Raw genomic sequence first — 48,653 nt, 5'->3', positions numbered from 1 at the left:
GCTTTTTCTACAGCCTCTATTACAAAACCCATAACGGCACTTCTTTGCCATATCCTTGAAGAGAAAGGGCTGATTAATTTGAATGATCCTATAGATAAGTATTTAAAACGCTGGCATCTGCCAAAAAGCAAGTTTACTGAAAATAACAGCCCCACCTGGAAACAGTTTTTTAATCATACTTCAGGGACAAGTCAAGGTGGATTTTCAGATTATTATGCAGGAGATAAAATTCCCACTATAAAAGAAAGTCTTCTAGGGCAGATCCCGGGATACGGTAAGGAAATTGAATTTCTATTCACACCAGGAACTGATTTTGCATATAGCGGAGGCGGCTATGTGATTGTTCAAATGGCGTTAGAAGATACTTTGAATAAATCTATTGCAGAACTTGCTCAGGAATATATCTTTTCACCCCTTGGTATGAAGAATACTACCATGATACAGCCTAATGAAAAGGGATTTCCAACGAATGTTGCTTCTGTTCATGATAAAGACGCAAAAGTTATTAAAACAGGCTTGCCAATTACCCCACAGGTTGGAGCATCAGGAGTATGGTCTACCCCTACAGATCTGGCTAAGCTTTCTATTGAGATACAAAATGCTTTACGCAATAAAAATAACAAAGTGATTTCTCATCAGGTTGCCCAAAAAGTAGCAGAAGTAACGGCTTTGAAAAATGCTGTCAGCGGATGGGGTAATGGGTGGCAGAGATCTGTAGCTTATAACAACTATGACTGGTTGATGTGCAGTGGTTCTAATACAGGAGTTGGAGGGAGTATTTTTGCGACTATGAAAGATGGTAATGGATTTGTAGTTCTTGCGAATGGTGAAAAACCTAATCGTATCCCGGTAATAAACCAGACAAGGATAAAAATTCTGGAATTAATGGATTGGAATAATAAGCGGGCAGATAAAAAGGCACAGGAGATTCCGGTAAGCGTAAAAAAGCAACTCATCGGTACATACAACGACTTTCTTTATGGACAAGGAGCGGATACAAAAATTGTAGAAAGAAACAATCGTCTGTATGTTGAAAATCAGTTTTTAGACTATTTTAAAGGAAAAAATGACAATGAATTGATATATCTGGAAAATGGACTTTTTGCCATTGTAGATTATCCGAATCTATTAAAATTCGATTTCAGCAATGGAAAGCTAAGCACTGTTATCTTAACGAGAGATACACTGGAGACAAAGATTGATATCACCAGCAAAAATAAATAAATGCCCGTTTCACATGAAAAAATTACTGACCGGAATCGTTCTTTTTCATTCCCTGTTATCGTACGCACAGAAGGATGATAAAACAATCGTTCTTTCTGAAATTACAGAAAAAGTGAAGCGTTATTATATTGATCAGGAAGCTTATAAAAAAGTAGATTCGTCATTTCAAAGTGACCTTAAAAAAGGAATATTTAAGAAGTTGAATAAAAACGATTTTGCAGCGCTTCTGGCTCGGAAGCTGAGATCGGATATAAAAGACTACCATTTTTCTTTCAGATATCTGGAAAACTATAGCCCTGAAAAGGTGGTGGATGAGAAAGAAAAAGAAAAACTGCATGATTTCCACAACAGTCTTGAGAATTTTGGTTTTGAAAGTGTTCAGCGATTGGAGGGGAATATAGGATATATTAATTATAAAGGGTTTGCTTCCTCAAAGTCCAGTGCGCCTACCTTGGCTGCTGCCATGAATTTTGTTGCCAATACCAACTCCCTGATTATTGATCTCAGAGAAAATGAAGGTGGAGATAATGAAATGCTTCTTCTGTTCTGCAGTTATTTTTTTGATAAAAAAACAGACCTTTATACAACCTATTTCAGACATGAGGATAAAACTGTGGTGAACAGTACACAACCCTATGTTTTGGGGACAAAATATCTCCATAAAAAAATCTATATCCTTACCAGTGAAAATACTTTTTCTGCAGCAGAAGCGCTTGCTTACTTTTTGCAGCAACATAAACTGGCTGAAGTAATAGGCGAGAAAACACCGGGAGCAGCCAATCCGGTAGATCATTTTGTCATACAAAATCAATATTTATTGCTCGTTCCAACAGGAAAAGTAAGCTCTTTAATAGATCATAAAAACTGGGAACATATTGGTGTGATTCCTGATCAGAAGGTAAAAGCTAAAGATGCTTTAAAAGCCGCTCACCTTACAATTTTAAAAAATATTTTAAAAACAGAAACAAAAACAGAGCTAAGCTCATCCGAAATAAAAAATCTTATTCATAAACTAGAACAATAAATCAACAGAAACTAGTTTTAATACGTTGTTATTATTTGAAAACTTATATTGTGTGTGTTTTTTAATGTGTTAATAAAAGGGACAGGTCTGAAAACAGGCCTGTCCCGATATTATGATCTCTGGAATCTTTTTGGATGACTATTTTAAAATTTGCTGATCATAAAGAAGATGGTCGTCTTCATCAAAACTTATGATCAGTACTTTATATTGTTTAGCACTGTCATTATTAAAAAACTTGATTCTTGGAGGAACATAATCACTGTCAAATAAATTTGGGTTCCAGTATAGTGTTTCCCGGGTGTCATTTTCAATTTTTGCAGGAGCATCATCATCTATCATTTCCACAAGAAACTCCGAAGGTTTATCATATCCTTTGATGATAGCAGAATTGTTCTTTGGCGTTTCTTTTACATTGGTTTTAGATTTCATATTGCCTTTCATGGTGTAGATGGCTACGGCATCACCTATTAATCCTGATCCTTTAATAATTTTTACCATCGCAATATTGTTGACAGGAATGTTTGAAATCATAGTAGGATCAGTAGCTATTTCATCTAAATACAGCTTAGCCTGCTGGCCCCGGATGTAAGGTACATTTATCCCTGAATTATTTCTTTGAAATGTTAGGCCGGCAGCTCTTCCTTGCAGCCAGTCTAGTATATTGGTAGATCCTGCAGCATGCTGATCTTCATTCACAAAATCAAATACAGTAGAGTTTACAGAACTGAACATTCCGGTGGATAGTTGTTTGTCTAACTCTTCTTTCGGATCTTTCTTTTTTCCTACTAATGCTACTTCCTGAATTTGTATATCGTTACTCTCTGTTTTTTTATAATTTTTTTGAGTGTTGATGGCTCTGGAAATGGCTGGAGGAAGGGTTTTGTTTTTAGCCGATTTTACCAATGTATATTTTGTACCCGGGAAATTACCTTTAAATTCTGAGGGATTTACCAACGGTTCTACAGTAACGAATAAATTATCAGTATTCGATTCTTTATTTTCTGAATTTACAAATAATGAAACATTCACAGGTTCATCATTGTTAAGATTATTTAAATAAACATACCCGTTTTGATCTGTTTTAAATTGATTAAAGGCAGGTTCATTTTTACCTAGCTGCAATACTAAATTTACGTCAGAATTGATCAGGAGAGCATTGTTTTTAATAGGTTTTACTCTGTAGGAAAGATATTGCTGAGATTTGGTTTTAATGGTAGGAGCAGTGCCGCTGAGTACGGAATTCCAGTCGAATCTTTTCCAGTTTTCAGAAATAAGCAGAGCATCCAGCGCTTCACTATTGGCATTTTTAGAAAAATACTGTGCAGGGCTGTCTATTCTTGTCGTAAAATCTCCCGTTAACCAAAGTGCGCTCAGAATGTTTTCTTCTTCCGGAGTTTGGATACCGTCATCATCACTCACCACAACAGTATAATTTTTGAAATAAGATTCCGGAGAAAGATCTATGCTGTTGAAAGCTCTTGGAGTTGGTTTTAAACTCTGACCTACTATTTCTGCTTTTTCAATCTTTAAATCCCCCGGTTTTATAAAGCAGAGTCTTTGGGCTACAAGGTTGTCCTGCTCATCAAAAACTGCTAATTGTAAAACACCGTTGGCTCCATTGCTGATCTTTGTAGGAATAAGACTTGAAGCTTCATTGGTTAAATGGTTGATATTTGCTCTGTAAGCAAGATGGTTATTGATAAGTCCTACAATTTTATACCCCTGAAGCTGCTGTTTTAGATTAACGCCTTTTAAGGTATACTTGATTCCTTCTTTAGAACTGAAAATTTCTACATTCAGACCGCTGTCTGCAGCCTGTGGAAGATCTATTGTCTGGCTTTTTCCAGTATTATCCTGGATGACAGCCTGGTATTTTTTTCCTGATGCAGGAGTTATTGTAAAAGAAGCAACATTTTTATCAAAAAATTTGAATGTAGTGACGGGCGTTTTTGGATTTTGTACATCAATTATTTTTCCGGTCCAGCTTTCAGGCAAAGAAGAGTTGGCAGATAGTCTTACTGCGAATTTGGTCGGCATCCCGTTGATGAAAGTCCCACCTTCCGGAAAGGCTTTTGCAGACCAATCTGAATTTTTAGAAATTACTAATGATTCTGTGGAATTGGGGTTGTATACCGGAAGTGTTTTAACGATCTGAAAATCTTCATTAAAATTGGTCATGTAAGGCGTATAAGCTCTCACAAAATAAACCTGTTCAGGAAGGTCTTCTTTCAGTTGGAAATCTCCGCTGCCTTCACCATTCGTAAGAAGTACCGTTTTCCAGTCTATTAATTTTTTATCAGCATTGTACAATTCTACAAATAGAGTAGTGGATAATGCAGAACGGTTATAACCGTCAAATACAAAACTTTTGAACCATATTTTGTCACCGGCGGCATATTGTGATTTGTCAGTAAGCAAGTATACTTTTTCCTGTTCATAATTATCCTCAAGATTGGTAATTGCTTTTTCTAATTTGGTTTGTGCCAGTACAGGCTGTGCCATTGAAATAAGCAAGACATAGAATATATTTTTCATAGAAATCTCAGCGCATTTTAATTCTGGGCTAATTTAATCATTTAAAGACTTCGGAAAAGGTTAAAAACTTATAATTATCCAATTTCAAGAGTATTTCTTTCAGATTTTGAAGCGAGGTTTTTTAACAGTAAAATCTGGCGGTTATTTTTTTCAAAAAAGACGCTGATAAAACAGTTTGATCCAGAGAAAATAGTCCGGAGCAGGGTAGTGCTTCATTAATAAAATAAGATGTGGTACGTTAAAATCGTAAATAAAACCTATCTTTAATTAAGTGAATTGGAGAAGCTTATAGGGACGTGGAAAGTAATTCCGGTGTCGGCAAGATAGTTGTACTCAATGAACAACCAAACCAAAATATAAACTATGAATGTACAGTTAAAACAGGATTGTCATTTAAAAAATGACGGTACCGATAATTTCGGTTCGGACGTTTTAAAAGGCTTGTCCGCTCATCCGAAAAAATTATCTTCAAAATATTTTTACGACAAAACAGGCGACCATCTCTTCCAGCAGATTATGGCCATGCCGGAATATTATCTTACCAATTGTGAGCTGGATATATTTCAGAATAAAACAGAGGAACTTGCAAAAGCGATTTCCAATATCAATGAATCTTTTGACCTGATAGAATTGGGAGCAGGCGATGCGATGAAATCATCTTACCTTCTCAAAAACTTGGTGGAGAAAGGAACTGATTTTACTTATATGCCTATTGATATCTCAGGAAATATTCTTTCTGTATTGCAGGAAAACCTGAAGAAAAATCTGCCTGAACTGGAAATCTTACCATTGGAAGGAGAGTATTTTGATATGCTTGATAAAGCCACCAGTATTTCGAAAAGGAAAAAAGTAGTTCTTTTCTTAGGCGGAAATATAGGGAATATGGAAAGCGAGGAAGCCAGACATTTCTGCAATGAAGTGAAAAGAAAACTGAATGCCGGAGACTTATTTCTCGTAGGCTTTGACCTTAAGAAAAACCCAAACACCATTCTTGCTGCTTACAATGATCCTGCGGGAATTACCGCTTCGTTCAATCTTAATCTTCTGACAAGGATCAACCGGGAGCTGAAAGCTGATTTCAAAGTGGAAAATTTTCAGCATTATCAAAATTACGATCCTATTTCAGGTGCCTGCAGAAGTTTTCTGGTAAGTCTTTGCGATCAGGAAGTTTATATAGGAAATCATTTGTTTCACTTTAAAAAAGATGAGCTGATTGATATGGAAATTTCTCAGAAATTTTCCGAACAGGATATCAAAAAACTGGCAGGAAATTCAGGGTTTCATATTCTTGTTGAGATAAAAGATACTAAAAACTGGTTTGTAGATTCTATCTGGGTGGTATAATTTAAAATGATTTTTATGAAAAAAGAAGCATTACTTGTAAAAGCAAATCCTCATAAAAACTGGATAAAAAGTTACTCTGAAATCAGAAATCATTCCGTTGAGATTTGCAGTCCTTTGGAAATTGAAGACTATGTGGTTCAGCCTATCGTGGATGTGAGTCCTCCGAAATGGCATTTAGGCCATACAACCTGGTTTTTTGAAACCTTTATTTTACAGCCCAATTTTCCGGGGTACGAAGTTTTTGATCCTCAGTATAATTTTGTGTTCAACAGTTATTACGAAACCATCGGTGCCCGTGTTATTCGTACCGACAGGGGAAATCTGAGCCGTCCTTCTGTTTCAGATGTTTTTAAATACCGTGAATATGTAGATCAGAAGATGAATGAATTTCTTCAGAACGGATATCTTACAGAATCGTTGAAATCACTGTTGGAATTAGGCTTAAACCACGAACAGCAGCACCAGGAACTGTTACTCACAGATATCAAATACATTTTAGGGCACAATCCATTATTTCCTGCTTATAAAAAAGAAAATATTACAAATAAAGAAGCTGCCGGAATCCCGGAAATGATCAGTTTTTCGGAAGGAATTTATGAAATCGGTTTTAAAGGTGAAGGGTTCTGTTTTGATAATGAACTCGGAAGGCACAAAATCTATCTGAATGATTTTAAAATCTGCAGCCAGTTAGTGACCAATAGAGAATATTTAGAATTTATTGAAGCCGGAGGCTATGAGGATTTCAGACACTGGCATGCCGAAGGCTGGGATTGGGTAAAGCATAATAATGCAAAATCCCCTTTATACTGGCATTTTATTGATGGGAAATGGATGAATTATACGTTGAACGGTTTACAGGAAATCGACTTAGAAGAAGCGGTGTGCCATATCAGCTTTTTCGAAGCTTCTGCATTTGCTTCATGGAAAGGAAAACGCTTGCCCACCGAAGCTGAATGGGAAGCTGCATCAGAATATTTCGACTGGGGAAAACGCTGGGAGTGGACTAATTCTGGCTATCTTCCATATCCGGGATTTAAAAAAGAAGCAGGAGCTGTAGGAGAATATAACGGGAAATTTATGGTGAATCAAATGGTGCTTCGCGGTGCTTCAGTGGCCACTCCGCCCGGACACAGCAGAAATACCTACCGGAACTTTTTCCAGACTCATTTACAGTGGCAGTATACCGGAATCAGACTTGCACAATAATTTTGCCTATGATTACAGTAGAATCGGTTTTAAAAAGTTTTAATGGGAAAAAAGCGGTTGATGCTATTTCTTTTCAGGCCAATGATAAAGAAATTTTAGTGCTTTTGGGAACAAGCGGCTGCGGAAAAACAACCATGTTGAAAATGATCAACCGCCTCATCGAGGTAGATTCCGGAGCTATTTTGATTGACGGTAAAAATATTCAGTCACAAAAAGTGGAAGAAGTACGCATGGGAATTGGATTTGTCATGCAGCATTCCGGATTATTTCCCCATTATACCATACAACAGAACATAGCCGTTATTCCCGATTTGCTGAAATGGGATAAAAAAAAGACCATTGAAAGAACTCTTGAATTATTGTATAAACTTCATCTTTCAGAAGAGGTGCTGACACGGTTTCCTAGCGAATTAAGCGGCGGACAGCAGCAAAGAGTAGGAATTGCCAGGGCTTTGATTGCGGATTCACCTGTTTTGTTGATGGATGAACCGTTCGGAGCGTTGGATAATATTACCAAAACCGATATTCATTCAGAATTCAAATCACTGGAAGAACTTAAAAATAAAACGATTATTCTGGTTACCCACGATGTTCAGGAAGCATTCGATTTAGGTCATAAAATCTGCCTGATGGATCAAGGGAAAATTATTCAGACCGGAACTCCAAAAGAAATACTGTATCAACCCAACAATGATTTTGTTAAAAATTTCTTTGCTAAGAACCGCCTTTTACTGGAATATAAAGTGGCCAGATTGAAAGATATGACAACTCTGATTGATGGCAGTCGTTTCTATGAAGAACTTCAGTTTTCAGAGAATACAAGTGTATGGGATGCATTGCAAAAGTTGAGTGCAGATACTTCGCTTTCTGAAGATTATGAAAATATGGTTAAGGCTTTTAATGAACACCGAAAATTCCAGACTGTATGAGTGAACAAAATTTTTGGCAGTTTATCACAGAGCAGCATGAGAAATTGCTTACTCAGGTTGTACAGCATCTGGGACTCACTTTTTTGTCTTTGTTTCTGGCGATCATTATTGGAGTGCCTTTAGGGATTCTCATTGCCAGGAAAAGAAAATTATCAGGTTCTGTTTTGGGAATTGCAGGAATTTTACAGACTATTCCCAGTATTGCGCTGCTCGGTTTTATGATTCCTGCTTTCGGGATTGGGGCAACTCCGGCCATTGTTGCATTGCTGATCTACGCACTTTTACCCATCATCAGGAATACTTATACCGGAATAACGGAAGTAGATCCGGCGGTAACTGAAGCTGCAAAAGCAATGGGAATGAATAGAAGACAGTTGCTTTTCAAGGTTCAGCTTCCTTTGGCGATGCCAGTCATTATTGCGGGAATAAGAACAGCAGCGGTTATTAATGTTGGGGTGGCTACTTTAGCTTCATTTGTGGCGGCAGGAGGTTTGGGTGAATTTATTTTTGGCGGAATTTCCCTTAATAATACCAATATGATTCTGGCTGGCGCAATTCCGGCAGCGTTATTGGCTGTTCTTTTAGATCAAACCATCGCAGTTTTACAGAAATTAAGCTACCAGTCTGTAAAGAAATTAAAATATATTGTTCCGGTTGTATTGGCGATTCTTGGGGTCGTTTATTTTTTGGCTTCCGCTTCAAACTATAAGCTTAAGGCAGGTTTTACACCTGAATTTATGGGGCGGCAGGACGGTGATCTTGGGCTTCGTTCGGTATACGGTATTGATGCACAACCTCTGGTGGTAAGTGATGCCATTATGTACAAAGCAGCCTATGAAAAGGAATTGGACCTCATCAGCGGATACTCTACGGACGGACGAATCAAAGCTTTTGATTTGTATGTTCTGGAGGATGATAAGAAGATTTTTCCTCCCTATTTTGCTGCCCCGGTGATCAAAACAAAAACACTGGAAAAATTTCCTGAACTGGAAAAAACATTGAATCTTTTAGCAGGGAAATTTAATGATTCAATCATGACAGATTTGAATTATAAAGCCGATTATCTTAAACAGACTCCTGAGAAAATTGCTAAAGATTTTTTAGTAAGGACAAATCTATATAAAAATCAACGCAAAGGAAATTCCCAAACTATAAAAATCGGATCAAAAATTTTTGGTGAACAGTATATTCTTGCCGAAATTTACAAAATGCTCATTGAAGGCTATACAGATTATAAAGTGGAAACAAAAACAGGGCTTGGCGGAACGAAAATCTGCTTTGATGCTCTGATGAATGATGCGATTGATTTTTATCCTGAATATACGGGAACCGGGCTGCTGGTTTTACTGAAACCTTCGGCAAAAACGATAGAAGAAGTTTCTAAGAGTCCGGAAAAAACATTGGATTATGTCAATCTGGAATTCCGGAAACAATACGGGATTGAATGGCTGAAACCACTCGGTTTTAATAATGCGTATGCTTTGATGATGCGAAGAAAACAGGCGAATGAACTTAACATTAAAAATATTTCAGACCTGAAAAAATATCTGGATTCAAATTAATGATCTTAAACATGAAATACAATTTCGACGAAATCATAGAAAGAAGAGGAAGTCATTCCGTAAAATGGGATTGGGCAAAGGCAGACATCTTACCGATGTGGGTTGCTGATATGGATTTTAAAACTGCTCCGGAAGTGATTCAGGCTATCTCTGAGAAGGTTTCTCATGGTGTTTTCGGATATGGTACTATTCCTAAAAACTTTCATCAGTCCGTCATCGATTGGTGGGAAACAAATCATCATTTTACGATAGAAAAAGACTGGCTTCTGCCTGCAACGGGGATTCTTCCGTCACTTTCGGCGATTGTTCGTACTTTTGTGAAGCCTGATGAAAATATTATTTTGCAGACTCCGGTTTACAATCATTTTTTTACCATTTTAGAAAATTACGGGTGTCATATTGTTTGCAATGATCTGAAATATGAAGCCGGAAATTACACCATCGATTTTGATGATCTTGAAAAGAAAGCTTCTGATCCGAAAACTAAACTTTTGTTGTTCTGCAATCCACATAATCCGGTGGGAAAAGTCTGGACGAGAGAAGATTTGGAGAAAGTAGCTGACATTTGTTCGCGGAACAACGTGATGGTAATTTCTGATGAGATTCATTCCGATTTGATTTTTAATAACCGTCAGCACATTCCTTTTGTTTCGGTCGCTCAGCATTATGAGCTTCAGTCGGTGACCTGTGGTTCTCCATGTAAGACTTTTAATTTTTCAGGGTTGCCAATATCGTATCTGATCTCCCAGGATAAAAATATATTGGAACAGACTCGTAAGACTTTAGAGCTTCAGGAAAATAGCTATCCTAATCCAATTGCCATGGAAGCCTTGATTGCTGCCTATACAAAAGGATATGAATGGAGGGATGAACTTAAAGAATACTTATATCAGAATTTTATATTTCTGAGAAACTTTTGCAGTGAACATCTGCCTGAAATTAAAGTGACTCCTTTGGAAGCAACCTATCTGGTTTGGCTGGATTGCCGTTCATTTGGTAAAACTTCTGATGAACTGTCGAAAATTCTTTTGATGGATGGTAAGGTTTGGCTTAATTCGGGGACGATGTATGGTGAAAATGGGGAAGGTTTCTTGAGAATTAACATCGGTTGTCCAAGGCGGCTTTTGACAGAAGGTCTGGAACGATTGAAGAAAGCTTTGAAGGAATAAAACGGAAAGCCATGAAAATGGTAACCGCAATGAATAACATAAAAAGTAAGCGCCAATTTTTTTACAAGTTGGCGCTTATTGTATTTGGATCATCTGGTTATCGGCTTAACTGTATTTCATAGGTTGTTAGAATATGAAGATTTTAAGCATTAGCGCATCATGAAGTATTGAAAAATACATACAGTAAGTGTGAATTAAGTGAGAATGTGCTGAAAATTAAAATTTTAGACAGAAAAAAATAATCAATATTGAGTGAAAAAAGTGTGTTGAAAGAATATTTTTATTATTTTTATAAAACAAACTAATACATGTAAATAAATGAAAATTATTTATACATAAATATTTATTTAAATATAATATCTTAAAAAATATCCTATTTTATTTTAATAATATAATAAATCTTGTCCATTGATAAGGTTGTCTTTTTATGGATTAAAGATAATGTATTATTAAAATAGATATGGATATAATTAAACTTTAACCATACACTTAAAACCAAATTATTCTCATGGAAAAACAACACAATCACACGCATGGCTGCACCCATTGCTCTTGCCACAATCCTGTTTTGGATGTTCTTAAAGAAGACCTTTTCAGTGCAGAAAATCTTACGAAAATCAATCCCGGTTCCGGAAAAGCGACCTACGAAAAACCTCAAACGCTGATGGTAAGCGGAGGTACTATTCTGCCAATGATTGGTGGATCCACTGGTACCATTGAAGCCATTGGATTTGCAGATGGAAAAGTTGTGGTAACAGGGACAGCAGATCAGGTAGAAAGCTATATGAATGACAAACATTCAGGATTTCAAAGAAAAGAGTTAACGGGTACTCAAACCTTACTTCCTGGTCTGATAGAGCCCCATGTTCATATGATTCCTACGGCAATGATGACTGGCTGGCTGGATTTGAGTCCTTTTGACGGACAGAATTTAAAAGCGATATACGATTTGACTTCTGTTGGAGCCATTATCAACGGACATATTCCTAAAATTCCGGGAGCGGTTATTTTAGGAAGAGGATTGGATCCGTCATTGATGCCTTTTAAGGCAACTGATGGGAAAAAGGAATTAATAACGATTGATAATGTCATTCTTGATACGATTAATCATGATACTCCTATGATGCTGTTAAGTGCTTCTATGCATACCCTTTATCTGAATACTAAGGCATTAGAGTATGTATTTGATCACAATCCGGATATAAAGAACGAGTATAAAACTGTTGACAGGTATATCAGTGAAACGAAAGGTCAGCTGCAGGAAGGTTTGCAGATGACTCCTGCATTGAAGACTATAAAATTGCAGATCATTGCGATGAGCATAGAGATCAACCGTTATCTCACGGAGCTTTTTCACACGGCCAATTCAAGAGGAGTTACTTTTATGTATGATGCGGGGCTTAATAAAGGTTCGGTAACACTTTTAACCAAATATTTTGAGACTCATCCTGAAGTGGTAAGAACGGGTGGGGCACATCTTTGCTCCAATCAGGAAGATGTAGATAAACTGGATCATTATAAAGAACCGGAACACTATAAACCTGTATATTATGGGCATATCAAAGTGGTTTCTGATGGTTCAAACCAGGGATTAACAGGATATCAGAGTGCTCCATACCTGTGCGATCCTGTCAATAATACAGGGGTATTTAATTTTCCGCAGACAGGAATTCCTGCCAATACAATTCCGCCAAGTTATAATACATTAATCAATTCTGTGGTAGCGGTAAAAGGCTGGCCGCTAATGGTTCATGCTAATGGCGATCAGGCGGTAACATTTGCTATCAATGCGTATCAGCGTACTCTGGCTCAATATAAAGGCCCTGAACTTCGTAACCGTATAGAACATTGCTCTCTTCTGACAGCAGATCAGATTACCAATATGCTCCAGATGGGAGTTTCACCAAGTTTCCTTATCGGGCACGTAGGGTACTGGGGATATGCTTTTAAGGAAGTAATATTCGGTGAAAAGGCACAAATGCTTGATCTTTGCGGTTCGACGCTTGCTGCCGGAATGAGAATTACCCTTCACAGTGATAATGAGGTGAGCCCATTAGGTCCTTTGAGAATGATGGAACAATCGATTACCAGAATCATGGAAAAGAATCCAAAGGATATTGAAGTGTTAAACGGTGCGGAACGTATTACTCCTGAACAGGCTTTGATTGCAGTTACTTATGATGCTGCATGGCAATGTTACGCAGACAAGTGGGTGGGATCGTTAGACAATGGGTACTTTGCTGATTTTGTTATACTGGAACAAAACCCTCTTTCGTTAAATACTCCTTCATTACAATATATGAAAATGCGGGACATTCCGGTATTGGAAACCTGGGTAGGCGGTGTATGTGTATATACCTATGATCAGAACAGAAAGACAGAGACCGAAAAAGATATGATTTTTTCAGGGAAACAATAATAAGTTCTGAAAAAAATTAAATAGTTGCTAATCAAATATCAATCAGAGCAGATTATTTCTGCTCTGATTTTATTTTTATTGATAAATATTTATGGGAGAGAAGATTGCCTATTGATGAAAAATAAAACCACAACTTCTTTGTTGTGGTTTTATTGTTATTTGCGTTAAGGAATGTAATGATAAATGCCTTCAAAAAATAAGATATACCTTCCGGGCTGAAATTCTCCATATGAAAACAGATAGATTATATCATCCTTTTTAAGATAATGAATTTCTAATCCCTCTTCAGATACATATTTTTCAATAAAACTGTTTCTTACATTAAATTCACTTTCTCTGACGATGGTATCAAAACTTTCACCATCTATTTCTTTTTTTAAATCTCTTAATGGACTGTTGTAAAAATCAATCAATTTTATTTTTTGATTTTCAATTTCAAAAATTTCTTTTAGGCATTCTTGTTCATCGCCATCAAATAATTTTTGTCTGGTTATTTCGTTTTTTTTGATCATGCTGAATTACTTTATCGTTGTATAATCATCTTTGTTTAATGATTCTTCAAAATTGAGTGTTTTAATCAATATTGAAAGGCGCCATATCTGATTTTGCACCAAGATATTCTATTTGAAAATAATAGGTTTCATCTTGTTTGACATTAAAATTAGCTCCTTTAAAATCGAGAAAAAGGTCATTCTCTATTTCTTCAAGTTTCGCTTTTAATATAAGCTGAGCAGATTCTCTTGTTTCAATTGAAGTTAGATTGGTAACATCATCTATAGGAATCATATAGCTTACTCCTTTATGTAATCTATCCTTATTTTTATCATATAAATAAACTGATTCTCTTACAAGCCCACCCGTATTATTAGACAGGTTTAGCTTTAATGTCTCTTCGGATATATTGAATATATTTACATAGAATATGAATGATTCTCCATCCTTTTCTATTTCTGCATTTACCTTGATTTTAGTCATATTGATTAATACTTACATAAGTATTATAATTTTTTTTATTTAGATAGCTCTGTTTACGACAATATATATTTTTGAAGTAACATTTAATTAAAAAAATAAAGATAACAGATATGAATGATTTATTCTATTATAAAAGGAATTAGTCCTGATGTAGTATCTAAATAATTTATTTCTATAAAATATTTTTTTCCTTTTTCAACTAAATAGTTAACTCCTTTAAATGTCAAAAATAAATCTTCTTCTATATTTTCAATTTTTCCTTCTAATATAAAAGTTGCACTTTCCTGTGGTTTGATTTGTGTTATTTCATTATTGAAACTTTTAGTACTCATTAGCTCGACTCCCCTAAAAGTATTTATATTTTTATCACAATCATATATTTGTATACAGTTTCTGGCAAAACTTCCTGTATGATTAGTAAAATCAAATTCTAATGTTATTTCTGAAATATTAGTTACTGTGACTGATAAGAAATAGATATTTTCTCTATATTCTATATTTGCATGTAACTTAAATTTACCCTTATTGATATTCATTTCTTAGTACTTTTTGTATTTGTATTTCTAATATTTCAACCTCTTTTGGGGTTATTTTTAATTGTTTAGCCTCGTTTATAATTCTTATTTTGGCATCAAATTCCCATAAATCTACATTATCATAAATTGTTCCCCCGTTATAATAAACAGTCCCTCTTTCTGTATGTCCTGATAAGTCCTGTAGGGCATGATAGCACTCTTCGTAGAATGTACTTGTATCAGGATTCTCTTTTAAATAAATTACTCGTTTATATTTACCACTACTTAATTGATGAGAAGTGAAGAAGCCTTCTGCATTATTATTATCATATAGTTTTAGATATGCAACACCTGTCCCAATTTCAAAAGTCACTCCTTTTTTCTCTAAATAATCTATCCATGCTTGCATACGTTTTTTAGGCATTGGATTATGATATTCACTTGCAAGTTCATCAAAGGCCTTACTTAATTTTATCTGTAATTCTTTATTGTCAATCTGCAAATTACGCATTTTTTCAATAAAATTTGAAGGTTTATCATTTAAGCTTTTTCCATTATTTCTGACTTCCAAGTTTTCTGTTGGTTCTATTTCTGTTATTTTCTTTGCGTTACTTCCTTTAATGGTTTTTGTATCAGACATCTTACTGTTTTTTGGTGCTTTACCAATAGGCTTGATGTATCCTTCTTTTATTAAATCGTTAATAGATGATGGCAGTTCATACTGAATACCTCCACCTTTTTCTCCAAACCAAGGGATGATTTCTCCTTCACTTACTTGAGGTATATCTTTCAATACTTTATATCTTGTATAAGGTTTACTATCAGTTCCTTTAGATAAAGCTCTGTCTGTATAAGGTGTGCCATCTTTTCCTGCAAAAGTTCCTCTATCCTGGAAGGCTCCGTTTTCATCGATCCATCCACCATATCTGTCAAAAATACTTCCTTCTTTTAAGGTAACCTCTATGGTGCTTGTTGCTCCCCGGTTTGGCGGCCAGTTTCCATTGAGGTTCTTATCCGTAAACAATTGTTCTAATTGTTTCCAGTTTTTATTTTTAAATAAATCATAAGCCTGTTTTGCTATTTCATCAGATGGGAAACCACCCTCAACGGATTTTAAGAATTGATTAAAATCGGGTTGTTTATAAGTATTCTCCAGAGCGTGTACTGCCGGTTTATTGCTAGCTGTAATTTTTGGTGATTTTCCACCTGTTAAATTCTCAGGCGTATCAATAAATTCACTATGCTGCTCCGGATTGTAAGGTTTTTTTGATGTTTGCTTAGATGTTTGTCTTTTTACTTTTGGCAGCTTCTCTAATTCTCCTCCTTTTAAATTTTTACTGCTTAGCATCAACAATCCTGCAGTTAATGTCAATTGCCCTAAAATTTTAACGATAGCATCTATTTTTTCTCCTGTAGTCAGGTTTTTATTATCATGAATATCTTGTATGCTCTCTAAACCTTCAGAGGTAATCATTACTGCTGCAGTGCCATTAAGAGCAAAATCAGTTAGAATGATATAACGCATCCCTGTTGATGATATTTTGATAACAGAAGATACCTTAGCGATGCTGGATAATGAGCCTGCCATTCCCAAAAAGCTGGAGGCAATCATAATAACATCTAAAGCCAGCGTTTCGTTGGTAAGTGTTCCTTTTTCTACCTTATCAATAATGCTGGCTGCTCCGGAAGTGGCACCCGTAGCACCTGCAGCTATAAATAAGTAAGGAGCAATAGGAGCTGCCGGCGTAAATGTGGCTATCAATCCGGCTACTGCCAACCCTAAGGAAGCCCAGCCCGCTCCGGTAGAAAGTGATTCCATGAACGATGCTCCGTCAGTAGTGAAATTCCCTTTTAGAGTAGGATAGCCCAATGTATTGGCCGGAATTTGATAAGCAAGAATACCATCCGGATACGTGTTTTTACTGTCAAATTCTTCAAATAAATCTTTTAAATTGTTTCCTTCATAAGTACGCTGATGCTGTACACCTGGAGTAAGGTCTGTCAGTACATAATTAGCTGGATTTTTTTTGCTTTTTCCTATAAATAAATTGAGTGAAAGCGTTTCTGTAGTTTCCTCATTGATGGCTACTGCATTAATAGCTAATGCTGTTTTGGGAGCAATGGTATTAAAGCTTTTGTCAATGTTTTTCTTATATTCTTGTATATTTTTAAGAGCCTGATAATCATCCTTTGGTAAGATAACCTGTCGATAAGATGCTTCCTGCCCTGTTAGGTTATTATTTTTGTCTAATACCAGACAATGAATGGTATAGACCCCTGTAAGTGAGTTTACAAAAGTAGCTGTTGCCTGCGCAGAATTCATATTCCAGCCATCCCGGCCAAAGTATTCTCCTCTTTTATAACCGTAGACATCGGCATTTTTAGCATATTCTACTCCCATCTCTTTTGGGGTATTGATTTCTGCGAACCAGAAATAATGATGATCTTTAGGAATAGATTGTCCTTTAATCGAATAATACAAATGTGGAATATGATTAGGATAAACACTTCCAACTTCTTCAGGGTTTTTAGATTCGGATTTAATATAGAAATTCGGATTGCTTTTCTGTTCTTTGGATGCTCCTTTTGAAAGATTGAACTCAATAAAGGCTACCTGCTGTCTAAAATCTGAATAATTTTGAATTTTATTCTTTTTTAAATCACCGGCTGCTGCCTCTTCAAGGGTTTTAACCTGATATTCTTTGGTATGAGCTCTGAATTCTTTTGTTATGGTGTTTTCTATGATAAATACAAAAGTATAATTCCCCGGCTTATGCGTATTAATAGAAAATTGGCTGATGACTGTTCCATCTTGTCTGAATGTTTTAGTATCCTTTCTAAAAGGGTATTCAAACAGGTTGTACACTCTGTCATCATTCTGGATCAATACTTTTCGGACAACTTCCGGTTTTTTACTTCCTGCGGTTGTTATAACAGGTGTTTCATATTGATAGGTACAATCAAACTCTATTGGCTGTCCTTCTATTGCGTATTTTGTCTTAGGCTTAATCCATGACCCTTTACCCATTACAATAACTTCCTGCAGCAGCTCGCCTTCGGGGTGTGCCGGCTCTAGCTCCAGTGCTGGCTGTGGTTCTTCATAGTTTGCGTATAATAACCGTATAGCTTTAAATAAGTCTTTATTGCCCAATTCTTCATATAAATCCTGTACTAAGCCTACTTTCCTTTTCGGTTTGTATGTTGTGTCATAATATTGAATAAGCTCGTATCTATCTTCATAAGAAAGTTTTTCTAAAGCTGTAAAAACTTTGTCTTCATCAGTTCCTGCAAAAATCCTAAAGGTTCTATGTTCAAAGGCTTCATATAGCATTCTCGCACGCTCAGAAACAGGAAGCCCAACTTCTTTCTGACTGTTTAATAAATTCAATGCTTCATTCATTTTCAGCAAGGTTTCCCTGTTAACAGCGCCGGAAGCATTAATATTATTCTTGCGTTGAAAATTGATGATCCCTGTCTTTGTTTCATTCCAGAAAAGATTCTTATTTTCAGGTGTTTTATGACCTAATTTATTCAGCGCGTTATGAAGTGTTGAAACATGCTGTCCTTTATCAAATAATTGAATAACAGATGCATTTTTTTCTACTTTTTTAAACGCTCTGTTTTTAAAAGGATCATATGTTATTTGGGTAAATTCTGTTTTTGCGAGAGATATTTTGCTGTCCTGATCGGTGATTTGCTCAGACTTTTCTTTATCCTCTTTATTATTGTTTTTTTGCTTATCGGACCTGCCAGCCCTAGGCGCAAATGTTTTTTTGTGTCTGCTCATGGTATTGGTTATTAGATGAGTTTTTATTATGCTGTGCTAAGGATTTTGTACAAACGGGCTGAGGCGGGATTGATTTTTTCCAAAAGCCTTTTCGTTTTCTATCATTAGATAAGTGCTTATTAATGAGTAAGTAATATGAGTTTCATTGCGGTCATGTAATGCCATCGCTGTATTTTTCATAATGTTTCGGATATTAGCACCAGTATAAGCGTACTCTTTGGTTAAATGTTTTAAAAGCTCGTCGCTTTCAAAAGTTATATTTTGAGGTAGATAATGCTCCCAAAGGGCTTTTCTTGTTGTTTCTGTCGGTCGTATTACATTGACAGAAACATCGATACGGCGCTTGAAAGCATCATCCATATTGTTTTCAAAATTGGAAGCAAGAATTGTTAATCCGTCAAATTTTTCTATTCGCTGCAATAAATACGAAACTTCCTGGTTAGCGTAGCGGTCATGAGCATCTTTTACATCAGAACGTTTTCCAAACAAAGCGTCAGCTTCGTCAAAAAATAACATACAGTTTTTCCCCTGTAGCCTGTTGAATAACACTTCAAGATTTTTCTCAGTTTCACCAATGTATTTGCTTACTACCTGGGAGAGATCTACGTGATACATATCAATACCATATGCATTAGCAAGAATACCGGCCAGCATTGTTTTTCCCGTTCCTGGTGTCCCGTAGAATAAAGCTATGAAGCCGGGTTTAAAGCTATGTTCATTGGTTTTGAAAAAGCCGTTTTCCAATGCTCTAATATAATGTCCGATGGGTTTGATCTGTTCTCTCACATTATCTTCTAAAATAATATCGTCCATAGTGAGATCAGACTTGTAAAGCCTGCCCGGAAAGTAAGAACCATGATCCAGTTGTGGCTTTTGACCTGATAAAAAATAATTGAGATAAGCGGTATCCAATTCAATTTTTCCATGAATAAATTCCGTTGAAGAACGGTTGTAAATAATATCATTTTTCAACAGGACACTGCCATTGATGAGCTGTGCACCATACTGTGACCACAGTGATAAATTCTTACCTGCCAGCAAAAAAAGTGCGGTTTGGAAAGTGGGTTTAAAGCTGCGGCTGATTTTATCATACTCACCACCCGCTTCAATAGCAAATGCATTACTGCTTTCTTCTATCTGCACAAATGTTTTCAGGACAGACGGATAATGAGCCGAAGCAATCCCCAGCGCTAAGATTATTCTGTCCACAACGGCAAGCTGATGGATGTTTACCGTAACCGAATAAGGAGATGGATCGTCTGGTTTTGGAGGTTCAGGTATTTCATAACCAATATTCAATTCTGTCTCATCTTCCAGAAACAATTCTTTGCATCGCTTTTCAATAAGGGATTGTAACCATTTCATTTCTTCATTTAAAGAATGATGATTTACAGTATCGGCTTGAAATACGGGATTGATTACTTCCGTTTTTTCACTAACTTTTGTTTTTATTAATGAAGGGTCTTCATGAGTAATAGGAGATTTCATAATCTTATTTTGAATTAATAGGGTTGCAATAGGAGGATTGCTGATATAAAATCAGCAACTTTAGAGATTGGGAAAGTTTCAGAATATTAGAAAATGTAACCTGTTATTACCAGTTTACAAATATGAATTTTTTCTGCCACGGGAGCTTGACAAGACCAATTCCCCATGAAAGCTTTTCAAGAAGAATATCTTGCGTTTTTCGTTCTACGGTAAGTGTGTAATCAGCGTCAGTAATAACCAATTTCCCCGGCCGTTGGAAAAACTCGTTCTGCAATAATGCAGCAGATGATTTTTTCATGGGAACCCAGTTGTGCTGTACACTTTCTATTACATTTTTAGCTTGTGTTTTATGCTTACGTGAAAGTTTAATATGCCTGTTAATCGTTTGATGCATCGGAATATTACACAGGAATTTTTCAAAAATCATGTCGTACTCAGGAGCATTTGTTTTTCCGGTAGCGATAAAATGCAATAGATGGGCACACAATTCCGGATCCGTGAGTTGTTGAGTTTTTGAATCAATAAGTTCACAATGTTCAAACAGAGTCTTGAGAAATGGATGGATTAAAATAAGCCCTGCATTTTGAATATATTGCCCCTCGTCCTGGAGTACACTTTCCTGAATTATTTCATTTTTTTCCTGAATGGATTCCATTACAGTTTTCACATTTTCAGGTTGATCTGCTATATTCGTTTTTAGGCTTTCTGAAATTTCGTTTTCTGTAATAAAAGGGAATATCTTGACTAGTGTTTTCCTGTTTTGATGATTGCTTTTTGTTGTTGATAAGCCAATCTGTTTTTTTGTTGAAATTTCTTGTAAAAGATACTCCCTGAGATGATTATTGGATGTATTTAAATACTCCGATATCACATTAAAGACCAAACGCCATATCGCAATTCTATCTGTATGGTTCAGTTTCGATAGATGATGTATGGTATCGGTTTCCAGGTTGATGTTCAACTCCTTATTTTTCAAAATTGCCAGGCATAATTGTGCAATTTGTTCATTGGAAAGCTGATTGATAATCCGGTTTCGGACATTTTCTTTTGACAAAGCAGGTATAATACTTTTTTGAAAGTTTCCAGCCGAAATTAGGCGGTCAAAAACCGTTGATTCCAAAATTGCCATACTATTGCTTTCCGAATTCCACCAAGGCATGGTTCCTTTTTCTAAAAAATAGATAAAAGCCCTGATCATTTTTTCCTGATCATCTACCAGATAGGTTTTAGTATCATTTTCTGTTTCCTGGCGGGAAGTTTCTATAAGCTTAGTCATTTCTGACAGTTCTTCTTTAAAAAGTTCAGCTATTTTATCTTTTAACTCAGTATTTAATGCACTGCTTTTGACATCCACATTTAATTCTAAACGAGGAATCTGTAGGGTATGACCGGCTAACTTATGTTCTAAAGTCTTGATTTGCTTTTCTATTTCCGGAAAAACATCAATAGACAAAAAGCTGTTAATATCATCTTTTATACTCAATGCTTTTTCTTTGTTGTTGACGGTGATTTCAACAAAAACTTTTTGAATGATATGATCTTGCTTCACATTAAATAGGTTTACATTATAGAATATCGGGAGTTGTCAGATGGTTTACTTTCGGTCGAACTCTCCACCCCAAAAACCGGCAGGGCAAAGACTTAATTTTGATCTCTGTTTGGCGCTCAATCTGCAGCCGCAGCCTCTGATAAATCCATCTTTTGGACCATCAACCACTTCCAGTGTATCCGGATTGAGCCATTTCATTGCGTTGCAGTTGTTGCCGTTTTTTAAAGGACACGCATTACAAATTTCTTCCCTTAAAGAGAAAATAGCTTCTTCGTTTTGATTGGCTGCACCCAGTTTTGAGCGTAATTCGTTAAAATGACCACCAATGATTTCATTGCGTTTGCTGAAAAGATTTTTAATATTCATATGATTAAAGTTTTTAAAATTATTGGGTCAAAATTAGAAAGAAGAAAAGCCATTTTGCGAATTATGAGGCTGCTCTATTCTGTCTTTGCAGTAAAAGACAAAATCATTTCCTGGTGATGCAGGGTTACAATTTTCAGAAATTGTTGGGTACAAAAAAATCTGATACTCTTAATCAGGAAAGCATATTGTTTTTTTGGAGAATTAATACTTCGGACAATCAATTTTAGTATTTGATTATTTACAATTCAGAAAATACAGGAGCAATAAAAATGACCATTTAATGAATGGACAATCTTATGTTGAAATACGATGCTTTTTAAAAGCAGAATAGCACTTAATTACCAGACTGAAATTTGGCCATAATTAGACAAGGGAAATCTATAGGCTAAAATTTAATTTTTCAATATTGTTTTTAATGTGCTTGTTTTCAGTGTTTTATTGGTGTTGTTTTCAGTTTTTTTTTATAAGAATGAAAATCCTATTTACTGCAAAGACTGTATTGAGACCCCAAAATATTTGTCTTTTGAGGGGGCGTGATTGTATGTTTGCACCATAATAATTAAGAACAGAAATTATGATTAATAAAGTATTAACAGTTTTAAAAAATCAGCTAAATGCTCCGGATGGTTTATGGGATCCCAATGTTCCTGGCGAAATCGAAATTGCTGTTGTTGATGACATCGCAAAACAGGATGAGAACGCTGAAGGAATTATTAACAAAGTAGTAATCAGTCTGCTCAATATTGAGGAAGAATCGACATTGAAAAACAGATCAAGGTATCAGCAGGTTGTGGTAGACAATAATCCAGTCCGATACGATAAGGAAAGTACTCCGGCTTACTTAAACTTATATGTGATGATTGCTGCCAACAGAAGTACATACAGTAAATCTTTATTAAGTATTTCAAAAGTTATTGAGGTATTTCAGGCAAAGAATGTTTTGGAGTACGTGGATCTAAAACCGGAAAATAACTTCAGCTTCAGAATTGAACTGCATTCCATTCCCTTTGAACAGCTAAGCTACGTCTGGGGATTATTAGGCGGAAAAGTAATGCCTTCTGCTTTATATAAAATCAGTGTGATAAAAATTGCAGCTAAGGATGTGCTTCCTGTTAAATTAATTAATGATGTTAATATACAAAGTATTAAAGTTGATTAATCATAAAAACAAAAACTAAAAACTAATAACCCTTTAAATTTTTAAACATGTTAAATCCAGCAACACCAGGTGTTTCTGTTGAAGAAATTACAAAACTTCCATACTCAGTTGCCTACATAGAAACAGCTATGCCAGCGTTTATTGGGTATACCGAATTACTCCCTGCCGGGTATAATGAGCCATTCAGAATCAGTTCTCTTTTAGAATATGAACAGTATTTTGGAACAGCAAAAGAGGAAAATATCCAGCTAAAAGATGTAGAAGGCCAGGGAGCAACTATTGTAGCACCTCAGGTACAGTTTTTAATGTACTACTCGCTGCAAATGTATTTTGCCAATGGCGGCGGACCGTGTTATATCATCTCCGTAGGGGATTATACCTCAGCAGAAGTACAATTATACTCATTAGAAACAGGACTCAATAAAATTGATCATAAAAATATTAAAGAACCGATTCTTATTATTTTCCCTGATGCTGTTTCGTTAACCAATGAATCTGAGTTTTATAATATTTATAATCAGGCCATTGATAAAGCTAAAGATGAGACGAAAAACAGATTTGTTATACTGGATACTTATTATGGTAATTCTGTGACGAAATCAAACAATCTTACCACTATTGAAGCTTTTAGAAATAATATAAGCACAACCAATCATGGGGCAGCTTACTTCCCGCACTTAAAAACCATTTTGAATTATACTTTTGATGAAACTAAAACCCCTATAATACATACCGGTTTACAAAAGGCAGGACAAGACAGTACTCTTTTTTATGCAGGTGAGACCGCTGCGTTAGATGAATTAAAAAGTTTGGCAAGTGCTGAAATCTCAACCGGATCTGCCGATGCTTACGTACTTGCTGATTTATTAGATCAAGCTATTGCGATAGCAGAAGAAGTGAATGACAATGCTGATGCAGGTGACAAAAAGAATGCTTTAACAGTTGCAGTTTCTGAAGCAAAGGTTGTTTTGGAAGCCATTTATGACGGAACAATAGATGATTTTATGATCCCTGATGATTCGGATGAAAACGCCCCTGATTTCACTGGAGAATTTACAGCATTAAAAACTGCAATTCTCGAGGTAAAAGATGAAAAAGGAGACGCAGACGGAATTACGCTTAAAAATTTAGAATCATCTAATTCTGCACTATATAATCAGGTAAAAAAAGAAATACAGTCATTAAAAGTTGTTTTACCACCATCATCAGCAATAGCAGGAGCATATGGTAGAATAGACAGTACAAGAGGGGTGTGGAAAGCTCCGGCAAATATCAATATCAGCCATGTTATTACTCCGACAGAGAAAATTTCCGATCAGGAACAGAATGCTTTAAACATAGATACTTTCGGAAAATCAATCAATGCAATCAGAATTTTTACAGGAAAAGGAACCTTAATCTGGGGAGCCAGAACCCTTGAAGGAAAAGATAAAAATAGTGAAGGGAAAGATAACGAATGGAAGTATGTACATGTACGCCGCTATCATAATATGATCAGACAAGCGATAACAGAAGCTCTCGACAGGTTTATGAATGAGCCTAATATTCCCCACACATGGTTACGCGCAAAAACAATGTTGGAAAATTTTCTTAACCAGCAATGGATGGAAGGTGCATTGGCAGGCAGTACGCCGAAAGAAGCTTACGAAGTAACAGTTAAGGGAGTAGAAGGCACTACTATTATGAATGTTGATCTCAAAATAGCATTAGTGCGTCCTGCAGAGTTTATTGTGCTCAAGTTCTCACACAAATTGCAACAATTCTAAACCATAAAATCAACAAATCAATCACGAATAAATACCCGAAATTCTTCTTCGGGGAATAATTAATATTAACGTAAAATTTTTTAAAAATGAATTACAAAACCCCTGGAGTTTACGTGGAGGAACAAGGAAAATTTCCGCCTTCCGTAGCGCAAGTTGAAACGGCTATCCCTGCTTTTATTGGATATACAGCGGATGGACCGAAAAATAAACCAACGAGAATTGCTTCGATGTTGGAGTATGAACAACTTTTTGGAAAAGCAAATCCGGAAATCTTTGCTGTAGCTTTCAAATCCGGTGTTGCCACAGCAATACAACCTAAAATAAGCGATTTTAAAATGTATTATGCTATGCAAATGTATTTTGCGAATGGCGGTGGGGCCTGCTATATTGTTTCGGTAGGAAGTTACAATGATGAGGTAACTGCTGGAACTTCTACAACAGAAGCCGGAACTTTATTATATGGTCTTGAATTACTAAAAAAAGAAGACGAACCGACTCTTATCGTTTTCCCGGATCTTCAAGGTTTGGTTGCCACTGCTGCTGAAGTTATTGCGGCAGATGATGCTTTTCAAGTTTCCATGGATAATAGGAATGTAGCTGTTGCTGCTGAAGCTGCTGCTAAAGTCGTTTCAAACGCTGTTGACGGTGCTAATGTAACTGCTGCTGTAGCTGCTGCCGTTGCTAAAGCTGCAGATTATGAAGTTACCAATCCTGGAAATCTTAGCGAAGTTGCTGCTGTTAAGGCTGCTCAGGATGTTGTAGCCGCTGTTAAGGTAGCCGCAGCTATTGCCAATGCTACTGTTGCTACTGTTAAAGCTGCTGCTAAAGTTGTTGCAGATGCTTATACTGAAGATCTTGCTACTATTAACATTATTTCTGGCTTTGCTTCTGAAAATGCCGATAATGTTTCTGATGCTAATATAGATTCTTTTATTACTGAGGCCTATTCTGTATACAATAGTGCTTTGAATCAAGCAGAATCTATGAAAGACAGATTCGTTATCATGGATGTTCTTGGAAATGATACTATTTTCAGGAAAGAAGTAAAAGCTAAAGGTTTAAATTATGGAGCGGCTTACCATCCAAAATTAAAAACGGTTTTGAGTTATGATTTTAATGAAGCTAATGTTTTAGTTACGGGCGCAGCTGGTATTAAAAATTTAGCAGAATTGAAATTAAAAAATTCAGAATTATATAACCAGGCTAAAAAAGCAATCGAGTCTAAACAAGTGGTACTGGCTCCATCATCATCAATTGCCGGAGTGTACGCCAAAGTAGACAGTACTGCCGGAGTATGGAAATCTCCAGCTAATTTAGGGCTTAGTCTGGTAGATGTACCTGCAGTAAAAATTTCCAATAAAGAACAGGATCTGCTTAATGTAGATGCTACATCAGGAAAATCAATCAACGCGATCAGAACTTTTGCAGGAAAAGGAACATTGGTTTGGGGCGCAAGAACATTGGACGGAAACAGTAACGAATGGAGATATGTATCTGTACGTAGATTCTTTAATATGGTAGAAGAATCTGTGAAGAAAGCTACAGAACGTTTTGTTTTTGAACCGAATACTGCCAATACATGGACTCGTGTACAGGCAATGATTGAAAATTATCTTGACCAGCAGTGGAGAGACGGTGCATTAGCCGGAAGCAAGCCTGAAGAAGCTTATTATGTAAGCGTTGGTTTGCACAAAACAATGTCAGCTCAGGATATTTTAGAAGGAAGAATGAACATCGAGATCGGTATGGCAGCAGTACGTCCGGCTGAATTTATCGTGTTAAATTTTTCACACAAATTACAGGAAGCATAAAATCAATTAAATAACAATAAAATTAAAAATAAATTATGAGTACATATCCATTAGTAAAGTTTGCCTTTGAAGTAGATTGGGGTGGAACAAAAGTAGGTTTTCAGGAAGTTAGCGGATTAAATGTTGAAGCAGCTTTAATTGAATACAGACATGGTGCAAGCCCTGATTTCAGTAAGATTAAAATGCCTGGGATGAAAAGTTTCAGTAACATCACTTTAAAGAGAGGAACTTTCAAAACAGATAACGAATATTTCGACTGGTTCCAGAGTATTCAGCTAAGTACAGTAGAGCGCAGATCTATTACGATCTCTCTTTTAGATGAAACAGGAGCACCTGCAGTAACCTGGAAAGTGAAAAATGCATTCCCGCTTAAATTACAGTCAACAGATCTGAAAGCTGAAGGTAATGAAGTGGCTATCGAAACCTTAGAAATTGCACACGAAGGATTAACTATTGAAAATAACTAACATTAACTTTAAAATTTAAAAAAATGAATTACAAAACACCTGGAGTTTACGTAGAGGAAATTGCGAAATTCCCACCATCTGTAGCGCAAGTAGAAACAGCTATTCCTGCTTTCATCGGGCATACGGATAAAGGACCAAGAAATGAACCGACAAGAATCTCTTCTATGTTGGAGTACGAAACAATTTTCGGAGGAGCAAAAGATGAAAAAACAGCGTTTTCTGTTACGATTGAAGATACTGTTGTAACTGCAAAAGTAGACAACGCCAAATTAAGTCCTTACAAAATGTCTTATGCTATGCAAATGTATTTTGCTAATGGCGGCGGACCATGTTATATTGTGTCAGTAGCTGATTATGATAAATCTCCCGCATTAGGAACAGAAACAGTTGCCGGAGGTCTATGGTTCGGATTAAAATCATTGGAAAAAGAAGATGAGCCAACACTTATTGTTTTCCCGGATGCAGAAGTTTTAGGAGCGGATGCTTACGAATTATACAATAAAGCTTTGGATCAGGCAGAAGATTTGAAAGACAGATTCGTTATTATGGATGTCTTTGCTGATGCTGCTGCTTTCAGAGCCGGAGTAGATGCTGCAGGATTAAAATATGGAGCTGCCTATTATCCAAAATTAGAAACAGTGTTAAGCTATAGCTTTGATGATAAAGATGTTAAAATCGATAGCTATAAAGAAAAAAATATTTCTGGAGAACTTGTAGTTGTTTCAATGCCTGAAAATGGAAATAATCTAGCATGGCTGAAATCAAAAAGTTCAGCGCTGTATAACCAGGCTAAAAAAGAAATTGAATCTAAAAGAGTAGTATTGGCTCCATCATCATCAATTGCCGGAATTTATGCCAAAGTAGACAGTACTTCAGGAGTATGGAAAGCACCAGCCAACTTAGCAATCAGCAACGTACTGGCACCTGTTGTAAAAATTTCCAATGAAGTGCAGGACGGTCTTAACGTAGATGCAGTAGCAGGAAAATCAATCAACGCGATCAGAACTTTTACAGGAAAAGGAACATTAGTTTGGGGAGCAAGAACATTAGACGGAAACAGTAACGAATGGAGATATGTACCTGTACGTCGTTTCTTCAACATGGTAGAAGAATCTGTGAAGAAAGCGACAGAACGTTTCGTTTTTGAACCGAATACTGCAAATACATGGGTTCGTGTACAGGCAATGATCGAAAATTTCCTTGATCAGCAGTGGAGAGACGGTGCATTAGCAGGAAGCAAGCCGGAAGAAGCTTATTACGTAAGCGTAGGTTTACACAAAACAATGTCAGCTCAGGATATCCTAGAAGGAAGAATGATTATTGAAGTCGGTATGGCTGCAGTACGTCCAGCTGAATTTATCGTACTACGTTTTTCACACAAATTACAGGAAGCATAAGCTAAATTAAATAACAACTAAAAATAAATACATTATGAGTACATATCCATTAGTAAAGTTTGCCTTTGAAGTAGATTGGGGCGGAACAAAAGTAGGTTTTCAGGAAGTCAGCGGTTTAAATGTTGAGGCAGCTTTAATTGAATACAGACATGGTGCAAGCCCTGATTTCAGTAAGATTAAAATGCCTGGGATGAAAAGTTTCAGTAACATCACTTTAAAAAGAGGAACTTTCAAAACAGATAACGAATATTTCGACTGGTTCCAGAGTATTCAGCTAAGCACAGTAGAGCGCAGATCTATTACAATTTCTCTTTTAGATGAAACAGGAGCGCCTGCAGTAACGTGGAAAGTGAAAAATGCATTCCCGCTTAAATTACAGTCAACAGATCTGAAAGCTGAAGGTAACGAAGTGGCTATTGAAACGCTGGAAATTGCACACGAAGGATTAACTATTGAAAATAACTAATCATGGCTCTTTTATATCCTCCAACCAGTTTCTCTTTTATTGTTAATGGGATCTCAACTACAGAGGGTATTGACTCCAGATTTCAATCTATATCCGGTTTATCAACAGAAATTGGAACTGAAGAATATGCTGAAGGTGGCGAAAATAGGTTTACCCATCAGCTTCCTTTGAGACCGAAATATCCTAATTTAGTTCTTAAGCGTGGGTTAATCGTAAGTTCCGGATTGATAAGCTGGTGCAGAAATGCGATGGAAAACTTCCAGTTTGAACCCAGAGACCTGATCATTACTCTTTCAGGAGGCATTCAGTCTACAGCACCCTTAATGGTTTGGAATGTAGTTGGAGCATACCCCGTAAGATGGGAAGTGTCAGAATTCAACGCAGAAGAAAGCAAACTTGCTATTGAAACAATAGAACTGAAATATAGATATTTCACAATACCCTCATCGTTAGCAAGCTTAGGCTTGTAATTTCTAAATCAAATCTAAGCACCTGAACGTGTGTTAGTTTAAAGATAAATTTTACCCAAATCTTTTTTCATAAAAAATAACAGATTGGTCTATAACAGAGACTGAACACACCCTTCATGTGCTTTGATTTTTAAAAACAAACATGTTAAATCATTGGTTATTAGTGTTTTGAATATTAATGATCGATTAAAAAACAAACGAAATGCCAATAGAAATAAAAGAGCTTCACATTAAAATAAATGTGGACGAAAAAGCAGCAGCTACAACAACTGCCGTATCGGTAGATGAAGCATTGCTCATGCGTGCCATCAGTGAAAGTGTAGAGCAGGCAGCAAAGATAGAACAACGTAAAAAAGAAAGATAATGAGAGGAGCAATTCAAAAACTGACTATCGGAACATACGAAAATTCTGATTATGACAAAAGAGTTCAGAGCGGTGCTTTTAAAGCTTTTATCAATCCCACAGGTTTTTCAATGACCTATAAAACGAAATATAATGCAGACCAGGCAGATGGTAATTCTAAACCTAATTTAGGATATACCTCATCAGCATCACCTGATTTACAATTAGAATTTCTATTTGATGGGACAGGAGTTACAGAAGCGAATTCCGGTATTAAACTGATCAATAAAATTAAAGGAAAATCATTTGCGAAAACAGCGGTAACAAAACAGATTAAAGATTTTTATAAGGCGACAGGTGAGCTCGAAGGCTCTATTCATAAACCCTATAATGTTATCCTTAATTGGGGAAGTTTTGAATTTAAAGGAGTGCTTTCTGAACTAACGATAGAATATAAGTTATTTGACAACGAAGGCCAGCCATTAAGAGCTATAGGAAAGGCAACATTCAGTGAATCAACAAGTCCGAAGCTTGCCGGTAAAATCGAAAAACTGGAATCACCGGATCTTACCCATAAAAGAACAGTACAAGCCGGCGATACACTGCCATTAATGACCGAAAGAATTTATGGAGATTCCAAATACTATCTGGAGGTAGCTAAAGTGAATAACCTTGTTAATTTCAGACAGTTAAAACCAGGTCAGGAATTATTCTTTCCGCCATTAGAAAAAGTTTCATAATATGAATAATAGCGGATACATACAAACAGCAAAAAATCCAGATTTAGTCACCCATAAGGTGATGTCTGGAGGAACAGAACTGCCGGGGAAATACGGGGTGAAAAGCATTGTCGTAGAAAAAGAAGTCAACAGAATTCCTTATGCACGCATTGTTATTTTAGACGGAAGTGTGCCGGAGCAGGATTTCAAGCTCAGTAATGAAGATCTGTTAATTCCTGGAAAAGAAATTGAGATTACCGCCGGATACCATTCCGAAGAAGAAACCATCTTTAAAGGAGTTGTGGTAAAGCACAACATAAAAATCAGAAACGGTTCTTCTTACCTCATTATAGAATGCAGAGATAAGGCTGTGAAAATGACCTTAGGAAGAAAAAGTAAGTACTTCTACGAAAGCACGGACAGTGATGTCATGGAAGAACTCATTAGTAATAACGGGCTTACTGCCGATGTGGAAGCTACATCAAATTCACACAAGGAATTGGTGCAGTATCAGGCTTCTGATTGGGATTTTATGCTTACCAGAGCGCAGGCAAACGGCAAACTTTGTTTCGTTGAAGATGGAACTATTAAAATTACTAAACCTGATTTTAGCGCTGAAACTGTAGAAACAGTGGTTTACGGATCATCCGTCCATGAATTTGACGGAGAAATTGACGCCAGAGACCAATTTAGTAAAATTACCGCCAAAACATGGAGCTATACCGATCAGGAACTGACAGAAGTGGAAGCTCAGGATCCAGCAATTAAGCTTAATGGAAACCTTTCATCAGGTGATTTGGCAGATGTCTTCGGAATTGAAGACCTGCAGCTTAAGCATGGTGGAAATCTTACTCAAAGTGAGCTGCAGGAATGGAGTGATGCCAAAGCAACTTTCCAGCAACTAGCCAAAACAAGAGGAAGAGTACGATTTCAGGGAATCCCGGCTGCCAAACCAGGAGTTTCGTTAACCCTGCAAGGAGTAGGAAACCGATTCAACGGGAAAATATACGTAACCGGTGTCCGCCATGAAATCGCCGAAGGAAATTGGCTTGTGGATGCTCAATTCGGACTTTCTCCAATATGGTTCTCCGAAACTTATGATGTAAGTGAGAAGCCCGGTTCAGGAATTATGCCTGCCATAAGCGGATTGCATGTGGGTGTAGTATCACAACTGGAATCAGATCCGGATGGAGAAGACAGAATTCTGGTACAGATTCCCATCATTAATAGCGAGGAAGAAGGAATTTGGGCACGTATTGCCACCCTTGATGCCGGTGAAAACAGAGGATCGTTCTTCAGACCTGAAATCGGAGATGAGGTTATCATCGGATTTATTAATGATGATCCCAATGATGCCGTTGTACTTGGAATGCTGAACAGCAGTGCCAAACCAGCGCCTATTGTAGCTTCTGACGATAATCACGAAAAAGGATTTGTTACCCGAAGCGAAATGAAAATGATCTTTAATGACGACAAAATTTCGTACACACTGGAAACACCAAAAGGTAAAAAAGTGATTGTAGACGAAGATGCAGATGTCATTACAATAAAAGATGAGCATTCTAATACACTTACCCTTAATAAAGACGGTATCAGTATGGAAAGCGGAAAAGATATCAAGATCAAAGCAAAAGGAGACATTAATATGGAAGGAACCAATATCAATGTAAAAGCAAGTGCTCAATTCAAAGCAGAAGGAAGTTCCGGTTCAGAGCTTAAATCAGGAGCCGTAACAGTAGTAAAAGGATCTCAAGTTAAAATTAATTAATAATCATGAAACCGGCAGCAAGAATTACAGATATGCATACCTGTCCTATGGTAACGGGAACTGTTCCCCATGTAGGAGGCCCTATAATTCCGGCAGGAGAACCCACGGTGCTTATCGGCGGAATGCCTGCAGCAAGACAAGGAGACAAAGCAGTATGTACCGGACCTCCGGACACCATTGCATCAGGATCTTCAAGTGTTTTAATAGGTGGGAAACCTGCTGCAAGAATGGGTGATTCTACCGCTCATGGAGGAGTGATAACCGCGGGTGAAGCTACTGTTTTAATTGGCGGATAATATTGAAGGGTGCTTTTAATACAATCATAAGCTACCCTATAAATAAGATCTGACTAAAAATAAAAAAGTAAAACATCAATAACAAAGCGGTTAGAATAACCAAAACTCTATGCTACAGATGCAGGATGTGAACATTCAATATAACAAATTAACGTATGAAAATAAATACAGATTTTTTAGGAACAGGCTGGAGTTTTCCGCCTGAGTTTAACGAAACTGAAGGAAAACTGGCCATGACCACAGATGTGGAAGACATCAATAACAGCCTTAAGATTTTATTGTCAACACGCCCTGGCGAACGGGTCATGTTCCCAAATTACGGGTGTGACTTGCAGGATATGCTCTTTAAACCTCTGGACTTAACGCTGATTACCCAAATGAAAGGAATCGTTGAACGTGCTATTTTATATCATGAACCCAGAATCAACATTCTAAGTATTGAAATTGATACCCAGGAAGAGCTTGAGGGAGAAGTTTTGATACAGGTTGACTACGAAGTAAGAAATACTAATACAAGAAGCAATATGGTTTTCCCTTTTTACAAAGGAGAAGCTACCGAAATATAATGAATTACGGGATGTCTGTAGCCATTTTGAATACTACCAAACACTACAATAAGTATTGCATCTGACCATAGAAAGATAAATATAAACAAATGAAAAAAACAGATACATTTTCACATTATCGTGAAGGAAAATCACAAATGCAGCGCTTTTTAGCAGAATTAGATCCTGGGAATCTTGAGTTACACGATTTCGATTTGTTTGACTGGCTATTATTCGCAAACAATTTTGCAAGTCATGTAAACTATTTTGACAAAGATGATAATACAGCACCAAAAGGAAAATGGGGAAACTTCTTCCTGGGTGATGATGGCAAGGCTATCCCACGTAGAGAAAGCGTTGAGTATAAAAGTATGAAAAAACAGGTTACAGATCTTATATCCCAGTTTGAACAGGATAGCAGCCTGACTCCCCACCTGACATTATTTGTCTGCTTTTTAAAATTATTAGACTTCTCAAAAAAAGCCTTCAATAATCTGACGAAAAGGCATTTGGATTTCTACTACAACGAAATTCTTCAAATTGAGAAAAGTGATGCTAAATCAGACAAAGTCTATGTCATTTTTGAACTTGCCAAAAAAGCGATTCAGGAAAAAATTCCAGCCGGTACATTACTGGATGGGAATAAAGATGCTGACGGAAAAAAACGAATCTACAAAACGGGTGATGAAATTATTGCCAATCAGGCAAAAGTAGTTGAGATCAAAAGCTTCTTAAATGACGTTGAAAAGAGAGAACTGAGAATGGCTCCTGTGGCCAACTCTGCCGACGGTTTGGGAGATAAATTACCGGACGAAAGCAACTATTGGTGGCCGTTTGGATATAATTCTGATGAAACCGTTTCAAATAAATCTATCTATAAAGAACTTCCAAAAGCCAAACTGGGCTTTTCAATAGCATCTTCATTATTAGATTTAAAAGAAGGAGAACGTACAATCACCCTTAAGATTGATTTTAATAAAAATTCAACCCAGAAATTACAAAATCTTTCAAAAACAGATATTAAAAATAATATCAAAGTGCTTTGCAGCGGGGAGAAAGAATGGTTGTCAGGTGCTGTTTTAACATGTATTAAAAACGAAGAAGAAAGATTAGAGCTTTCTATTACATTACCTAAAGAGTTCCCGGCAGTTGTAAAATACAATAAAGAAGTGCTGGCAGAAACATTTCAAACCAGTTTCCCTGTTGTAAGGTTGATGATTGAAGGAGGAAAGTACTACGATATGTACGAAGCTCTTTCAGAAAAACTGATAAAAAATATAGAAATAGCAGTTGATGTAAAAGGAGTAAAATCAATTCAGATAGAAAATGATAACGGGACATTAAATTCAGAAAAGCCTTACTATCCTTTCACCGCGCAACCTGTTAAAGGATCTAATTTTTATATCAAATGTCCTGAAATGTTTTCCAAAAAATGGCAAAATGCAGACATTACGATCAACTGGAAGAATGCCCCGGACTCTATAAAAGATTTATACAGCGGATATGTTATTCAACCTAATCAAAATATAAGTTTAACCGATTTTGAAGGCTTAAAAAATTCTTCAATCGTAGGTTCTGATGGTTACTTCAAAGCAGATGTTGCATTGCTGGATAATGAAATCTGGTACGAAAAGGCCAATGACATTGATGTTTTCAGTAAAGAAAAAGATGCTTATAAAATCCGGTTTTCTGTAAATAATGCAAGTAATAAGGCCGGAACAAGTGAAACGATCAAGGTAACACTTAATCAGTCGTCATTACAGGATGTGTATCCTAAACTGTATACATTGGCATTATCAAGTAATCCGACTTTTAAAAAGCTTATTCCCAACGAGCCATATATTCCTTTTGCTGAAGATATAGAGCTGAATTACAGTGCAAAAGAAAATGTGTATTCGTACTTAGAAAGAAAATCTGCCGGAGAGGCTTCAAAAAATAAAGAAGTACAACTGTATCATGAAGATGTATTCGGGCAGTATGAAAAAGAAATTGAAACCAACAGCATTGTACCTGTGCACCAAAATGGAGGTGAACTGTACATCGGTTTGGAAGCAATGCCTCAGACCACAGTTTCACTATTAATTCAAATGCTGGAAGGAAGTGAAAATCCTTTAGTGGATACTTTCCTGGAAAAAGAATTTATAGAATGGCATATCCTTTCAAACAATACATGGATGAGTTTGTCGGATTATATGCTGCAGAATGAAACCAGAAAGTTCCTGGAATCAGGGATTGTCAAATTCAAAGTGCCTAAGGATGTTGACAAAAGCCATACAAGATTTACCGACGGATTAGTCTGGATCAGAGCAAAATCACAAAGAAGCTATGATGCAGTATGTAAAATTCAGGGAATCTACACTCAGGCTGTTTTAGCAACATTCCAGAATCAGAACAATGATCTGTCTCATCTTAATAACGGATTGGAAGCAAAAACCATTGCTAAGCTGATCTCCAGAGTTCCTCAGGTAAAATCAGTCAGCCAGCCTTATAACTCGTTTGATGGTAAATACAAAGAAACAGATACTGAGTTTTACAGACGTGTGAGTGAGCGACTAAGACACAAGCACAGAGCCATTACACAGTGGGATTACGAACATTTGGTATTACAGGAATTCCCGGAAGTTTTTAAGGTAAAATGTTTAAATCATACTTCTGAAAAATCCTATATGGCTCCGGGCCATGTAACCCTGATGGTGGTTCCGAATATTAAAAATAAAAATGCTTTTGACGTCTATCAGCCCAGAGTAAGCAGAGCTTCGTTGAATAAAATTCAAAATTATGTAAATGAATTAAATACAATGCATGTGAAAGCTCAGGTGATTAATCCCAATTATAAAGAAGCAAAAGTAGAAACAAAGGTCAAGTTCTTTGAGCAGTATGACGAAACATTTTACACCAAACAGCTGGACGAAGATATTAAAAAATACATATCGCCCTGGGCATTTACAGACTCTGAAAATATTGATTTTAATGTAGAGTTGAATGTTAATCAGTTGGTTAACTATCTGGAGCAGCTGCATTATGTAGACTACATTGATGATATTAAAATATTGGTGAACAATGTACCGCAAAGGAAATCTTTAATCGAAGTAGATCCCAAATCAATTCTGGTATCTGCCAAGCAGCACAATGTCACTATTACAGAGCAGGTATGTATTTAATAATAAATAAGAAGAAACATAATCATGTCAGAAAATAAACATATTAGTATATCAAAAAATATAGAAACCGGGGATCAGACAGATTTTCATTTTCTACGCAAAACAGGAATTGAATACATAGAACAGTTAGGAGGAAAACTCTGGACCGATTATAACTCTCATGATCCTGGGATCACCACTTTGGAAGTTTTAAGTTATGCCATAACGGATCTTGGCATGAGGATGAACCTGAATATGGAAGATATCTTAACATCTGATGATGTAAAAACAGACATTCATACCCAGTTTTTAAAGGCTGCAGAAATTTTACCTTCAAGACCTTTAAACGAACTGGACTACAGAAAACTGTTTATAGATATTAACATGGCAGGAAGTCTTACAAGACCGATCCGTAACTGTTGGTTAGTTCCTAAAAATGAAAAATTATACGTTGACTGCAAAACCGGGGATTTAGACTTTAAACCTATTGGAGACAAGACAGAAAGCTTTACCGTAAAAGGATTGTATGACCTGTATGTAGACTATGCTGAAGAGATTGATACAAATGGTATCGGATGCGAAAAATCTAACGTTAATATCAAAATATTAGACAGTTACCACGCCAATAGAAGCCTGTGCGAAGATCTGGCAGAAATTAAAGAAGTTGAAATCCAGAAAGTGGCAGTATGTGCCCGTCTTGGACTTGTCAGCAAAGCAGATGAAGAACTGGTACATGCTAAAGTACTCAGAGCCATCAATAATTATCTGTCTCCGGATGTTCATTTTTATTCACTGAAACAAATGCTGGATAAGGGTCTTACTACAGATCAGATCTTTGAAGGCCCTCTTTTGGATAATGGCTTTATTGATACTGAAGAGCTTAAAAACAGCCAGTTAAGAACAGAAGTTCGTCTTTCCGATATCATCAGTGAAATCATGAAGATTGAAGGGGTTAAAGAAATTCATGACGTTTCTATTGCAGGTTGTGATAACATCATCAAACAGAATAACGATTGGCTGATCTGTATTGAAAAAGGCAGAAAACCGGAACTGTGCGAGCTGAGTTCATTCAGTTATAGTAAAGGATCTCTTCCGTTAAATATCAATGACAAAAAAGTTCAGGATTACTTAGAAACTCTTAAAAGAGAAGAAGAAGTACTGAGAGAGGATGCAAGACAGAATAAAGAATTGGCTTTACCGCAGGGAACGTCATATGATATAGCGAACTATGCTACTATTCTGAATGAATTTCCGGATACCTACGGAGTAGGAGAATCAGGTATTATAGGGAATCAATCCCCGGAGAGAGAAGCCCTGGCCAAACAAATGAAAGGATATTTACTGTTTTTTGATCAGATCCTTGCCGGCTATTTCAAACACCTTGAAAAAGTAAAAGAAGTATTAAGCATCAATGGTAAGTTAAAAAGAACCTTTTTCACACAGACTCTTAAGAATATTAAAGGTTTTGATGAACTGGTTTCAGAATATGATACTGAGAATGATGATCAGCTTACAGATTCGTTGTATGAAGAGTTGGATAATAGTGTGGAACGCCGAAATGAAGTGTTGGACCATCTGATCTCCCGTTTTGCCGAAACATTCAGCGATTATACTTTCCTAATGAAATCATTGTATGGGAAATCTACCGATGAAATTGTTTTGAGCAACAAAGAAAACTTCCTGAAAGAGTATTCATCATTAAGTAAAGACAGAGGATTAGGGTACAATTACACGTTAATTGGAGATTTAGATATTTGGAATACCAGTAATATTTCCGGTGTTCAGAAAAGAATAGCCCGTTTGCTGGGAATTAAAAATTACAACCAGAGAAACTTATCCCAATCGCCGGTCTCCATCATTGAAACAATAGACAATGCAGGTAAAAAAACATATACCTGGAAAATAAAAGATGCCGGTAACAACATTGTCTTATCCTCTGTAAACAGCTATACAACTGAGCATATTGCTATCAAAAACCTGAATGATGCGATTTATCAGACCATTCAGATTGATGAAGAAGACCTTGAAAATGCATTGAAAGTACCCATTGAGCATAACCGTTTAATTGGAAATATAATCATTCGTTTTTCACAGGGAGGTAATTATTATTTCGAGATTGTAGATGATCCTGTTAAGCAAAATGTAATTGCTACGCACAAAAAAACAAATCCTTATTTAAAGCCGGAAGATTTGATAGAAGGAATTAGAACTACAGTGAAGTATTTCAAATATGAATTTACAGAAGAAGGTATTTTCCTTGTAGAGCATTTATTATTAAAGCCAACCACTAAAGATTATAAACTCATGGGAGGTATTGGCTGTATGTCTATCGGGAGTACTTTTAAAGTGATGTATGATCTTGATGAAAAAGATCTTCCAACAGGTCCGATAAAATATTCAGAAGCGTTAATGTCTTCTTGTGAAGAAGGTTGTGAAACAGATGTGTTTGACCCTTATTCTTACAGAGTAAGTGTTGTCCTTCCGGGGTTTGCTTATCGTTTTCAGGATCCTGATTTCAGACGCTACGCAGAAACCGTTATCAGACAGGAAATTCCGGCTCATGTTTTAGCGAAAATTTGCTGGGTGGGAGATCGTTTGAGTGAAAAACAAACCGCTCAAAACGATTTGGCAGAGTTTGAAGTGGCTTTTAAAAAATACCTTTCAGATAAGTCAAGAAACAATATTGTGAATCTCGGAAACAGCATTACAGATTTATTGACTGCTCTTAGCCATTTGAACAATATTTATCGACCTGGAAGACTCCTGGATTGTGACGCCAATGATAGTGACATTCTGGACGGAAAAATCATATTAGGACAATCCAACTTATCAAAAAAAATTGAAAAATAATGAATACTAAATTAGACAATGTAGCAACCCAATATAGAAAGTTCAACGACAATCAGGCGTTAACAGAAGGGCAATTAAACGAATTTATAGATTATTTCGAAGATCAGGACAGACTATCAAGAACCCGTTTAAGTGGAGTGGGGGTAGTGTGTGGTTTTCAATCGGAATATGTGGAACTTGAAATCTCACCTACTTTAACAGAAAAGGCTTCCAGACCCGGAGATAGAGATCTTGAGATTCCCTTTGATACGATTGCAATTACACAAGGAGCCGGGGTGACTACGGATGGAGACTTAATAACACTGCGTCAGGCAGAAAGTAAAAGATCAGAGGCCATCATTGACTTTCAGGTAAAAAATTACAGATATTATAGAAATTATATTGATGTCGTAGGATATGAGCATTTTCGTATCGGAGGACAGCAAATCCCTCTTTTAGAATTGTTTACAGTACAAGAGTATAGACAGTTGGTGAACGAAGGGGCTAATGCCGGTGATTTTAAACAGGTAATAGATATTCGTAACTCATTGAATGATAAAATTGTAATTCTGTATTTAGAAAGTTATTCCAATGATGAGAATCCTTGCCAGGATGCTGATTGTGACAATAACGGAGCTGAGCAGGTTTCTAATCTTAAAGTGCTTCTTGCAGATTCAGCATCTGTTTCAGAGCTTATTACCAAAGGAGATGCAAAAGACACAATTTATAAACTTCATAATACGTTTGAAAAGCTTTTTGACAGTTTACCTAACATTCAGGCCAAAAGAGTTATTCTGGATACGCTTGTTAAAACAGCTCCACAACTAAAAACAAAATTCAACGGTGCCATCAGTACTGTTGCAGAATTAAGTGATGGATTTACTTCTATTGCGGGAGTTTTTAATGTAAATATGAATCTGGGCGGACAGACGCTCTTTGATAAATTAAATCCTTTACTGTCAAACACTTCTCCAGGCTTGGAAGATTATCAATACCGATATGATTTACTAAAAGACTTGATTGATACCTACAATGAAATAAAAGGGTTGATCCTGCATCTGAATGCTGAATGCTGTCCGGAAATTACTTCATTCCCTAAACATCTTATGTTAGGACATGTTGGAGCAAAACAGGAACTAGGAGGATATACTCCTTTACGACACGGTTTTTATAATTCACCAGTCACTACCAATGATGACGAGAATTATGAAAGAGTTGTCATGTTGGCCAATCGTTTTGTGCAGAAAGTCAATGGGTTTCAATCCTATATTGGACGTATCAAAATTACACCTTCAAATCTGAATGTAAGATTGGGTAATAAAGCAATCCCGTATTACTATAATGTAGATAAATCCTTATTGGCCCAATGGAATTTTGAAAAAACAAAAACTGATAGGGCGGCTTACAATCTAAGCTATCATACAGCCAATTTAGCAGGAGAAGACTTTATTCAGAATCCGCTGAATTATAACATTGACAATAATGACTTCTATAGAATTGAAGGTCATCTGGGAATGCCTTATAAAACAGCATTGCAAAATATCAATGATCTTAAAACACAATACGGATTAGCTTTTGATGTCATTGCACTGGTTTTAAATAAAGGCGAAAAACCTGGTGGTGAGCCGCCAATCAGAGAAAAGACAGTATCCATAGAAGAACTGAGAAAGCAATTGATATCGATTTCCAGTGATGTCAGCAACAGGACACTCAATTCACAGAATACTTTGCTGAACATTTCTAAGCTGGACGAACAGCTAAGATTGCTGAACCAGGCTGAATTCTCAAAAGAAGGATCATCCGAAGGAATTACCGTTGTAAAACAAGATCCTAAAAAAGATGTTGTCAGTGAACTTTTAAGCGAATTTTTAGAGCGAAAACCAGGTCTTGAACATGTAGCTGGTGTAGAGCCGGGTGGAACTTTTGCTTTGATTTATAATTCGGAAACTGATAACCAGGTTCTTGCAGACTTTTCATTGCCATACCTGTGTTGTTCTAAAAAGGATCCTGTATTTTTGGTATTACCGGCAAACAAGTTATGTCAAAGAGATCCTGCGGTAGAGATGACACTCGTTCCGTTAGACGCTCAGGTGAAAGCATTTGTAAATGGGACTCAGATTCCTGCCGTGACACAATCCGGAGGACAGAAACTCTTTGATCCAGGGTTGGTTAACTCAACTTATTTTGGACAGACGATTACCTTTACCGTTAATGATGAGCCTGTGGAATCTACCATGGTAGTTTATGCAGAACCTGTAATTAACGTTACTGTTGGAGAAGTGGTGTATGGTGAAGATGTTAATGATCCAAAAGCAACAGTTACATTTAATGTTAGCGGTCATCAGGCTGGATACACTTATAACTGGAATTTTGGTGATAATTCATCAGGCAGCCAGGTGCCGAATAATGGTACAGTGACTCATGTGTACTCATTAGGAGTAGCGGGTCAGGAAGATGTTTTCAGACCTACTTTAACGGTTAAAAATCAGAATGGATGCAGTACAACATTTACGATTACTCCTATTACATTAAAATTGGTTATTAACAAAAATACCAGAATATTCATTTATTTCGATTCTTCCGGTTCTATGAATTCAACTTTAAGACCTTTGGAAACAATGAAGGCAACCTTACTTAAAAACAGATTATTGCCTTTATATGGAAATGATTCTGTAGCCTATGATGAGAAAGTACAGGTAGTCTCCAGAGGTTCAGAAAGAACATTTGATTTTTTAAATATGGAAAATCAAACAGCGGCAGAAGGTAATGTAATTGTGATGGTCTTCCAGGATGAGGCAGACTCAATCTACCATAGTTATCAGTCAATTACTCCTAGAACAAATGGTTTCTCAAATGATATTCAGGCTTTAAAAACCAGAATTGCGAACAATTTTGGGACAAATAATCCTAATTATTACCGAGGAATAGTGTTCCAGGTAGATGGGGATGCCAGATTCCAGGAGCTTATGAAGGCCGTAGAAAATGGTTCTAATGCTTCTTATCCTTCGCAGTTCAACCTTCAATCCGAAGTGGCAGCAGGAAAAGTAAAATTCAAATATAATGTTCCTGATGGAGATACTCCTGAAAACTACTTGAGTAAAGTTGTTGGTGCGCTTCAAGAGCTGGGTTATAACATTCCTTAATAATAACAATAACTTCTTAGGCAGGTTTCTGTCTGAGAAGTTATTACACCAGCTTAATAAAATCATAAAAAATGAATTACAATGAAGAATCAATTAAGTAATATATCAGTTCAATATCGAAAATTCAGTAAAGGACAGTATATAGAAGATCCGGATCAGTTCAATGAGTTTCTGGATTTTTTCGAAGATCAGGACCGTTTGTCCAGAGTACTGCTGCAGGGAGTAGGTATTGTATGCGGTCTCAAACCCAAACTTATTTATAAAAACAGGCTGCTGAACAGCATACAGCTTTCTCAGGGAGTTGCAATTACAACTGATGGAGATTTACTCACCCTGAATACTACCAGCAAGACGAGTGAAGACTTGTACATGAGTGATCTGAAAACCGTGGATCTGGAAAATAAAAGCTTTACCCACTTTAAAGGATACGATAATTTTAAAGTAAAATATCCGGCATTTTACGAAGGAAGTGAGCAGATTGAACTATGGGAACTGGCCACAGCTCAGGAAGCCAAGACTGATTTTCAAACGATTAATAATCTTACCAATTTAGAAGGCAAGTACTTGCTGCTGTATTTGGAGGATTATGAAAAAGAAGTTAAGCCTTGTAGAGGTGTTGACTGTGATAATCATGGAATACAGCAGATAAGAAACCTTAAAGTATTAGTTACTACAGCAAGTGGTATCACTCATATTCTTGGAGAAGAAGGTTTTTCTCTGCCTGACCCCGTAACAGGTGTCGTTAAACCTAAAAGACAAGATCGTCTTCAGCCTCATCCTTTGTTTATAGAAGATATCATGGAGCCTGTAAAACAAAACCGTATTATTTTAGAACGGTTTGTTACAAAAAACAAGGTGGAAGTCTCTGATTTAAAAAAGATGTATATCAAGGCGATAGATAAAGCTGATTATGGGAAGAGTATTTTTGAAAAAATCGCAGCAATCGCTAAAATTTTAAGAATTCCAAGTGCCAGCTATGAATCTTTCAAAGTATCACTAGACAGAGTTATTAATCAGGAAACAGGTTTTCAGTATACTTATGATGTGATAAAGGATTTGATGGATACCTATTCTGAAATTATAGAATTACTTCCTAAAGCATTTACTAAATGTCTTCCGGATTTTGCCTCTTTTCCTAAACACATCATGCTTGGGAAATTAATATCGGATATCCAATTGGATTTCTCAAGACATCAGTTTTATAATTCGCCTGCTTTAGATGATGAAAAAGCGACTCAAAAAGTTAAAACCTTGATCAATCGTTTTAATCAGCAAGTGGGACGTTTTGATCCTGATACTATTATTAAAAATAAAGAACGGGTTAAAATTACTCCATCGCAAAAATTAAATTCCCTGAGCAATAAGGCAATTCCTTTTTACTACCAGGCTACAGAAGAATTTTTAAAAACATGGAATTTTGATAAAACAAGTAATCGGTCATCCGGCAATAATTTGACATTTGACACTGATTGGGTATTAATAGGAAAATCCGAACAAGTAAGTCCTTTAAATCTCAATATAGATAACAATTCGTTTTATAATATAGAAGGTCATCAGGGGATGGACCACCGAATAGCTTTTGAGCAGATAAAGGAAATCAGGGATAAGCAGCAGTTGGGATTTGATATTATGCTTTTATCTTTAGAAGAATTGGTAGGCAATAAAGATCTGTCAAAAGCTTATTTCAATGAATATGTAGAAAAGAACTCAGGATTAGAGCATAAACGAGGCGTTGAAAGACGAGGTACTTTTATTATGGTGTATGATTCTATAAGAAATCCAAAAGTGATTGCAGACTTTTCACTTCCATACATATGCTGTACCCCAAAAGCTATTGTTAAATTAAGTTTGCCGGAGTCTGTTATTTGTGCTGAATCCAAGCCTATACCTTTTACGGTGTCTCCTATGAATGGAATTGTAAAAGCAAGTGTTGGTAGTGGCGTGAAATTGATCAATGGACAATATTTCTTTGATCCGGAGGCTGTGGAAGAGCAGTACCGTGGTCAGGAAATTACTTTTACCGTAAACGGAAAACCTACTGATTGCAGTATCAAAGTTGTTTCACAACCGGAAATAAAGATAGAGGTTGTTGACGTATTTTATCCGGAAGATGAGTCGATAATAACGGAACTGCATCTTAAAGTTTCCGGAGAAGGTTTTGAAAACTATACTTACAGTTGGGATTTCCTGAATAATGGACATGTCATTAACAAGCAACCGGATGAAAAAGGAAACGTCAGCTATGAGTTCTATAATCTGGATCCAAAAAACATTCCACTGATAAAGGTGAGTGTGAGTGGTCACGGATGTACTCAGGACATTATTATAAGAGGTTGGTACGATGCTCCGGTTCGATTGAGCTTGCCAACAAGTGTTATTTGTTCTGCAGCCGATCCTTTACCTTTTGACGTATTCCCTGAGAATGGAGTTGTGGCCGCCAGTATTGGCGCTGAAGCTAGTGTTATATCCAGCGGTGGGAGCTATTCCTTTGCTCCGAATTTAGTGAATCCTACGTTGTATGGGCAGGAAATTACCTTTACTGTAAACGGACAATCTACTAATTGTAAGATCAAGGTTATTCCGCCGCCTAAAGTTAATTTTGCATATACTGTTAATTACCCAAGTGGTGGTTCAACAGAAACAACAATAAACATTGAAGTTTCCGGACCATACTTTGCAGAATATAATTACAGCTGGGATTTCCTGGGTCAGGGACAGTTTACAGCACAAAATCCGGTAAATGGTAAGATCAGTTACAAATACACCAATCTGGATTTGAAAAATATTCCTGTGATAGGGGTGAAAGTAACAGGTGGAGGATGTAATCAAAGTACAGCAATAAGAGATTGGTATGACGTTCCGGTTCGGGTAAGTTTAGCAACTGATATTATTTGTTCTGCAGCCGATTCTATACCTTTTATTGACCTATTCCCTGCGAATGGGGTTGTAAAAGCCAGTCTTGGTGCTGAGTCTAGTGTTGTTGGATCCGGAAATGGAAACTATTCCTTTGCTCCGAATTTAGTAAACCCTAGCTTATATGGTCAATATATTACATTTACTGTAAACGATAAAGCAACTAACTGCCGTATTAAGGTTATTCCACCACCTAAAGTGAACGTTAATTATACAGTTGATTATCCGGCTAACGGTTCAACAGAAACAACAATAAACATTGAAGTTTCCGGACCTTACTTTACAGAATATACTTACGCTTGGGATTTTCTGGGGACAGGGCAGTTTACTGTTCAGCCGCTTACAAATGGTAAGATAAGTTATAAATATTCTAATCTGGATCCGAAAAATATTCCTGTGATAGCTATGGAAGTGACTGGCGGTGGATGTTTTCAAAGTATCTCAATAAGAGATTGGTATACTGCATTAAGCCTGCCAAAAAGTGTTATTTGTTCTGAAGCCGGGAGTATTAATTTTAATGTAGTCCCTAAAAATGGATCTATAGTAGCTCGTGTGGGGAATGTTGATGTTGGTGGTGTTGTATCTGACGGTACAAATTATTCTTTCGATCCGAAATTAGTGAATTCTATGTATCATGGACAGGTAATTACCTTTACTGTAAACGGAAAACCAACCAATTGTACTATTAAGGTCATTCCAATGCCAAATGTTGCAATATCTGTTAAGTCTGTTGATTATCCGACGGGCGGTTCAAATGAAACAAAAGTATACCTTGAAGTTACGGGGTCAAACTTAGGAGATTATACCTACAATGCTGATGGTAACCCACTTCCTAAACCGGATATCAATGGAATTACGATTCATAAATTGTATAATCTGAATCCGGAAGGAAATCCGACGATAATGGTGACGGTGAATAACGGAGAATGTATGCAGGCTATCAGGCTAACCAATTGGTACAAGCCTCCATCTGTTGTAATAAACAATATCGACTTCTCACAAAAAGAACATGTACAGTGCTGCGAAGGTATTAAACCTATTGTTATAGTTGAACCACGCGATACAAAAGCCCTTGTGAATGATCGATTTTTTATATTGGAAGGAGTCGCAAATGCTGATGAATCAACAATACTTCTTTATTCCTGGTTCCAGGTAAGTGGCCCATCTGTAGCTATACTTACTTTCGATGTTGAAAAACCAGTTCTAAAGGTTACTAATTTAGCTATTGGTAACTATAAATTCCGATTTGTGGTTTTTGATGCAAATAGTAATGCATTTGATTTCAAAGACGTATGGGTAAACGTGTCGTAATAATCAGGCTTCTGTATCTGATCGTAAACTAAGTGTTCAAGATGCAGATTCTATGTATTACACTATACTATAAAGGGGTGATCATGCGATTCTATAGAGTCAAATCACCCCTTAAATACTAATGAAAACATAATAATAACAATAAAAATATAAAATAATGGCAGCAGTAGAAGATTGCAAAATTTCATTTAATATAGATTATACATCTTCCTTGTCTGTAGATTATGCATTTGCGTACTATAAAAAACAGGGATTAGGGGAGCAAGATGTAGAGGAAGAGATAAACCCGGTACCAGCGAGTGGTACATTGGTAAAACTTCCCATTATTCAGACTCCTGGCACTTACGATTTGAGAATAAAATTATTGTCAGGTAATGTTAGTGCAGAAAGAACAGGTTTCTTTAAAATAGGGATGTGCGCTTCTTGTGAAAAACCGTCTATTAGCAAAGTCTTCGCAGAAGGAGATGGCCAGATAGTACTGTTATATACACTGGATAATGATTTGAACTTTGTTGCAGTAGAATATCAGATAGCAACAGATTCTAAATTTACAAATATTATTTATTCAAAAAGGGGTATTGGTTACTCCTGGCCTGAAAATATAGATATGAATAAGGCAAATATTTCTAAAGGAACTTATTACATGAGAGTAAGAAAATATTGCTCATCTGAGGCTGAAACTGGAGTTTCAGAGTGGTCGGATGTATCTGATTTTGAAGCTGGAGATTGGATTATTCAAAAACCTTTACAGGCCTTTTGCATACCAGATAGATATGATAGGGATAATGAAATTATTTGTCAGAGAAATAATGATTGGAAAAGGGATGTAATTTTGAGTACACCTGAACCCAAGATAGGAAGTTTAATTTATTTGAAGGATGGGATAACCCCAGCGGTGCCGGGAAACCTGAAAGAATTTGATATTGATCCTTTTGTTGGGTTTAATAATAATGGTATCAGATTGATAAGATTCCCGGATTTTGATATGAGTGTGGTTTATGAAGTAAATCCCCAAACAGGAAGAATAGAAGGGATTTCAGGTCTTAAGTGTTAGAAAATTTCATTACGGTTAGCCAAAGCCCCAATAAAATCCTCAAGAAATTGAGGATTTTATTCACTCAGGCAATTATCTTCTGTTGTTTTTACGTCTTGTACTTATAATATTGAAAAGCTTTGCAACATCCTTCAGATGGATCTCGAAATCCTCATAATATTCATTTAGAGAATGAAGGGTGATAAGGCCTTTCTCAACATCATGGTTAACAATTCGTTTTACTAAAATTCCTTTCTCTTTGTGAACGATTACAAAATCCCACTTATCATAATGCAGCTTACTCATCCAGTAATCCTGTCTGATGTTTCTGCATAAGATAATGTCACCTTCCAGATAACTTTCATACGATCCGTTATCCATGCTGTCTCCTTTCACTTCAAAACACATGTATTCACCTCTGTGTTCTACATCGTCCGTAAAAGGAATAGTCGGTAAGCTTTCTATATATTCTTCATCAGCAAAATTACTCAGATAACCGGCTTGTGCATATTGATTCGCCAATGGAACATGCATGATCTTTAAATCTGAAAAAACAACCGGAGATGCACTGTCATCATTGAGTTCCTGTTGTTTTACCAGTAAATTGGTTACAAAGTAAGCCGTTGTTTCCGGTATTTTTCGTTCGCCTTTTTCCCAATACTGCACGGCTCTGGTGCCTACTCCTATAGATTTTGCTATATCAGCCTGCTTCATGTTTAGTTTCTTCCTGATTTCTTTGAATTCTAAATAGTTCATTTTGATATGTTTATAGTTATTTGTAAAAAAAATGAATAAATTGTTCGTTTTTTATTTTTAAAAACGAACAATGTTCGTATATTTGTTTCGTCGTTAAGATGGAACAGTACAAATGTACAAAATTATATTTAAAATTTAATATTTTTTTAATATTTTAAAATGTTGCTTTTTGTTTATAATTATATGTAATTGAATGATTTGAAAGTTTATTTTGCGTGTATTATACTTG

Annotated in this window: 34 protein-coding genes; 25 read left to right on the top strand and 9 right to left on the bottom strand. The window is 36.4% G+C overall.

Annotation, left to right across the window (positions count from 1 at the left end; genetic code table 11):
* Both GFU89_RS22055 and GFU89_RS22050 read left to right on the top strand, forming a co-directional pair.
* Positions 1–1,224 (top strand): serine hydrolase domain-containing protein (locus GFU89_RS22055; RefSeq protein ID WP_318849174.1); only part of this gene is annotated, 1,224 nt, incomplete at its 5' end.
* Positions 1,225–1,237: 13 nt separating this feature from the next.
* On the top strand, positions 1,238–2,248 hold the full coding sequence (locus GFU89_RS22050; RefSeq protein WP_318849173.1) for a S41 family peptidase: 1,011 nt from the start codon (positions 1,238–1,240) through the stop codon (positions 2,246–2,248).
* A gap of 138 nt (positions 2,249–2,386) precedes the next feature.
* Here the strand turns inward: GFU89_RS22050 and GFU89_RS22045 are convergent, their stop codons facing one another.
* Positions 2,387–4,783 carry a TonB-dependent receptor plug domain-containing protein gene (locus tag GFU89_RS22045; protein WP_318849172.1) on the bottom strand — a complete coding sequence of 799 codons (2,397 nt, stop codon included), beginning with the start codon at positions 4,781–4,783 and terminating at the stop codon, positions 2,387–2,389.
* A 363-nt stretch (positions 4,784–5,146) separates the two neighbouring features.
* On the opposite strand from GFU89_RS22045, the gene egtD reads away from it, so the two are divergent.
* The 6 genes from egtD to GFU89_RS22015 all read left to right on the top strand — a co-directional run bounded on the left by egtD (position 5,147) and on the right by GFU89_RS22015 (position 13,412).
* Entirely contained in the window at positions 5,147–6,127 is a 981-nt protein-coding gene (egtD, locus tag GFU89_RS22040) for an L-histidine N(alpha)-methyltransferase (protein WP_318849171.1), read from the top strand.
* Positions 6,128–6,142: 15 nt separating this feature from the next.
* A complete protein-coding gene (gene egtB / locus GFU89_RS22035) occupies positions 6,143–7,333 on the top strand; it encodes an ergothioneine biosynthesis protein EgtB (protein ID WP_318849170.1) in 1,191 nt (396 codons plus the stop codon).
* Between the two features lie 8 nt (positions 7,334–7,341).
* Positions 7,342–8,262 (top strand): ABC transporter ATP-binding protein, encoded by a 921-nt coding sequence (locus GFU89_RS22030; protein WP_318849169.1) that lies wholly within the window; start codon positions 7,342–7,344, stop codon positions 8,260–8,262.
* Positions 8,259–9,824 (top strand): ABC transporter permease/substrate-binding protein, encoded by a 1,566-nt coding sequence (locus GFU89_RS22025; RefSeq protein WP_318849168.1) that lies wholly within the window; start codon positions 8,259–8,261, stop codon positions 9,822–9,824. Before GFU89_RS22030 ends, GFU89_RS22025 begins: the two co-directional genes overlap by 4 nt.
* Before the next feature lie 11 nt (positions 9,825–9,835).
* Positions 9,836–10,993, top strand: coding sequence for a MalY/PatB family protein (locus tag GFU89_RS22020; protein ID WP_318849167.1), 1,158 nt, complete (start codon positions 9,836–9,838; stop codon positions 10,991–10,993).
* 508 nt (positions 10,994–11,501) lie between these two features.
* A complete protein-coding gene (locus GFU89_RS22015; RefSeq protein WP_318849166.1) occupies positions 11,502–13,412 on the top strand; it encodes an amidohydrolase in 1,911 nt (636 codons plus the stop codon).
* A gap of 164 nt (positions 13,413–13,576) precedes the next feature.
* On the opposite strand, the gene GFU89_RS22010 is transcribed toward GFU89_RS22015, so the two are convergent.
* From GFU89_RS22010 to GFU89_RS21980, 7 genes are all read right to left on the bottom strand, one after another.
* Complete coding sequence (locus GFU89_RS22010) at positions 13,577–13,924, bottom strand: hypothetical protein (RefSeq protein ID WP_318849165.1); 348 nt, start codon at positions 13,922–13,924, stop codon at positions 13,577–13,579.
* A gap of 61 nt (positions 13,925–13,985) precedes the next feature.
* Positions 13,986–14,387 carry a hypothetical protein gene (locus tag GFU89_RS22005; RefSeq protein ID WP_318849164.1) on the bottom strand — a complete coding sequence of 134 codons (402 nt, stop codon included), beginning with the start codon at positions 14,385–14,387 and terminating at the stop codon, positions 13,986–13,988.
* A gap of 119 nt (positions 14,388–14,506) precedes the next feature.
* The gene (locus tag GFU89_RS22000) at positions 14,507–14,923 is read right to left on the bottom strand and encodes a hypothetical protein (protein WP_253316747.1); all 417 of its coding nucleotides are present in this window, start codon (positions 14,921–14,923) and stop codon (positions 14,507–14,509) included.
* Complete coding sequence (locus GFU89_RS21995) at positions 14,910–18,689, bottom strand: glycohydrolase toxin TNT-related protein (RefSeq protein WP_318849163.1); 3,780 nt, start codon at positions 18,687–18,689, stop codon at positions 14,910–14,912. The genes GFU89_RS22000 and GFU89_RS21995 overlap by 14 nt, the downstream gene beginning before the upstream one ends.
* A 36-nt stretch (positions 18,690–18,725) precedes the next feature.
* A complete protein-coding gene (locus GFU89_RS21990; protein ID WP_318849162.1) occupies positions 18,726–20,177 on the bottom strand; it encodes an ATP-binding protein in 1,452 nt (483 codons plus the stop codon).
* A gap of 106 nt (positions 20,178–20,283) precedes the next feature.
* Positions 20,284–21,726 (bottom strand): contractile injection system tape measure protein, encoded by a 1,443-nt coding sequence (locus GFU89_RS21985; RefSeq protein WP_318849161.1) that lies wholly within the window; start codon positions 21,724–21,726, stop codon positions 20,284–20,286.
* Positions 21,727–21,771: 45 nt separating this feature from the next.
* Positions 21,772–22,092, bottom strand: coding sequence for a hypothetical protein (locus GFU89_RS21980; RefSeq protein ID WP_318849160.1), 321 nt, complete (start codon positions 22,090–22,092; stop codon positions 21,772–21,774).
* A 574-nt stretch (positions 22,093–22,666) separates the two neighbouring features.
* On the opposite strand from GFU89_RS21980, the gene GFU89_RS21975 reads away from it, so the two are divergent.
* From GFU89_RS21975 to GFU89_RS21895, 17 genes are all read left to right on the top strand, one after another.
* The gene (locus GFU89_RS21975) at positions 22,667–23,251 is read left to right on the top strand and encodes a DUF4255 domain-containing protein (protein WP_318849159.1); all 585 of its coding nucleotides are present in this window, start codon (positions 22,667–22,669) and stop codon (positions 23,249–23,251) included.
* Between the two features lie 47 nt (positions 23,252–23,298).
* Positions 23,299–25,017, top strand: coding sequence for a phage tail sheath family protein (locus tag GFU89_RS21970; RefSeq protein ID WP_318849158.1), 1,719 nt, complete (start codon positions 23,299–23,301; stop codon positions 25,015–25,017).
* An 86-nt stretch (positions 25,018–25,103) separates the two neighbouring features.
* Positions 25,104–26,828, top strand: coding sequence for a phage tail sheath family protein (locus tag GFU89_RS21965; protein ID WP_318849157.1), 1,725 nt, complete (start codon positions 25,104–25,106; stop codon positions 26,826–26,828).
* Between the two features lie 35 nt (positions 26,829–26,863).
* Positions 26,864–27,295, top strand: a complete 432-nt coding sequence (locus GFU89_RS21960; protein WP_047378138.1) for a phage tail protein — start codon at positions 26,864–26,866, stop codon at positions 27,293–27,295.
* 23 nt (positions 27,296–27,318) lie between these two features.
* Positions 27,319–28,692, top strand: coding sequence for a phage tail sheath family protein (locus tag GFU89_RS21955; RefSeq protein ID WP_318849156.1), 1,374 nt, complete (start codon positions 27,319–27,321; stop codon positions 28,690–28,692).
* A 34-nt stretch (positions 28,693–28,726) separates the two neighbouring features.
* Entirely contained in the window at positions 28,727–29,158 is a 432-nt protein-coding gene (locus GFU89_RS21950) for a phage tail protein (RefSeq protein ID WP_047378138.1), read from the top strand.
* 2 nt (positions 29,159–29,160) lie between these two features.
* Positions 29,161–29,628 (top strand): phage tail protein, encoded by a 468-nt coding sequence (locus tag GFU89_RS21945; RefSeq protein ID WP_318849155.1) that lies wholly within the window; start codon positions 29,161–29,163, stop codon positions 29,626–29,628.
* 202 nt (positions 29,629–29,830) lie between these two features.
* Positions 29,831–29,992 (top strand): DUF5908 family protein, encoded by a 162-nt coding sequence (locus GFU89_RS21940; RefSeq protein WP_318849154.1) that lies wholly within the window; start codon positions 29,831–29,833, stop codon positions 29,990–29,992.
* Positions 29,992–30,711 (top strand): LysM peptidoglycan-binding domain-containing protein, encoded by a 720-nt coding sequence (locus GFU89_RS21935; protein ID WP_318849153.1) that lies wholly within the window; start codon positions 29,992–29,994, stop codon positions 30,709–30,711. Before GFU89_RS21940 ends, GFU89_RS21935 begins: the two co-directional genes overlap by 1 nt.
* A 1-nt stretch (position 30,712) precedes the next feature.
* Positions 30,713–32,458 carry a type VI secretion system tip protein VgrG gene (gene vgrG, locus GFU89_RS21930; protein ID WP_318849152.1) on the top strand — a complete coding sequence of 582 codons (1,746 nt, stop codon included), beginning with the start codon at positions 30,713–30,715 and terminating at the stop codon, positions 32,456–32,458.
* A gap of 5 nt (positions 32,459–32,463) precedes the next feature.
* On the top strand, positions 32,464–32,754 hold the full coding sequence (locus tag GFU89_RS21925) for a PAAR domain-containing protein (RefSeq protein WP_318849151.1): 291 nt from the start codon (positions 32,464–32,466) through the stop codon (positions 32,752–32,754).
* A 155-nt stretch (positions 32,755–32,909) separates the two neighbouring features.
* Positions 32,910–33,320, top strand: a complete 411-nt coding sequence (locus GFU89_RS21920; protein WP_318849150.1) for a GPW/gp25 family protein — start codon at positions 32,910–32,912, stop codon at positions 33,318–33,320.
* A gap of 89 nt (positions 33,321–33,409) precedes the next feature.
* Positions 33,410–36,460 (top strand): baseplate J/gp47 family protein, encoded by a 3,051-nt coding sequence (locus GFU89_RS21915; RefSeq protein ID WP_318849149.1) that lies wholly within the window; start codon positions 33,410–33,412, stop codon positions 36,458–36,460.
* A 24-nt stretch (positions 36,461–36,484) separates the two neighbouring features.
* Positions 36,485–39,289: a hypothetical protein gene (locus tag GFU89_RS21910; RefSeq protein ID WP_318849148.1), complete on the top strand. Its 2,805-nt coding sequence runs from the start codon at positions 36,485–36,487 to the stop codon at positions 39,287–39,289.
* On the top strand, positions 39,289–42,411 hold the full coding sequence (locus GFU89_RS21905; RefSeq protein ID WP_318849147.1) for a PKD domain-containing protein: 3,123 nt from the start codon (positions 39,289–39,291) through the stop codon (positions 42,409–42,411). Before GFU89_RS21910 ends, GFU89_RS21905 begins: the two co-directional genes overlap by 1 nt.
* Before the next feature lie 81 nt (positions 42,412–42,492).
* A complete protein-coding gene (locus GFU89_RS21900) occupies positions 42,493–46,635 on the top strand; it encodes a PKD domain-containing protein (protein WP_318849146.1) in 4,143 nt (1,380 codons plus the stop codon).
* A gap of 157 nt (positions 46,636–46,792) precedes the next feature.
* On the top strand, positions 46,793–47,689 hold the full coding sequence (locus tag GFU89_RS21895; protein ID WP_318849145.1) for a hypothetical protein: 897 nt from the start codon (positions 46,793–46,795) through the stop codon (positions 47,687–47,689).
* A gap of 72 nt (positions 47,690–47,761) precedes the next feature.
* Here the strand turns inward: GFU89_RS21895 and GFU89_RS21890 are convergent, their stop codons facing one another.
* Positions 47,762–48,424 carry a S24 family peptidase gene (locus tag GFU89_RS21890; protein ID WP_318849144.1) on the bottom strand — a complete coding sequence of 221 codons (663 nt, stop codon included), beginning with the start codon at positions 48,422–48,424 and terminating at the stop codon, positions 47,762–47,764.
* Between the last annotated feature and the right edge of the window lie 229 nt (positions 48,425–48,653).

The sequence above is a fragment of the Chryseobacterium sp. JV558 genome, assembly GCF_033712365.1.
Classification (GTDB): Bacteria; Bacteroidota; Bacteroidia; order Flavobacteriales; family Weeksellaceae; genus Chryseobacterium.
Note: the sequence above shows the minus strand (reverse complement) of the source record. Positions and strands in the feature narration are given on the sequence as shown.

Bases quoted from the DNA above. Each gene is read 5' to 3' on its own strand.
- GFU89_RS21980 (WP_318849160.1), bottom strand. From the start codon at position 22,092: ATGAATATTAAAAATCTTTTCAGCAAACGCAATGAAATCATTGGTGGT.
- GFU89_RS22025 (WP_318849168.1), top strand. From the start codon at position 8,259: ATGAGTGAACAAAATTTTTGGCAGTTTATCACAGAGCAGCATGAGAAA.
- GFU89_RS21915 (WP_318849149.1), top strand. From the start codon at position 33,410: ATGAAAAAAACAGATACATTTTCACATTATCGTGAAGGAAAATCACAA.
- GFU89_RS21900 (WP_318849146.1), top strand. From the start codon at position 42,493: ATGAAGAATCAATTAAGTAATATATCAGTTCAATATCGAAAATTCAGT.
- GFU89_RS22005 (WP_318849164.1), bottom strand. From the start codon at position 14,387: ATGACTAAAATCAAGGTAAATGCAGAAATAGAAAAGGATGGAGAATCA.
- GFU89_RS21905 (WP_318849147.1), top strand. From the start codon at position 39,289: ATGAATACTAAATTAGACAATGTAGCAACCCAATATAGAAAGTTCAAC.
- GFU89_RS21890 (WP_318849144.1), bottom strand. From the start codon at position 48,424: ATGAACTATTTAGAATTCAAAGAAATCAGGAAGAAACTAAACATGAAG.
- GFU89_RS22000 (WP_253316747.1), bottom strand. From the start codon at position 14,923: ATGAATATCAATAAGGGTAAATTTAAGTTACATGCAAATATAGAATAT.
- GFU89_RS21940 (WP_318849154.1), top strand. From the start codon at position 29,831: ATGCCAATAGAAATAAAAGAGCTTCACATTAAAATAAATGTGGACGAA.
- GFU89_RS22030 (WP_318849169.1), top strand. From the start codon at position 7,342: ATGATTACAGTAGAATCGGTTTTAAAAAGTTTTAATGGGAAAAAAGCG.
- GFU89_RS21935 (WP_318849153.1), top strand. From the start codon at position 29,992: ATGAGAGGAGCAATTCAAAAACTGACTATCGGAACATACGAAAATTCT.
- egtD (WP_318849171.1), top strand. From the start codon at position 5,147: ATGAATGTACAGTTAAAACAGGATTGTCATTTAAAAAATGACGGTACC.
- GFU89_RS21895 (WP_318849145.1), top strand. From the start codon at position 46,793: ATGGCAGCAGTAGAAGATTGCAAAATTTCATTTAATATAGATTATACA.
- GFU89_RS22045 (WP_318849172.1), bottom strand. From the start codon at position 4,783: ATGAAAAATATATTCTATGTCTTGCTTATTTCAATGGCACAGCCTGTA.
- GFU89_RS21975 (WP_318849159.1), top strand. From the start codon at position 22,667: ATGATTAATAAAGTATTAACAGTTTTAAAAAATCAGCTAAATGCTCCG.
- GFU89_RS21920 (WP_318849150.1), top strand. From the start codon at position 32,910: ATGAAAATAAATACAGATTTTTTAGGAACAGGCTGGAGTTTTCCGCCT.
- GFU89_RS21955 (WP_318849156.1), top strand. From the start codon at position 27,319: ATGAATTACAAAACACCTGGAGTTTACGTAGAGGAAATTGCGAAATTC.
- GFU89_RS21970 (WP_318849158.1), top strand. From the start codon at position 23,299: ATGTTAAATCCAGCAACACCAGGTGTTTCTGTTGAAGAAATTACAAAA.
- GFU89_RS22050 (WP_318849173.1), top strand. From the start codon at position 1,238: ATGAAAAAATTACTGACCGGAATCGTTCTTTTTCATTCCCTGTTATCG.
- GFU89_RS22015 (WP_318849166.1), top strand. From the start codon at position 11,502: ATGGAAAAACAACACAATCACACGCATGGCTGCACCCATTGCTCTTGC.
- GFU89_RS21995 (WP_318849163.1), bottom strand. From the start codon at position 18,689: ATGAGCAGACACAAAAAAACATTTGCGCCTAGGGCTGGCAGGTCCGAT.
- GFU89_RS21925 (WP_318849151.1), top strand. From the start codon at position 32,464: ATGAAACCGGCAGCAAGAATTACAGATATGCATACCTGTCCTATGGTA.
- GFU89_RS21965 (WP_318849157.1), top strand. From the start codon at position 25,104: ATGAATTACAAAACCCCTGGAGTTTACGTGGAGGAACAAGGAAAATTT.
- GFU89_RS21990 (WP_318849162.1), bottom strand. From the start codon at position 20,177: ATGAAATCTCCTATTACTCATGAAGACCCTTCATTAATAAAAACAAAA.
- GFU89_RS21960 (WP_047378138.1), top strand. From the start codon at position 26,864: ATGAGTACATATCCATTAGTAAAGTTTGCCTTTGAAGTAGATTGGGGT.
- vgrG (WP_318849152.1), top strand. From the start codon at position 30,713: ATGAATAATAGCGGATACATACAAACAGCAAAAAATCCAGATTTAGTC.
- GFU89_RS21910 (WP_318849148.1), top strand. From the start codon at position 36,485: ATGTCAGAAAATAAACATATTAGTATATCAAAAAATATAGAAACCGGG.
- GFU89_RS22010 (WP_318849165.1), bottom strand. From the start codon at position 13,924: ATGATCAAAAAAAACGAAATAACCAGACAAAAATTATTTGATGGCGAT.
- egtB (WP_318849170.1), top strand. From the start codon at position 6,143: ATGAAAAAAGAAGCATTACTTGTAAAAGCAAATCCTCATAAAAACTGG.
- GFU89_RS21950 (WP_047378138.1), top strand. From the start codon at position 28,727: ATGAGTACATATCCATTAGTAAAGTTTGCCTTTGAAGTAGATTGGGGC.
- GFU89_RS22020 (WP_318849167.1), top strand. From the start codon at position 9,836: ATGAAATACAATTTCGACGAAATCATAGAAAGAAGAGGAAGTCATTCC.
- GFU89_RS21945 (WP_318849155.1), top strand. From the start codon at position 29,161: ATGGCTCTTTTATATCCTCCAACCAGTTTCTCTTTTATTGTTAATGGG.